Source organism: Nostoc sp. DedSLP03 (assembly GCF_034530815.1).
GTDB lineage: Bacteria > Cyanobacteriota > Cyanobacteriia > Cyanobacteriales > Nostocaceae > Nostoc.
Genome location: NZ_JAVRCK010000007.1, coordinates 1 through 57,671 on the forward strand (window position 1 = coordinate 1; position 57,671 = coordinate 57,671).

A 57,671-nucleotide genomic window follows, 5' to 3' on the forward strand; every position below is an offset into this window, starting at 1 on the left:
CGTCTGATGGTCAAGCGAATGGCATCTTAAGCTTTTGTTTACGAATCACCTCTGAGAAAATATTATTAATTGTTAGTTTAATACTGGCGCTCGTCAAGAATACTAATTAGAGGTTGTTTGAAAATTAATTAGCTGTAATTGTAGGTACTTATTGATCTCCCCTAATTCACGCCAATCGCTCATGGGGGAAACCCCCTTCGCGCTAGCCTCTCACGAATGGGAGAAGACCGCGCTGGCTCCCCTTAAAAAGGGGGGAACCGGAATAAAAGTCCCCCAATTTGTCGGGGAATTTAGGGGGATTTAAAATCTTTTACTACCAACAAGAGGACTTTTAAGACATCCTTTTAGACTTATTGCACAAATACAAAATTTGCCTTTATCTGCCAACCCCTTCTCCCAAAATTGGGAGAAGGGGTTGGCAGAGCCAATTTCAAAGTCTCTCTCCCAAGCTTGGGAGGGGAATTTAGGGTGAGAGCTTTAAGATGCGCTAGTATTACTTTTTTAACTCACAAAACCCTGAAAAACAGATAATTAAAATAAGAGTGGCATTTTTTCTTTTAGGTTTAAGTGAAAACTCTTTGTAATTGCCCAAAAGCCTATTGGAATTGGTAAACACAAAATTTTCTAAAAATCTAGTCACCAATGGAATGAAATTTACAATGTAATAGCTAACAATTTCTATAGAATCGCCTGGGCAATTTGAGTATCCATCTTGGCATTTTTTACTGGTTTTGATAGGCTAGATTAATGAAGGTAATTCACTAAGTACTTATACGAAAAGCTTATAGGAATTCTATTTAATTTTTGAAAAGTAAAAGATGAGCTTACCTAATCCGAGTGAGAATCTCAGTAAACTTACTAGGATAAAGCTCAAGTCCTATATTGTGTACTGATGAATTATGACTAATAACTAAATTAATTAATAATGAAGGAAGTGAGGAGTCACTGGTGAATTATCAGAAAAACCAAAAAGATATAAGTTTAAAAATTAAAGAAGCTAGAAAATTATTTATTTTAAGTTGTGAAATTGTAGTTTTAAATTTTTTGAGTATTTTGCCAGTAACGGCAGCGACTGAAGAACCCGTATTAAGCGTAGTGTATGGGCAAGAAAATGCAAATCAATGGAGAGGGATAAGCGATCGCTTACAGGCAACAGGAGTGAAATATTGTGTAATTTCCCTAAATGATGTCAAGAGTGGAGCAGATTGGGGCGATCGCCGCGTATTATTTTTGCCAAACGTCGAGACATTAACACCAACTCAAGCGATCGCTCTAGAAGACTGGATGAGTAAGGGAGGGCGTTTGATTGCTAGTGGGCCTGTAGGTAGTTTGTCATCGCCAGGAGTGCGGCAATTATTGCGATCGCTCTTGGGAGGTTATTGGGGATTCAGCCTTAGTGACACAGAACAGATTCAAGCTGCAAAAACCAGGATTCCAGAATGGGCAAATCAAACTGGACTATTTGGTAAAGTGCGCGGCGGCGTTGTGATTCCTAATGATATGGGCACTGAATCTGTTGCTGTTTGGAATTCCAAAGATAGTCCGGCCGCAGTCGTGACAACTGAGCGTTCCACCTTTTTGGGCTGGCGCTGGGGAACAGATACAGCCTCCGCAGCCGAGTTGGATAATGCCTGGTTAAAAACTACTATCAATCACTATTTAACAGCACTAGCGCCATCAAATCGCACCAAAAAAATACCAGGAGGTTCCCAAAGCTGCTCTACAACTGTTGCAGCTGCGCCCTCAGCGCCGGGGGGCACAGGGGCAGGGGGGCAGGGGAGCAGAGGGGCAGAGGGGCAGAGGGGTAGTTCATCTCCCTTATCTCCTTCATTGACTCCTCCTAAAACTGCCACTGCTCCCATATCTAGACCTTTGCCTATAGTCAAACCTCCAAGTTCTCAGGAGGCTATTGACCAATTAGAACAAGCGGTGCGTTTGGATGTTGCCCCCAACTCCAACGAGCCGATTGATAACAACCAAGCGATCGCTCTCCAGCAAGAACTAGAAAATCTGATTGGTCGGGTGGAAAGCGCTCATTTAGCGGTGTTAGCTGATGCGGCTAATGTTGGCGAAACAATATCTGAGGGTGAGGGAAAACAGTTTTCTAGGGATTTGAACACCCCCCAGTCTCTCAAAGAACAGCCAATACAATTAGCCTCAACCAAACTGGGGGCACTAGCCATAAGTAAAGACCAAGTGTTAGCACAAGCAAGGCTAATTGCCAAAAATTTACCCCAATTGATTGCTCAAAAAAACTACGCTTTGGCTCGTCAACAGTGGCTGACCGCTAAAACAACTTTGTGGCAGCAGTTTCCTGTCGATCGGAAACTAGCTCAACCAGAAATTCGCGCAGTTTGGTTAGATCGGGGAACGATTGTTCGCGCTGGTAGTAAGGCGGGACTAGCCCAGATTTTTGATCGCCTCGCCCAAGCCGGGATTAATACCGTCTTTTTTGAAACTGTTAACGCTGGCTATACAATTTATCCAAGCCAAGTCGCAAAAGAGCAAAACCCATTAATTCGTGGGTGGAACCCATTGGAAGAAGCGGTGAAATTAGCCCATGAGCGAGACATGGAATTACACGCTTGGGTGTGGACTTTTGCTGCTGGCAACCAACGTCATAATGAAATTCTCAACCTTAATCCTAATTATCCAGGGCCAGTACTGGCGGCTCATCCCGATTGGGCAAACTACGATAATCTAGGCAACATGATTCCCGTTGGGCAGACTAAGCCATTCTTCGACCCAGCTAACCCCGAAGTGCGGCAATACTTGCTCAAGCTGTATGAGGAAATTGTCACTAAATATAAGGTGGATGGTTTACAGCTAGACTACATTCGCTACCCTTTCCAAGATCCATCAGCAGGTCGAACTTATGGCTATGGGAAAGCTGCAAGAGCGCAATTTCAGAAACTTACTGGTGTCGATCCAGTGAATATTTCTCCTAGCCAAGCAGATTTGTGGCAAAAATGGACAAAATTTCGCACCGAGCAAGTTGATAGCTTTGTCGCCCAAGTATCACAGCAGTTACGACAAAAGCAACCGAATTTAATTTTGTCGGTTGCAGTATTTCCTTTGCCAGAACTAGAACGGATTCAGAAAATTCAACAAAATTGGGAAACTTGGGCAAGGCGGGGGGATGTAGATTTAATTGTTCCCATGACTTATGCTCTTGATACTTCTCGATTTCAACGACTGGCCCAACCCTGGATTGCCTCTAAACAATTAGGAGCTACCTTGTTGGTGCCGGGAATTCGCTTACTTTCTTTGCCAACCATCGGGACATTCGATCAACTCCAGTTGGTAAGGGACTTGCCAGTTAGTGGTTATGCACTATTTGCCGCAGAAAATTTTAGCAACGATCTCCAAAAACTCTTTAATAGCACCCAAGGTAGAATTCAATCTACAACAAGTGAACCGATTCCTCTCCGTCAGCCTTTTCAAACTGCCGCCATTCGTTACACCGCGCTACAACGGGAATGGAAATTTGTTTTCCAAAATGACCAACGACCAAGGCCATCTCAGAAAATTTCAGATTTTAACAATCAGGCAGAAGTTTTACACAGTGCTTTAAATCAGCTTGCCGCTTCTCCTTCTGCTAGTAAGTTACTCGTGGCGAGAGCCTCTCTAACTCGGTTCCAGTCTCAATTTCGGGTATTGATGAGCCAAGAAATTAAGTCGAATTCTTATCAAGTCAAAGTTTGGGAAAATCGGCTCGTAACTATAGAAAGGCTATTACGTTATGGCGAACGGCGGTTGCAGTTACGTCCTTTGTGAAGAGGCAGAGGGGCGGGGAGATAAGGGGACAAGGGGACAAGGGGACAGGGGGACAAAAGAAAACTCTTAACTCAGCACGGGCTAAACCTTAGCTTTCCGCTAACAGCACTCAAAACTGTTTTGCCCAATGCTCAATACCTAACTAGCTGGATATAAGCTAGTTTGTAATTCTTAACACACTTTTTGTAGTGTTTGTATCCCAAAAATTACTAGTTGTTTAGCGTCAAAATATTAGAAAATACTTAGATAAGCAGCTTTAGATAACTATTATTTGATGATAGCTATCGTGAAAATCTATGCAAGCTTTACCTCAGCTCATCAGCCTACAAAGCTTAGAGTTAAGGATTGACTGTTTGCTCCTGAGGGTTGTGTAAAAAACATCACTATAAAAGTAGATGCTATTTCTACAACGAACTACGCTTACGCACTGATGTAGTACGGGGTAAAAGTATCTTGTTCTTTCATCTTCGCAGGTAGTAGGGTACTTCACCAAGCATGATATGGTACTGTTTGTAGCTTTTGAAACTAGCTTGAAAACAGCCAATACTTTTGAAGTTATGCATACATTTGTCATGACATTGAATATGTCAGAATTTTCGGATATAGTCTCAGTGCTATCAGGGTTATGCCAGCATCAGTTAGAACTACTTTTAGTTGTAGATAAGCAACGTAACATTGTCGGTAATATTACTCCTGAAAGCATCTATATCTGTGAAGGACTGGCACAAAAAACAGAGAAAACTAGAGGTAATGCTAGTATTGCTTCTTTGGAGGTAGGACATCAGATTTTTGTTGAGAGACAATTACTCAAGCCCCAATGGTTACTAGTACGCGCTATAGTACGTAAAGCTACGACAGGCAAATACACTCACTTCATTGAAGTTTATGAGGGAGATTTGGACTTTTACCGTAAGTCTAATAGGGTCATGCAGACAAAGAAGCCCAAATATCACATAATCATGACTGAAATGTTGAATGATGTGTTGATTATTAGCCAGTTAGAAGTAGGAAAATTAGAGTATAGACCAACATACTTCAATTTGCTTGAATACAGCCGACAATCGCCAGAACAAATACAGATGAATCTGGGCTATTGGCGCTTGATTTTTTTCACCAGCCAATATAAATTTGTAACCTGCTGCATGGATGAAAAATTGGCACACATCTTGAATAACTTGTTTTCAAATTATATTAAATATTTCTCTGATGATAGCACTTTCCAAGTTGAATTTACTTAACCAAAATAGACAAATCGTATTTGAAATTAAAGATTGGCAAATTTGTATTTTCCAAGAAGACATAGTAGATATTATTAAATCCTTTTATCGCGCTAGCAATGGTGTTAATATACTAGATGCTAGATTAAAAATGGCAATTTTAAAAAATTGTGGAGATATCTACAAAGTTAAAATACTTGAATTATCAAAAACATTTTTTGTAATTAAGTATTGCTGGATGATGTCGGTAAATAATAAAAGATAAAAATGAGGTAATTTATGCCCAAAATATTGATAATAGAAGATGAAGAAGCAGTCCGGGAAAACATTTTAGATTTGCTAGAAGCTGAGGATTTTGAAACTATTGCTGCGGCTAATGGCAGAATCGGGATAAATTTGGCTATCTCCGAAGTTCCTGATTTAATTCTTTGTGATATGATGATGCCAGAAATTGACGGTTATGGCGTGCTTACAGCATTACGTCAAGAACCATCTACGGCAACCATTCCCTTCATCTTTCTCACTGCCAAATCTGCTAAATCTGACTTCCGTCAAGGTATGGATATGGGTGCAGATGACTATATAACTAAGCCATTCACTCGAGCTGAGTTATTAAGTGCCATTATGAACAGGTTGGAAAAACACGCTACTTTAAAAAAGTATTTATCTTCTCAGACTGTAATTCATAACTTGTCTCCAAAAATGCAGTTGTTAGAAATTAGCTTACACCGAGCTATAAAACAACATAATTTTCAAGAATTTGAAATTTATTATCAACCAATAGTCGATATTACATCTGGAAAAATAGTAGGTGCTGAAAGTTTATTGCGCTGGCAAAGTCCAGAGTTAGGAATGATTTATCCAACAGAATTTATTCCGTTAGCAGAATCTACAGGTTTAATTGTTCCAATTGGGAAATGGGTATTAAAAAGGGTATGCCAACAAATTAAAAGCTGGCGTGATGCTGGAATTGATTCATTGATTGTTGCTGTAAATCTGTCCGCAATTGAATTTAATCAGCCAGATTTCATTCAGAATATAGTTAATTTTATATCCGTGAATAATATAGAGCCACATGACCTAGAACTAGAACTCACTGAAAGTATGATTATGCAAGATGTCAATAGTGCGATCGCTACTATGAGCAAATTGCAATCCTTGGGTATAAAAATTGCGATCGATGATTTTGGTACGGGTTACTCTTCTTTGATTTATCTGAAAAACTTACCAATTAATACATTAAAAATAGATCGTTATTTTATCCATAATGTTGCTAATGATTCACAAAAGTCAGCCATCGCTAAGGCATTAGTTCAGATGGCTCACAATCTCAATCTAGATGTAGTGGCTGAAGGTGTAGAGACAGAAGCAGAACTAGGTTTTTTACGCCAACACAAATGTAACTCTATGCAAGGTTTTCTATTTAGTCGTCCCTTACCAGCAGCAGAATTTGAAAATTTTTTGTTCACTAATAAATGTTTGTATGTGTAAATATTGAGCATTGGGCATCGGGAATAGAATCTAGTTACTAGTGCTTTATTTTTGAATTGTTAATAGGTTGACAACTAAGAAAAATCAAACTTTTGACTGGCGACAACTATTAAGCCTCAAGTCTAGAGTAGGAACATTGTGTATAGTGTCTACCACCATGAAAGTCCCTGCGCGTTTTTTGCTGCCAGTTTTTTTAATGATTTTGGCAGCAGCCTGTAATCAGACTCGCGCTAACTCAGATAATCCCACACCTCAAAAATCCGTACCTTCTGCCCAACTGACACAGAATCCTACACAGCCGAAAAATATTGTCCGTACTGAAGTACTTTCACCTGCACCCATCCGAATCAATCTAAAGAATTTACCAGCACCCTTTGCAACCGAAAGCGCCTCGAAGCGGCCTGAGGTTGTGCCTATTCCAGAAAATCCGGTACTGCGCGTACCACCAGGCTTTACAGTCAACGTTTTTGCTGAAGGTTTAGATGCCCCACGCTGGCTAGCTTTAACTCCCAATGGTGATGTTTTAGTGACTGAAACCGGGCAAAATCGCATTCGTTTGTTGCGTGACAGCAATGCTGATGGTGTAGCTGATGTTCGAGAAACCTTTGCTAATAGTGACAACGGACTCAATAGAGCCTTTGGAATGGCTTTTGCAGGTAATTCTTTTTTTCTGGGAAACACAGATGCTGTAGTGCGTTTTCCCTATACGAAAGATCAAAACAAGATTATAGGTAAAGGGGAAAAAATTGCCGATTTGCCCGCTCAAGGTTATAACAACCATTGGACGCGCAATGTCGTTGTCTCGCCCGATCGCAATAAATTATATATTTCAGTTGGATCGGGAACCAATGTAGATGAAGAACCCCTACCACGGGCTTCGATACAGGTGATGAATTTAGATGGTTCCCAGCAGCAAACTTTCGCTTCCGGCTTGCGTAACCCTGTTGGTTTAGACTTTCATCCTGTAACTAAGGAACTTTATACCACTGTTAACGAACGGGATGGGATTGGTGATGATTTGGTGCCAGACTATCTAACACGCGTTAAACAGGGGGCATTTTACGGCTGGCCCTATGCTTATCTAACACCAAACAACCTCGATCCGCGGCAAAAGACGGATAACAAAAGTAAACGTCCTGATTTAGTAGCCCGAACTCAAACGCCAGATGTACTGTTTCAGGCGCACTCCGCAGCATTGGGTTTGCAGTTTTATGATGGTAAAACGTTTCCCAAAAAATACCAGAACGGTGCTTTTGCTGCTTTTCGTGGTTCTTGGAATCGCGATCGCGGCACTGGTTATAAAATTGTATTTGTTCCCTTCGATGCTAAAGGGCGATCGCTTGGCTACTACGAAGATTTTCTCACAGGATTTTTGCTAAATCCTTCTGTACCCAGCACTTGGGGACGGCCTGTAGGTTTACTCGTGTTGCCAGATGGCAGTTTACTACTAACAGAAGAAGCCAACAATCGGATTTATCGGATTCAGTATACGGGGGAGTGAACAATTCACACCTTCAAACATTTAAAAATTTACGGATAGAATCTGTTGCCTAAAGTAAAGTTAGAGCAGTTGTCATCAATAGACTTCTTGGCATTTGTCGGGAAAAGGGAAAAGGTTCTGTATTGTCCCCTTCCCCTTTAACATGAACCCCTTTTCCCCCTCTTGCAAAAAGCACAAATGCCAAGAGGTCTAATAGAGACGTTGTGACTGCATCTCCCTACCCAGGTTTATCTCGTTTACGGTAAATTACTGATAAATACTAATACTTATCTGGTTGAGAAATTAATTATGACTCCCAATGAAAATAATACTCAGTCAAATATCAACGAATTGTCTCCGCATTCAGGTACACGATATTGGGGTGAGGTAGAGGTAATCGAGGAGGGAGAAACCTATAGAATTAGTCGTGTGGAAATCAAGCCCAGGCACGGAATTAAACCACAAATTCATTATCACCGCAATGAACATTGGGTGGTAGTTTCCGGTGTGGCAAAGGTGACTTGTGGCGATGCGGAAATATTATTGAATCGAAACGAATCAACTTATGTCCCCGCAGCAACACTACATAAGGTAGATAATCCTGGGCATATTCCGCTAGTTATTCTGGAAATTCAAAATGGTGAATATTTGGGTGAGGATGATACTGAGCGCCCTTATGACTTAAATTTGGTCAAACCTGTAGCTGAAGGACAGTAAGGGCAGGGGATGAGGGGGAGCAGGGGAGCAGAGGGGCAGAGGAGCAAGGGAGGCAGGGGAAGCAGGGGAGAATAATAATTCCTGACAAATAACCAATGACCAATGACCAATGACCAATGCCCAAATCAAAACCACCCTTCTTGTTCCAAGGTTTCAATTAACTGTAAGCCACGGGGATCGCCCACTCCTAACAGTGAGGCTTTAGCGTCTTCTCGGACTCCCAAATCTTCGTCTTCGGCAAAGGCTTGAATTAGGGCATCGATCGCTGTGGCATAAACTACATTAGAAGGCAATTCGCGGCACAGTTGACCGATTGCCCAAGCACTGTTACTCCGCACTGCTGCCACGGGATCTTGGACTAAGGCTTCGATTAATGGTGGTATTGCGCCTATCACTGCTTCATAACCGACTTCTGCCATTTGTGCTAAGGCGCTAGCAGCCCACAAACGCACTGCGGAAATGTCGTTTCTAAGAGCGTTTGCTAAAGGTGCTAAAGAACGGCGATCGCGACAGTTTCCTAAAGCCCATACTACACCTTTACGTACATAGCCATTCCAATCACTGTTTAGTTGAGCAATTAACGGACTCACTGCTTCTAAACTGGGATTGCGTCCGATGCCATAAGCTGCACTTACTCGGACTAAGGGACAGGTATCAGTTAACAGGCGAATCAAATGGGGGGTAGCACGCGCATCTTCTATATCACAAAAAGCGCGTGCTGCTAACATTCTTTGCTGGGGCTGGGGATTTTCCAGCAAGGCTAGCATCACTTCTGGATCGGGCTTTGCCACAACTGATTCGGCAGTTAGCGGCTCTATTTTATCTAAGGGGCTTTCTAGCTCCTCCTCAATATCGAGTAGGCTTAGATCGTCTTCGTCATACATAATTTGATTTCAATCCCGAAAAGGGATTAACACATAATCCCCCGCGCTAATAAGTTAAAGCTTTATCTTTATATTTATATATATTAGTTGGGTTCTTATACATTTTCCTTTATTCATCGTTGAGTTTTATCCAAACGAGAACCTCTATAACTCAGACGCTACAGTATATTATCGCTATCCTTGAGTTTATTTTTCTGCATTCAGAAATTTTACCATCCAGATGGATTGGGTTTGATAACCTAACTGATTGTAAAGATTCAATGCGGGTTTGTTTGATTGAAATACTTGCAGGCCAATTTGGCGATCGCCTCTTTGAATAGCCCAATTTTCCACATATCGCATCAAGGCTGTACCAATACCCCGCCGCCGATGTTCTAGCACAACGTAGAGGATAAAGATGTGAGCATGACGGTTCCCATGTACTTGATCTATAGCATTGCCCACCCAGAGGCAAGCTATGGGGGGATGGGCATGGGGCATTGGGATTGAATCTTCAATTTTGAATTTTGAATTTTGAATTTTGAATTGATTTCTCCCCTGCTCCCCCTCCTCTTCTACCCACCACAAGGGCGTATCGCTAGAAAAGTATTGCTTAACTGTTTGCTCTAAGTGGGAAAAATCCTCGTTGGGAAAGAGATCCTGGTAAGTTCGCTGCATGAATTTGAGCAGCAGCGATCGCTCCAAAAGGGAGCCACGGCGAATAATATATCCAGGTAATAGTTGCTCAGACACTACTGATATTTACTGATATTTATTGACTTAGCTAGCTCGCGTTATGTGCTGCTGGAGGTAAATCAGTTGGAGTAGGTTGAGAAGTTACCTCTACCTCTTCAATTGGTGCGGGTGCTGCCATATCGGACGGTAAAAAGATCCGGGCGCTGACTGCCACTAGAGCAAAAACAAATACAAGTACAACAAGCAGTGGAGCGATGTATTGACGAAAAATAGCCATATTTTAATTGCAAGAAGCTAGGAACTTTTATGAGAACCTAACTAAAGATTTGTGAAGTATTCTTGATTGATTTTAGCAATTTTCTGTGCATAAGAATTAGGCATTGGGAATGGGGAAAGGGAAAGGGGTAAGGGGAAAGATTAAATTTATTCCTTTTCCCTTTTCCCTTTAACCTTTTCCCCTGCTCCCCCTGCTCCCCCTGCCCCTCTGCCTCCCCTACTCCCCTACTCCCTCTGACGATCGCTTTCCAAGTCATCAAGTACTCTTTCGCAATACCAGTTCTCCGGCATCCCAGGATAAGTTTCCTTTGCCTGTGCAATTAACCGTTCGGCTGCGGCAGTGTCACCAGATAATTTAGCGATTAGCCTGTTTTTGAGATAGCTATCAGATAAACCCTCCTCAACCTGGGTTGGTATCCCTTGATTGATGGTTGATGGAGTTGATGGGCGGGATTGTTCTCTTCGCAATTGCCAAAATAAAACGTAATAAAGCGTACCAAAAATTAAAATTAGGCTGAGTGTTCCAAAAAAAGTTAAGAGGTTAAATGCTAAAAATCCTAGAACTAACTGCGAGAGAACATAGCCAAGTAATAAACCAGTCAGTAAGAGGATGAATGTGCCGACAGCAATAACTACTTGATTCCCCATATATCCTCTTCTTCGTCCTCAAGTCCTGGTCTGGATACTGCCACTGGCTGAGGGTTCCAGGGGGCAAATACTGGCAATAGGAATAGTCCTGGTACAGCGGCGGCGATGGTAATTAAGAAAAATATAGGCCAACCCGTGCTTTGGGCGATCGCGCCTCCAGGGGCCGCCAGAATATCGCGGCTGACAGCCATTAAGCTGGATAACAAAGCATATTGGGTTGCGGAAAACCGCTGGTTACAAAGACTCATCAAAAAGGCAACAAAGGCTGCTGTCCCCAATCCACCACAAAATTGTTCTACGTTGATGGCAAGTACCATAGCTTGGTAGTTTTGACCGATGTATGCTAGAAAAAAGTAAGCTAAATTACTTACTGCTTGTAGAATACCAAAAACCCACAGCGATCTATTGATGCCAATAGCACTCAAAATTGAACCACCTGCTAAAGCGCCAACAATCGTTGCAATTAACCCCATCCCCACTTGAATTGCCCCAATGTCGGTTTTGGTAAAACCAGTTTGCAGCAAAAAAGGCGTGGTCATATTGCTCAACAAAGCATCGCCTAGCTTGTATAGAGTGATGAATGCAAGCATTAAAATAGCTTTGATAATCCCTTGACGCTGAAAAAATTCCTGAAACGGCAAGATAACAGCATCAGCTAGAGAACTTGGAGGACTAATTTCCTGGGGTTCTGGTGCGAACAAGGTGGCAAGAATACCAATTACCATCGTTCCTGCCATAAACAAGTAAACCGATGACCAAGGCAGTTTGTCAGCAAGTATCAAAGCTAAAGCACCTGCGATTAACAGGGCAATTCGATAACCTAAGATAAAAACTGCTGCACCAGCCCCCATTTCTAGTTTTTCCAAAACGTCGGTACGGTAGGCATCAGCAGCGATATCTTGAGTTGCACTGATAAAGGCGATGACTATAGCGTTGATTGCTAGTAGCTGTAATGCTTGTTTGGGTTGTTGAAAAGCCATAACTGCGATCGCTACAATCAAAGCAATCTGCGTCAAAATTAACCAACCCCGTCGTCGTCCCAACACTGGTAATGCGAACCTGTCCAGCAGTGGCGACCACAAAAATTTCAAGGAATAAGGCAAACTCGCGAGGCTAAACCAACCAATAGCGGCTAAATCTACCTTTTCTACGGTCATCCAAGCCTTTAAGGTATTACCGATTAACAATAACGGTAAACCCGATGAAAAACCTAAAAATAATAAAGCCGCCATCTTGCGACTACCGAAAACTCCCAGTAGTGATTTAATTTTCCTCATAGTTTCAAATTTTTGCCTCTTTTGAGGAAATATCAATAAAATCCAACGAGGAAATGCAAAAGTATATCATCTAACTAATACCTATAAAGGTTTGAATTATCAGAGTGGCAGCAGTTCCCTATGTAATCCCGGTCGGGGATTGAAACTCATCATCGCTGCTATGTGATTTCCCGCAAATATGACAAACTACCAAGATTTACTTGGGTTAAATACAAATTCAGGATAACCTTATAGTGTCAGTGTTTTCTTAACTTTCCTGAATTGGATAAACCTGATGCCCCCTGATTTCTACTCTGTGTGCAGCAAGGCATTTTTCCCAACCTTCAAGCGTACCGATGTCACTTTTACTATTGAGTAATCCTAATTGCTGTTCTTGTTGGGTGAGTTTAGCAAATTCTTCGTAGCCTGGGTAGTCGCTGGTGACAAATGTTTCCTTACGGTGCAAAATCGGTGGATTTGCCCTAGTTTCGTAGTCTCGGTGAGTAACGAATAGGGTTTTTAAATCAATACCGATGCTGGCTTTTAACGCCGGGTGGGGATCGGTATCGAATTCTGGGTAAGACAGATAGGATATTTGCGGCTTATCAGTGTGATATTTGATTAATGTAGCTTCATCGACACGCCCAATAGTACGGCTAGCGCAACCTTCACAAATTCGTAGTACGGGATCGAGTGCTGCAAGTGCCGAAACATGGACATAAAGCGCACCGCGGGTGTGCTTACCAATTTTGCTTTTTTCGCAAGCAGTTGGAATTACTCCAGGTTTACCTAAGCTGAAAAGCTTTTGATCGGCTACAAGGCACGCTTCCTCATAGCTACTAAAAAAGGCTTTGATATCGTGCCGCATTTCTGGGGCTAGCTTTTGCCATGCAGGACGTTTATCAAAGTGGGTGAGGGCGAGATAAACTTGGATATCGAGAGAACGACGGTAAGCGATCGCATCCCATTCAGCCTCATCAGTAGCTTGCAAAACTACACCAAAGGCGCGGCGAAAGTTACCAAATTCGCTCAGTAATTCCTGTTCATTTTCTAATTCGCCTTTCACAGGTAGTCTACCGCGCTTGGTAAAAAAAGCCATTAAGGGTTGCAGCTGTTCTTGATAGTCTTCAAACCGCTTGGTGGGGATGCGGACTCGCGGTGTAGAGGTGGTAGAAAAGAAGCGGATAGCCTTGTAGCTTTCTTTTTCTGCATCATCTCGAAAAACAAAGTAAACGCCTAGTGCTATGGGTACTGCATCTACATTTAAAACTTCATCAATATAAGTTTTTAGTTCTTCTTGTTCGTAATATTTCTGAAAAGTATTGCGGCGCGTCACAATGCCATCATTGTAAGCAAGTTGGGTTTTGCTGGGAGCATTAATCAGGATTTGAGCCGCGACAATTAAAACTTTCCCGGTGAGTTCCCAGGCTTGGATCAAGCTTTGACGGCGTTCTTCTGAGTCTTCGATGACGTTGAGGACATAGCCCAAGTTGACCACATCAGCAGTGATACATGGTACATCGGGATAGTAGTAAGGGTCCCAGCCTGCGCTGGTGTAGCCTAAGTTTTTTACTCGCTGAACATCACCACCGTAGCCGCAACCGTAGTCAAAAAAAGTGGTGTCTGGATTCAGAATTGCCCATTCTATTGCCAATCGCACGGGGCGAGATATGTCAGTGCGAGCGATCGCAGCTCTATGACGCTCAATTTCTAGCGTTTCAGGCATAATATTAGTTGTCAGTTAACAGTGAAGAGTTAACAGTCAACTAATATCCTTTCAATTTTTAACCGCCAGTTCAATTAAATCTTCAATTTTCTTGATATTTGGATCGCCTGCTAAGTAACCAATACCGCGATGCAAATGTAAGCGGAATTGGGTCGCAAGGGTTTCTTTGTCGGTGGGATAACCGTCATTGTGACAGCGTTGCTTGAGGGAAAGAAGGAGAATATCGGACATTTCGCCGCCAAAGACGCGCCAAGTCATTTCGACGTTGCTATCCTGGGGAATTGGAACGGGGGAGGGTGCGGTTGCTTCTGCGAGGGAACGACAAAACGCCCAACGGCATAGGATATTCCATTGGTCGATTTTGGTACTGCGTTTAAGTTTGGTAAGTTGGTCTTTGGCTGTTTGAGAAAGCCGAATACGTTCTATTAGTGATTCCATAATTTTGAAATTGCGATCGCTCAATTTTTTAATAATATTTACTACCAAAAATAACCGGGTTGTATGTTAGTTTGGCGGGTGGACGAGTCGTATTTGAGGAGATATTCGCGCGCGATCGCTTCGTTTTCTCGCAGTGTTTCTACTTCTTTTTTGCCAATCTCAGTATCCGTAGATAGCAAAATTACTTGGTGGCTGGCGGATGGAAAGTAACGTTCAACTAAGTTGTTGCGGTGAGAGGAGTCTAGTCTACCTAACGGCGTATCGATTGCTATAGGTAGGCGGTGTCCAGAGACTTTGGCTAAACCCCAAAGGAAGGCGATCGCAAGTAGTTGTTTTTCACCTGCTGATAAACGATGTTTAGGAACAGGTTTACCATTTAAATCATAAAGCAAAAGGCTAAAAGTCTTAGTATCAATGGTGATGCGATGCACCAAGTCTGATTTATGCAAAAGATAAAGGAAACAATTTTTAACTTCTTCCTCTAATTTATTGAGTTTTCGCAGGGTTAATTTTTCCCGAAAAATCTTGAGTGTGTTTTGAACTTTCGCTGCTGAGGTAATAATATGTTCGCTATTTTTATGTTTACTATTTTCTACAGTATAATCACTTAATTCTCTTTTTGACTTAGCAATAATAGTTTCTAATTCAGCTAAACGGCGACGGATTGTTTCGTAATTTGCTTTAGCTTCAACAACTTGATTTTGTGCCGTTTCTAGTGCTTGACGCAGCTTTGTATAATCTTCTGGTGCTGCTGCTGTTTGCACTTGTCTTTCTAGAGTATGAATTTCTTCTTCTTTATTTTTGAGAATATCTAATTTTTCTTTTGCAGAAAGCTTAGAATTTTGTAAGTGATATATCAGATTATCTAGCTGACTTAAACTTTCATCATCAGCTAATAACCAAGGTGCTTCTATCTGGATAGTCTTTGCATATAAATCATCTACATCTTGAACTAGAAATGATTGAATTTTCTCAACTTGCATTGGGGAAATTTCCCCTTGATTTAGCCAAGCGAGTAAGCGCTGATCTCGCTCAATTAACAAATCTTTAGAAATTTGTACCTGTTGATGGCGAAATTCCTTTTCTCCCTGTGCTTGAACCTGATTAAGCAAATTGGGAATTAATGCCAAAGGTAAAACATCAGCCGCCAATTCACACATTGACTGACGTACTTGTTCAATTTCCGCAGTTTTTGTATCTTGTTGTAGTTCTAGTTGATTGCGTTCTGCGGCAATCTTCCCACCTTCAGAAATGAATTTATCAAAGGCTTCTTGCTGCTTTTGTTCTAACTCACCTACCTGACTTTTGAGAGTTTCTAATTTTTCTCCTGTGGTTTGATACTCTTCTTGCTGTTGGGTTAACCTAGTTTCAATTTCCTCTAGGTTTGCTAAATCTTTACTATTACCAACTTCTTTAAGTTTACGGTTAACTAAGATATCTAAATCAACTGCTAAACGATCTGCTAATTCTAAACCTAAAAGTCCGCGAATTGCGTCTAATACAACTGGTGGTGGTGTTTCTTGTTCTGCGAGTTCTTTAACTTGTTCACCATCAAAGAGAAATAAGTTAGAAATGCCTAATGGTAGAAGATTTTCAATATACTCATCCCAAATATTAACTAAAGCATCAGGCCAGGTATCACTGTCACCTAAAATGCCTAATGTATCTTTACCGTCTTTAGGATTTTTTGTCCAACTACGGACAACACGGTATTTTATTGGTTTATCGTTTTCAATGTGTTCAAAAAGTAATTCAATCCGGGTGTCTGCAACTGGATCTATTTTATTGTTAACACATTGATTAAGAAAATCACTATAACTTAAATTTCCACGGGTAGAACATTGGGCACGAGGGCCATAAAGGGCGAGACGAATGGCATCCATAAGGGTAGTTTTTCCACCGCCATTCATACCACCTAATAAGATAATTGGACGCAAGTTTTCTTCATCGGTTTTTGGATTAAGATTGATTATCTGTTTACCACTGTAGGGGCCAAAGTTTTGTAATACGAGTTCAATAAATATCATTAGTTTTTAAGATTAACATGAGTTCGACAGCGATCGCAGAAGCAGAAAGTTTGTGATGAAAGGAATCAGATTAAATTAATTAGATGATTTTGTCTGACGCATTGAGAAAAAATATTGTTTATGAAATATAGATAATACCATCACTAACTGTTAATAAATGCGATTGCATCTGTCTATGTGTTGGTAAGCGTGGCTAGATTTGCACACCTCCAGCTTGAAAAATCTGTTCGGCGGTTAAATTCAATTCTGGGAAAGTAGGCGAGACAATATGGGTATCGCCTTTAAATTGAGTAACTTGGTACTCACCATCAATTAATTCATAAATGGATATAGTAGGCAGTTTAGGATTGCCAATAAACTTTCTAGCACCTATAGCCGCGTAATCTATAATCCAATATTCGGGAATGCCTATAGCTTCATAATCGGCTAACTTTTTGTAGTAATCATCTCGCCAATTAGTACTAACAACTTCAATAACTAATGGAATAGATGCAGCTTGAGATACAGTTGATTCTTTTTTCCATAAAGGCTCATTCACTAAATTTGGTCGATTGATTATTAAGATGTCTGGTGAATAAGCTGATTCACCTTCAAATGGCTTGACTAATACAGTTTTTGGAATGTAATAAGGGAAATTTAGACGCTTGATATCAGCAGATATTTCTAGTGCCAAAAAACCAACAACATCCTCATGATCTCCCACTGGTTGAGCCATTTCAACAATCACGCCATCATGTAATTCGTATCTTCCACCTTCAGGCCGCCAAGCTGCAAAATCTTCAAAAGTTACTAATTTGTGTATGGCTTGAATCATATAACCTCGCTTGTTTTAAGATAATCAAACTTTGTCAAGCGTTCTTTAAGTAGTTTGTTGACTTCCATCTTTTTTTCTTCTATTCTTCTGAATTTCCCTTTTTAAATTTCATACTTGCCCAAGTTACCTGTTCATCGCTTTCATTTTTCACTTCATCTACATCTACTTCATTAATTGCTGCAACATCGCCTAAAGTCATCTGCTTGACTTTTGCAACATCACCTTGACTAACTGCTTCGCTTAATTCGCGTTTCAAACGAGCATTTTTAATCGCATCTTCTGGAGAACGGGAACTCGTATTAAAACATTTTTCTAAGGTTTCGTATATTCCCACGCGACGAGTCTTTTTGCGATACTGGCGTTCTGTGTCTAACAATTTCGCCATGAGTTCCAAGTGCATCGCGTCACCTTCACAGATTTCTTCTAATACTATCCATTCATCACGACCTAGTAAGCTATAGTCAGCACCAGGACGCGGATCTTTAAATTCTTCACCAGTCACTTCTTGATAAATCCGAGGTAAGCTATCATCAAATTCATGTTTTTCTTCTAGCCAAATGCGGCGAATTTCGCTCATTTCTTCTAGAGTAATTAGGGTGATGTCACGCATATTTTCTGGCGCTGTACGACGGGTTTTTGTTTGCGCTTCTAATAATCGTCTTAACCAATGTTCTCGCCAATATTTAGTATAAGGGCCATGAATTGGCTCAATAGAGACTTCACCATCGACATGACGTTCAAAAAGTTGGACTTCTCCCCAGATGCGACGGAAGTCTCTTTTATCACGATCATCTCTATTATCTAATTCATTACGGATATCTAATAGAGGTTGCATCCATTCTTTCTCTTCATCATTTTGAATCATTGCCTCCATTGATTTATCTTTACTAACAATTGTGCAAACCCAACATCCAAATCGAGAATCACCACAGCTAGCTGTAGAAGTATCAACAACTAGAGGACATTCATTATCTGCTGTAGCACCTCGATACATGGAGAATAGGTCTTTGTTGCTATATCCCCAAGGATTTTGCCACTGATTTAGGTAAATCCAAACTTCATCAGTACGCCAATCTTCGATAGGGCTATAAATTAAAGAATTAGGCAAGCTTGCACTATGGTAAAGCAGAGATGTAGGTGAACTTGTATCAGAAACGAGGCGGTCTTTTAGGCTACCTGCTTGATGTTTCTCCATTGAGATAGCACGCTTGATACTTTCAGCCTTACGTGTACCTAAAACAAGAATAACTTCCCCATTTACTCTAACTACATCACGGATAAAGTGGTTAGAAGGATGAATTTTTAAACGGTCTGTACACCAACGGAATTTTCCTCGCGGTGTTGGATAACCTTTACCAATCAAGCTTACCCAGAATGTCTCTTTAATTTCTGGTTGTAATAAATGGGGTTCAATAGGCATTTTCTGTTCTTTAGCAGTAATCCTCATTTTTTCTAAGGAGTTGCGTACCCAAACAGAGACTACAGGGTTTTCTACCAGTGTGTCAGTTGTGATAACATGAATAGTCTTTTTTCGCTTTTCAACTGGTAGTGCTGCGATCGCATTCCAGATAAGCTGTAAAGTGGCAGTACTATCTTTACCACCGGAATATCCTACTACCCAAGGTATCTGGTCTAAACAATACAATTCTTGAATTTCAGTGGTGAGAGCTTGGATGTAGTCCACTAACTCTGCTACAGTACGTGTTTGCTGACCTGTATTTTCTGCTTGTTGTGCTGTAGTCATTTCTCTTTCTCTCTGGAAACACTGGCGTAATATCGGGGTAAATAGGGCGAATAGAATTCGCGTCTACACATAAAAACCAACTGACCTGGGGTGAAAAAATAGTTTTTAAAAACTTTACTACTAATATCCAATTTTTTGGATAATTAAACGACATAATCTTATTCTGTTTTTAAAATTTAACATGAAAGATAGTGCATCTGACCCAACTGCTGACATCGCTAGAGAATACCTGGAACGAGAAAATAAAGAAAAACAGGTACTAGCTTTACTCCTAGAGAAGTTTTTAGGGAGAAAAGATCAGATTCTCGTTCAAAAAACCGAGATGGGTGGTACTGAGGCTTATGTTAGCTCTGTTACATTGGAATGGTTTGCAGGTCGGGTTCATTTCGCCTCTGGCTTACCTCTGTTTCAAAAAAAGTATAATCCTGAAACTGATAATGTCGAAATTGACGCAGATAGTATTGATGAAATTCAGCAACGTCCCCTTGATTGGTCACGTCAAGCACCGCTAGTCCAATATTTAGCGGCTAGAGACAATCATAAGTTTCCGCCGGTGCTGGTGGTGATAAATCAACCGTGGGTGGATAATCCCAAAACTGCTGAGTGGGATAGCGAGGGACGCGCCACCAAGTCTACGACTGATTTTATACCCTTAGATAAAGACGGTAAGGTAGGTCTGCTAAATATTTCTGAGGATGATGTGACTATTTATGCCTTAGATGGACAACATCGACTGATGGGGGTTCAGGGATTGATGGAGTTAATCAAAACTCGTAAACTCCAGCGCTATAAAAAAGATAAAGGTGCTGATGACAGTTTTATTACAGTCAATGATTTGATAGAAAAGTACCAAGTAGACCTTGCTTATTTGCAAAATTTACCCAAGGAAAAAATTGGTATTGAGTTCATCTGTGCGGTAGCGGCTGGGGAAACTCGCACCCAGGCAAGGCGCAGGGTAAGATCGATTTTTGTTCATGTCAACCTGATGGCTGCACCGTTGACTAAAGGGCAACTAACACAGTTGAATGAAGATGATGGTTTTGCGATCGTTGCTAGAAAAATTGCAGTTACACATCCACTATTAGAACAACGACAAGAACGCAATCCCCGCGTCAATTGGAATAGTGCAACAGTGGCTTCCAATTCTACAGTTTTGACGACTTTGCAAGCTCTGCAAGATATGTCTGAGCGATATTTGGCTCAAAAGTTCCCCCACTGGAAACCCTTGGAGAAAGGTCTAATTCCCATGCGTCCAGAGGATGAAGAACTTGAGCAGGGAATTGAGGAATTTAGCAAGCTATTTGATAATTTGGCTAGTCTTTCCAGTTATAAGATTTTAGAACACGAAGATACACCTGCTTTACGGCGGTTCAGCTTTGAGAAAGATGGAGGTGAAGGAAATATGCTTTTCCGTCCGGTTGCTCAAGTTGCATTAGCGCAAGCTTTGGGAATTTTGGTATTTAAAAAAGGTTTTTCTCTGGCAGATATTTTTAAGAAGCTGCGGAAGTTTGACCAGCAAGGCGGCTTTAGTGGTATGGAATATCCCCAATCTCTCTGGTATGGGGTTTTGTATGACCCAAATAAAAAGCGAGTACAAGTTGCTGGACGAGATTTAGCGGCGAAGTTATTGGTTTACATCCTGGGTGGAATTCAGGAACAGATGGAACGTGCTGAACTGCGTAAGGCTTTAGCAGACGCTAGGACTGTGGAAGATAAAACTATAAGTTTTGATGGCAAGCTTGTTGAACCGAAAGCGGTTGGACTTCCACCTCTACTGTAATTATGCTTGAAATATATTTTGGCGATGCCATTGCAGCGCTTCCAGTTCTGGAAAGTGTTGCTCTGTATTTGGTAGAAGTATTGTTTCACCATCAAAATCTTTCATAGGTTTAGCATGGGGAGATACTTCTACCAAATCATTACTAACTATAATTTTGTATTGCTCGTCTACAGCAAACCAACCTCTATCAAATGCCCAATGATGGTTTTTGCAAAAAGCAATTCCATTATGAATTTTATTATCATAAAACTGTGAAAATGGCTTGATGTGTGCGCCATCCACAATATTTTGATTTATTTTTTTAGTTACTTTTAGTCCACAAAAGGCACATCTGTAATCATAAACGTGTACAATTGCTTTCCTAAAAAAAGCATTTCTAATAACTGCTCGTTTCAAACTCCACCTTGGATTAAGCTCTAAATTTTCTGTTTCAATTATTTTTTCTATATCTACCGCGTCATCTTGAAAAGTTTGATTTATTTGTAAAATAGACTCTATATCATTTTCATTATCAGAAAAGAAAGCTACCACAAGTGCATCAATTAGTTCTTTTCTGCAAAATTCATCTTGCAAAAGGTTAAATAATTCACCGTCTAGATATGCGTATTCAACAGCCTCTTTTAGTTTGTTAATAGTTTTTGGCTGTAACCCATTAAATTCAGGCTTAAATTTCAAGTACCAAAAGCCTTCATTTTGCAGATGAAAAAAAGGATAGTGTAAACCACCTTTGTAAGATGGAGAACCGATTACATTCCAATACCTCTCAAATGTTTGAACTAATTCGTCTGAAACCGGAATATCGTTAGTAGTAATAACACCTCGTGCAATTAAATCAATTACAGATAAAAGTAATATTGGTTTATATTGAGCATTACCACGCTTCCGGCTACTACTCACATTTAATTCAGCAAAGCGTTTACAATAATATGCTATATTTTTCATATTTAATAAGTTAAATAAGCAAGCGAAAAAATCAATTTAAGAATTTACTGAGATCAAATTCTTCTTCTAGCTGTTCTTTTGTTTCTTTTTCAGAAATAAGAACTAATAGAAGTCGCTCTGAGTAGTCAACAGAACCGCGCAACTCACTTTGTAAAATTTCCAGTCCTGCGTTAGCATACTCTTCAAATATTTGAGTACGTTTATCTTCATCTTGTTCTTCTCTAGATAAAAGTATGTTGATATCTTTAGTTTCATTGATTCCTAATAATTTAATGATTAGGTCATATCCCAATGAAGCAAAATTTTCTTGTGGAATTGGAGATGGTTCTCTTTTTGTAGTTTCTCCCAAAGGAACGCGCTTTTTATTTTTAACGCCTAATGCTGCTGCAAACACCATAACTTCTACATAAGTCTGAAAAGGCCCAGTTGTGTCTTTTGATGCGACTAGAGATTTCACCAACTCAGCCTTATCTTTAGCAACCCTGATTCTGTTTGCAGCCATTGTTTTAATATCTAACGTGTAGCTATTTTAACCGAAAGTTAAAAGCGATCGCACTTAATATCCACGTTATTTTATACTAGTATGTGGGCGATCGCTTAAACAAACAAATTATCCACTAACATAGTCCATCCTGGCACTGCGGGTTCAGCTTCGGCTACCTCACCACGGTGATACACTTGCGGTTCTTCAGGATTACTAGCGCGATATACTCTGATAACTTCCTCTTTGAGTACATCCACATCCCAAACTACCAAAGTACCAGCTGCAAAATAATCACGGCGTTTACTTTCCATATCTTTCTCAGCCTTATCACCATAATCATTTTCACTTCTCACCTCAGCAGCAAACACAGGCGCACCATTAAGGAACTTGCCACCTGTAGGGTTGCCAGTATAAAATGCAGCATCAGGACTTAAAGAACGACGATTAGGGAGATTGACAATAAAACCGACATTATCTGGCAAAGCGTAACCACTTTTTGTTAGACGTTCATAATCTCGTAAACTTGCATAAATTTCACCACCTGCACGTCCTGGTAAAAATCCAGTTGGAGACATTAGTACCAATTTTCCATTGACAATTTCTGCCTTACAATTGTCAGGTAAGTGGTACAAATCTTCAATAGTTGCTTCAGTTTTAATACTCATAAAACCCCTAATCATGAATCGAGAATAATCCTAATTTAAATAGGAAACTGAACATCCTCATATACCAAAGATATCGGAAAGCGGAAATCAACGCTTGTTAAATGAATCTCATCCCCTGCTTCATAAGGGTGTAACTCCCAGAGTCCTCTATCATTTAATCGAAAACAATCTAAACCAATTTTTTCAGCATCAATGAGGACATATTCTTGCAAAGTTTGAATACGACGATACCGCGTAAATTTTTTACCTCTGTCGTAAGCTTCCGTACTTGGGGACAGAACTTCAACAATCAAACAAGGATATTGGAGAAATTGAATAGCTTGTTTATCCCGTTCATCGCAACTCACCACAACATCAGGATAATGAAAAGGCCCGTTTTCAGATATACCTACTTTCCCATCCGCCATATTCACACGACACCCACTTCCTCGCAGGTGACTTTTTAACGCTGAAGCGAAGTTTAGAGCAATATCATTATGGGGAAGAGTACCCCCAGTCATGGCGAAAACTTCACCATCAATATATTCATATTTAATTTCTTGGCGTTCTTCCCATTCCAGATATTCCTGGGGGGACATATAGTTTCTGTCTGGACTCGCAACCATAACTTTATTCCTCTCTTTTTATCAAATGTAACCAAGAAAAAACCTTTGCGTCTCTGCGTGAGTAATTACCCATTCCGTTCAACTGCGATAATTTCCGTATATTCAAACTCATTGGGACTTTGTTTCACTAAAGGATATCTTTCCCCACCCAGCTTAATATAATCTTGTTCGCAATCTGGCTTAGAAGAATAATACGTCAGCACATATTCTCTACCAATTCTTTCTGTCATTTCCGCTTCAACTTCACCCCGCCACTGAGTTTTAGTTACTAAAACTATCAACTGATTCGCTAATTGGGGAATTGTCTTCGCAATGTGTCGCCGCGAATTCTCATCCAAACTACCGAAGGGTGAATCCATCACAATTGGGAAAGTACTACTATCGGGAATCATCATCATTTTCCGCTTCTCACTCCATTCCCGCACTTTGTCAATAATGCTGGCAATAAAAGATAAACTGAGAATCTGATTCTCGCCGGTAGAAGCTGCAACTGGTGCTTCTACACCTGTAGTATTCTCTACTAATGTCAGTTCATATTTTTCACTAATTTTAGGAATGTATGGAGTTACAGAAATCTCCGTGAATATTTCTTGTACTCGCTTTTCTAGTTGCAGACGAAATTGCTGTTCTTGACGATTTCTAACTTCTGTTAATCGTTCAATTGCATCTTGAGCGGCGTTAATTCGTCGCTGTGCTAAAGTTTGCTTGTCTTCATTGAGTTTTTGCTTGGCGATTTGTTTGTTTAAATTTTCAATCTCAGTTGTGAGTTGAGCAATTTGCTGCTGATTTGCACCTTGCTCTCGATTCAATTCATCAATTTTACTTTCAATTTCATCTAGCCGTTTTTGCAAACTGCTAATTTCTTCATTAGCATCTTTTCGCAACCGTTCTTGAATATTATCTAAGTCGCCTTCAATTTGAGATATGCTTTGCCTTAACTGATTAATCCTATTTTGTTCTCTATCAACTTCTTCCCAAAAACCTATTGCTTGCTTATCAATTTCATCTACTTGAGCGCTCATCCGAATTGCAGTTTCTTCTACTGCTGAGGAACCTGCTTTATTTAACCAAGTACTCACATGAGTATGAGAATGATTCCCCTCATGTAATTCTGCACCACATATACAGCGTTGAGAATTGAGTAAATCACTGACAAATTCCCGCGAAATTCCTGATGTTAACTCGCCGCGCTGCTTCAAATCATTGATAATCCCTCGAAACTGTGCTGTAGTTTCTGACAGTAAAACTGTATAACCCCGCGCAGAGATAACTTTTTTCAGTGCTTCTTTGGTTTTTTTATATTCTTCTTGATTTGCTACTTTCTGCGATTCTAAATTCTGCCATCTTTCTTGCAATTCCTTAGCAGCGCTCAGTTCTCGCAAACGGTTACTTGTCTCTTTTTTAAAAGTTTGTTGATATTCTAACTCTTCTTTAATTTCAGTTTGCCGCTTGGTAATGCGTTCGCGTTCGCGTTCTATCTTTTCTTGCTGTCGCAACAGTTGCTTAGTTTGGGAATCACCAATAGCTTTTAACTCATTTTCTAGAACTTTTTTAGCATCTCCCAAATGTCTGATAGAACGGTTGATGACTTCTACACCCAAAAATATTTTTGTGGCTTCGGCAATTTCAGCTTTTTTATCAGAACGGACTATTTCTTCAATTCGTTCGCCGTCAAAGAAAAAATATTGATGTAAAGTAGCGGGTAAAATTTGATTAATTATATCGTCTGGTTGCTGAGTTGGTATATTCCATTTGCCATCATCTGCACCAACCCACATAGTTAATTGAGTTTTGCCAGCGTCAAAATCACCTTCGTTTTTGTAACCCCGACAGGCGCGTTTAACTCGATAGCGTTTACCTTCATGTTCCCAGCCAATCTCTACCCAACATTCTACAGCTTGACCTTTTTTAGTTTCTGCGATCACACGCTTATTAACTAACTGTTCTATTGATGCAAACGCTGCACTAAATTTTTCATATAATACCCAAGTAAAGGCATTTAGTAAACTGGTTTTTCCAGAGCCATTATTACCATGAACAATCGTTGTGTTTTGAACATCTCCACCAGCCAGGATCATCTCTGGTGTCGTACCATAAAAGGAGCGAAAGTTGCAGAGCTTGATTGAAGTCAGCTTCATCGCACCTCTTCCTTAATAATGTCCAAAATATTATCATTTATATGGCTGTTAATCTTCTTATCTAGCCTGCCTTTTTCCAGCTTCCATACCCGCTCAATAATTTGCCGTACTTCCGGCGGAGCGCTGGTTATTGGCTCCTGCACATCATCGATATTCGCCTCTGGTGACATCTTCAATTTGGAAATATAGATTTTCTATATTTTAACTTTGTCTAGTACTGCATTTACCTCCGTAAAGCCACTGTTAGCGTTATCTTTCATTTTGCCAAAACTATTTTTTCAAATTTATAACTTTCTTTGAAAAAAGGCTTTATTATTGAATTGTCTTCTGTTATTATTAGTATTAGCAATCTAGATCATAATGGGATGCAAGTAAAATTTTTAAAGCAAGTTATATCCCATTATGATCTTACTCATAATTTTATTATTTCATACTTAATGCTTGTTTTTTCAAAACTAAAAAAATTTTACGAAATAATACAACTATATAGTTCATCATCAAATATCTAATAAACCATATCGCTTTTGTAAATCAAGTAACTTCATTCTTGCTTCTCCTGCGTTATCAGCTAAATCGGCAAACTCCACAAAGCGACGCAATTCTTTTTTCAATAAATTACGTTCAACTTCTATAGTTTCTCTATCTAAATCTGGTGGCAAAACAATCATGTCGAATATTGTTGCGCGTTCTTTAGCAGGATGAGGACGTAAAACTCGCCCCCGTCGTTGAATGAATTGGCGGGGATTACCAGAACTTGATAAAATCACCGCAGTTTGAATTGCAGGAATATCGACGCCTTCATCTAAACAACGAATTGCAACTAAACCTTGTAACTCTCCATTTTCAAATTGATGGCGCAATATTTCCCTTTCTTGTAAAGTTGTTTGAGCCGTATAGGTGCTTACCTTGTAGCCTAAATCTACACCCAGAATTTTAGCAACAGCTTTAAGTTGGCGTAGCGATGAACGTTGTCCTGTATCTTGGGAACCATCACTACAATAAAAAAGAGTGTGGCTAGTTTCGCGGCGAGTTGCCATTAAATCGCGCAAAGCATTTAATTTATTTTCCGCCGCACCAATTAATCTTGCCCTTTGCATCAACAACGGTTTTAAATCTTCATTGTCTTCAAATCCCGCTTCGCCATTTTCTTTATCTCGATAAAGAAGCGATCGCCCAATTCTTTTAGTTAGCTTTAAATAAGCAATACTTTCCGCTTCAGTTAACTCCACCAGCACCGGATAATACAAATAATGTACCAAAGCACCTTGAGCGATCGCATCCCTCAAAGTAAACTCCGGTTGCAGAACTGGGCCAAAATAATCAAATAAAGATTGCGTGCCAAAATCATCAAAATACCTCTCCGGTGTCGCAGATAAAGCTAGTCTCAACCCAACACTACGCGGTAAACTTTCTTCTAACTTGGGTGCGCCTAAATTATGCGCTTCATCACCAATAATTAAAGTTTTGGCGGGAAAATATTTGAGTTGAGACTGAAATCCATCTCCAATTAAAGTGGAGTTCGTAGTAATCACCGTGACAAACCGTTGAGAACCAGAACGCAGATTATAAATTTGGGTAGAAAGTTGACTTTGCCAAGTGCGTAAATTCTCAAAAGCTAAAATGGGTTGCAAATTAAATTTTTCACATTCTCGTGCCCATTGGGTGACGAGATGGCGGTAGGGACATACCACCACCAGAACTTGTAAATTAATCTGCTGATATAATTCACAAGCGATCGCTAATGCAGTAATAGTTTTACCACTACCAGTAGCCATTTTCAGCGTCCCTCTGCCATTGTTGGTAAACCAGCTAGCGATCGCTTGGCGCTGGTATTGCCGCAATTGCAGAGACACAGGCATCCTTGGGCATCCTGGTAATGGTTGTGGAGTGTAATAACTGCCCTTACTTTCCCTTGTAAATGGTAATTTCAACCGGAAAGTGGGCAGTTGCTGCACTGAATTTTTCGTGAGGTACATATTCATTTAGTCATTGGTCATTGGTCATTGGTACTTATCTTTCCCAATCCCCAATCCCCAGTCCCCATTCCTCAGTTGTAACCTCGCCAAACACCGACGAGAGAACCTTGTACCTGCACTTGTTGAGCCATGACTTCAATGGGATTGTACTTAGAATTTGCTGGTTTCAGGGTAACGCGATCGCCTTGGCGATAAAAACGCTTTAAAGTAGTACCGAACCCATCAACTCTGGCGGCGACAATAGTACCATTTTTTAAATGATTTGGTTCTGCTACTGGACGCAGAAATACCACATCGCCATCAGCAATTAAATCTTCAATCATGCTATCGCCAGCTACTCGCAAAGCATAGGTTTGGGGAGGTAATGAGATATTAGAAAAGTCTAAATGATCTACAGCATCAGTAAATGGTTCTATTAAACCACCAGCAGCGATCGTGCCCAAAATTGGTACACCTTGCTTCACAGGATGCAAAATCCGAATCGTTCGCGCTTGTCCTTCAGTCCATTCAATATATCCTTTAGTGCGTAAATGATCTAAACGACTTTGAATTGGTGCTGGTGACTTCAAGTTCATCGCTTGCATCATTTGCCGAATAGAAGGCGAATGCTGATGCGTTTTGATGTATTCTGCTAACCATTCGTAAAGTTCTTGTTGAGCTTCCGTTAGACGTTCCATAAATTTGCGGGAAGTAATTATAAATGTCTCTAGAACATTAGTACTACAAAAAACTCCCCATAAGCAATAGAAAACTAAAAATATCAAAGGCAAAAGTAAAAATATTCTCTTTTCTCTTACCCATTTATTTCGGATTTTTTACCAGCAAGTAGTTAGGAGCCAATTGCACACTCACTATTTTGACTCCTAACTCCTAACTCCTAACTCTTAACTCCTTTCATTTTGCCCCTAAAATACTAGCAAGCAAAGCCTTTTGAGCGTGCAGGCGATTTTCTGCTTGTTCCCAAACTCGTGATTGAGAACCTTCAATAACAGCTTCGGTAATTTCTTCACCGCGATGGGCTGGTAAGCAGTGTAAAACAATTGCCTCTGGATCGGCAAGGCTTAATAGCTGCTCTGAAATTTGGTAAGGTTGAAAAATTGGCATCCGATTGTCTGCTTCTGTTTCTTGACCCATACTTGCCCAAACATCAGTGTAAAGTACAGCAGAACCCTTAGCTGCTAATTCTGGATCGTGAGTGACGAGGACTTCTGTTTTGTTATTAGCGATCGCTCTTGCTTGTTCTACAATCTGAGAATCTGGCTCATATCCGCTAGGAGTGGCAATTCTGACATTCATCCCCACCAAAGCACAGCCTAACATCAGAGAATTAGCCATATTATTCCCATCGCCCACGTAGGTTAAAGTTAACCCAGCAAAGGTGTTAAAGGTTTCCTGAATTGTCAATAAATCCGCTAATACCTGACAAGGATGTTCTGTATCAGTAAGCGCATTAATCACCGGAATCTTGGCATAGTGAGCAAAAGTTTCTAAATCTTGCTGCGCAAAAGTACGAATTGCCAAAATATCCAGATATCGATCTAATACGCGCGCCGTATCCTGCAAAGGTTCCCCACGACTAACTTGAGTGACATTAGGATTGAGATCGATTACCTGTCCACCAAGTTGGTACATCGCCACAGTAAAACTTACCCGTGTGCGAGTTGAAGCTTTGGAGAACAACAACCCCAAAACTTTATTACACTGCAACTTCAACTGCTGTGATTTAAGTTGAGTTGCTAATTGCAGGAGTTCTTGAAGTTCCGTAGAACTGATGTCCGCTAGACTTAATAAATCTCGTCCGAGCAATGCTGCCATGCTTGTAATCTGTAAAAAATAATTATATATTTCTGTTCCTTTATTCAGCTGTGCCAAGAAAATATAGTTTTAGAACTGATCGGGTATTTTTCGGTTCAGCCCAGGATTTGAGTTAGCTTTTGCTATAAATTTGCTATAAATATTAATTTATCAACTTTATCAGCGATTCAGAATGCCTGATTGTTTCTGGTTCATCACAATAACAACGCCAGAACAACCATTTAAACCGACAAAAGCATCGATATTGTTACAATTTCTGGTCTTTTAGCCTAATTTAGGATAAAGCAGATATTTTTTAGAATTTACAGCTAGACAAATAAATGGATTATGGTACAATAATAAATCGTGGCGTGGTTGCTAATTAAGAGTAATCGTCAGACTTGCCAGCATAGCACAGTGGTAGTGCATCCGACTTGTAATCGGAAGGTCGCGAGTTCAAATCCCGCTGCTGGCTTTTGTGCATTCGCAAATTAATATTATGAGGCGGTTTTTTGGCTCAATTGAATTATGCGAAATTTTCGCATAAAATTAGTGTGGCCGAATTGTTTGGAATATAAGTATTAACATAATAAACTAAGTTGTGGGTTATAAAATTTTGGATGCTGCGTAATCGGTGATTTAGATAAATGCACATAAAAAGTTTACGGTTGCATTCTAACGCAACCGTAATTGGGAGTGAACTATAAAAGTAGAAAAATTAACTGATGAGATAAATGCTTATTGGAGAGTAAATGCAAAAATGAATGCTTGCATTTCAGTAAAAACCCTTCCCAGGTACAAGCATGAATTGATTGCGATCGCTCGATACTGATATTAATTAAGTGGACGCAGAAGTGTAATTTTGCCCATGCCCGTCTCTTGACTGAGTTGCGCCACATAGAGATTTCCATTCGTGGGATTCTCAATCAAATCCAATGGACTTGGATTAAAACCAGTGAAGCCAGTAATACCCGTTTGGGAACTTACAATATCCAACTTTGCGCCACCTGGGGTTAGCACAATGATGTCTTTCCCTGAACTGAAGCGTGTCACCAGCAGTTTGCCTTGCAGCTGACCACCTAAAACATGACTACGATATTCAATAATACCATTAGGTGAAAAATGCTCTCCAAAATCGAAGGCAATACCTTTCCAATTCCGGTCAGGTAGAGTACCAATGGGATATTCACTGATCTGAACTGGATCTGTACCAGCTGTAGGATTTCCTCCACTCAACACCCACTCACAACGCTTCGGATTGGGATGACCATAATAACCATTTTTAACAACCCGAAACAAAAAGTCTCGCTGTGTGCCTAGACTGCTAAGAGCAGGCACAGATGGACTAGTATATGCCCCATTAGTAGCCTTATCAATCCGGTTTTGGCAGGCAAGAGGTAAGGGGATAGGTGTATTTGGCGTATTGCCACCAGCTGCCGAACCATTCGTTGGCACATACAACTGACCATTGCTATGCCAAACCAGATCGTAGGCATTACGTATACCACTAGCAAAGATAGTTACAGGCGCTCCCGGATTAAAAGGGTTATAAGTACCTCCATCCTCCGTCTTAACGCTTAAAGGAGGTGAGGTAATTTTGGACAAGTCAACTCGTAATACAGCAGCAGTTAACAACTGCTCAGGACGATTACTCCAGGCAGTGTTTGGTGCGCCGGTACTACTATTACTACCCTGCAACACATACAGCACGTTTGGCTCATTGGGCTTAAACTCAATGCTATTGGTTAGATGATCCCGGCTCGATCGCGGTAAATCAACCACATAGTCTTTTACTGTCTCTAGATTGGTGCCGCTTAAACGAGTAATTTTACCACTCCACTCTGGCGCATCAACAGTTGCATTCCAGTAGTAGTTATTTGTTACCCAGAGAATTAGATTGTTAGCATTTGTTGATGAGGGATCGAAGTGCATACCAACGATCGTTCGATTACCACCATTTGCAGTCTGCAATGAGGAAATCGTTTGTGGCGTACCCAGAGTGCCATCAGCATCGATCGGGAAACGCAAAATCTCACCTAATAAGGTAGCAGCATAGAGTTTATTGTCAGGCCCAATCAATACTGTGGTGTAAGGCTTGATAGGTACATTCGCTAGTGAGATTTGCTCGAAAGTAATCTTGCTTACTGGTTTCACAAAAGTGCCTGTTGTGAAACTGATGCTATAGGGTAAGAATGCAACACCATTGGTATCTTTAACCCCGTCACTGATTTGTAACAAATATTTGGTATTGTTCTTGAGACGATTTATCGGAGACACTACAATCACATCTCCACCACCGGAAGTGTTGTAATTGGCATTGACTTGTGTATTAGTAGTGCTATCGATCAGCTTGATGGTTGAGGCGGAAATAGTATTAACCGCAATCCCACTGTTAGGAAGATTTAGGTCTGCTGTAATCGAGATATCTGGCGGCACGTTTGTCTGACCATCATTAGGATTGGTCGTTCTGATCGAGGGACGATTACCTGGTGCGATCGCAATATAGTTGAGCTTGGTATTCTTACCACCTTTAGCATCAATTGTGAGCTTGCCATCGGCAACATTAACAATCCGGGTAATTGCGGCAAACTTTTTGGTTGCCGTTGGTACAAAGCCAGAAATAGCAGCCGTCCCTTCTATATTGATCTGGTGCTTACTATTTACACTGTTAATAGCATCACCGACGCTAACAGTCACATTGTACGAACCATTAGATAGAGCATATTCCCAAGCAGCAGGTATGGTGACTCCTGTTCCCGCATTGCTAGGAGGATATTGCAGATGAATCAGTCTATTTAGTCGCCGATCGATGCCACTTTGGTTGCGATCGCGTGTATTGAGTTGGATATCAAGGGGAGTGGGTGTACTATTGCCTAAGCTATCTTCACGCACCCAACCAAAACCTCTAGTATCATTGTAGGCTTGACCGATATCTTTAATATACCCAGATGGTACAGGAGCATTATTTGGTTGAAAAGCAATCCCTTGAACAATTGCTAATACCAGTATTTTAGGTTTGATCTTGTAAATCATAGTATGCCTTGCCGTTGTGTTCGTAGTTGATAGGTGAGTAGTCCATTAACATTGGCCAAGTATCTGCAATGATTATTCTTGGCAATCCTTCACTAGCTATAAACGAACGTAATGACCGCAAGTCTTAGAGAACTCATTTCTCCAAAATGTATAAAAAGTATTTATTAAATACTTTTTATACATCAATACTGAACTTGTTTTTAAGAGAATTATAGGGGAACTTTCTAATGCCTCAACTTGCCACGGTATGATTACGTAAAAAGCAATAAATCAGTAATAAATCTTCAAAATTATTACCATAAACAAACCTTGATATCATGTCCGCCTAATTAGTTATAATTCCCGATCTGTGCAAAAATCAGGAAACCCTCTTTCCCCCTATCGGTTGTGTCTGAATGATAAGTCTTTAACCGGATACGATATGAATTGGTGCTGGCAAAGTTCATTTCTATCTGTGCTGTTAATATATGATGAATATCAAGTTAATTGAATGTTTATAATATATGTACTTTGGGGAGCCAGCAAGGGCGATAGCACAGCGTAAAGCCTTCTCTTCTCCCAAAGGGAGACGCTAGGCGTAGCTTGCTTCTCTGTAAAAGTACGCCAATAACACAGCAACTCTTAAAGATGCTACCGCCAACATCTGGGGGTTTCACGACAACCAAGCAAGTGACCTTTGAAAAACAAAACCCAACATTTTATTCATATTTATGTTGTGTTTAACAATAGTGAAACCCAACATGAATATGCACATATTTTATTATTAAGTAATCAGCCGAACATGATATAAGTTTGACAGCAAATCAGGAAAAATTTTTCAATATCTATACCTTACCTTTGTAATAAGATGATATTCTAATTCACTCATCTATCTGAAGGTGGATTATGCAGAGATTAACTTAATTACCGAGTAAATCAGCTTTATTTATCAGTGCGCAACTCTGTGGGGTAGTAATTTACGATCGCATAATGATTACATAATATTTAACGGGTCTACATCAATAGTTAAACTTACAGATGAAGGACAAAGCGATCGCACTTCTTCCCAATCTGGTAATCGCGGTAAGGCATCAAGAGCAAATTTAATCAATATTTGCCAGCGATAACGATTAGCTACTCGTAAAATACTCGCTGGTGCTGGGCCCAATATCTCGAATTCTTCTTCTGTACTCAAGGCTGTAGCAATAACTTGCGCTGTATTTTGCACTTGAATCGGGTCGAGACTACTTAAACGCAACAAAATTAACCGCCCGTATGGAGGATAATTGAGTGCTTGGCGTTGTTCCAATTCAGCTTGAGAGAAAGATTGATAATCGTGCGATCGCACTGCTGCAATTACCTGATGCTCTGTAGTATAAGTCTGCACAATCACTCTACCGGGATCTTCACCTCTACCAGCACGTCCAGCGACTTGAGTCAAGGTTTGAAACGCTCGTTCGCTGGCGCGATAATCTGATAAATTTAGTAATCCATCGGCGGCGACAACACCCACAAGTGTCACCTGTGGTAAATCCAAACCTTTAGTGAGCATTTGCGTACCAACTAACAAATCTGCTTCGCCGTTGGCAAACCGAGTAAGTAAGGTACGATGGGAGCCTTTATTGCGGGTGGTATCGCTATCAAAACGAATCAAGCGCAACTCTGGGAACTGCCTTGCTAGTTCCTGCGTTACCCGTTGAGTACCGCTACCGAAAAATTTCAGATAAGGGGAACTACAATCAGGGCAAAATTTAGGGTGCGATCGCGCATAGTTACAATAATGACACCGCAATAATTCCGGCGCTTTTTCTTCGGTGTGGTGATACGCCAGCGACACATCACAATGCGGACATTCCAACACATATCCACAACTGCGGCAAGATACAAAAGTACTGTGTCCCCGGCGATGGATAAATAAAATTCCCTGTTGTTTTCTTTCTTGCAACTCTTCTAAAGCTGTTTGCAGCGATCTACTAAATATAGAACGATTTCCCTGCTGCAACTCTAGCCGCATATCGACAATTTCCACCGGTGGTAAAGGGCGAGAATTAATGCGTTCGGGCAAACTTAAATAATAACTCCTGCCCCCTGCCCCCTGCCCCCTGCCCCCTGCCCCCTGCCTCCTGACGCTTACCCAAGTTTCCAACGAAGGCGTAGCGGAACCCAACACCAAGGGGCAATTTTCTAATTCGGCTCGCCACTGGGCAACGGTGCGGGCGTGGTAGGTGGGTATGGGGGAATCTTGTTTAAAGCTGCTATCGTGTTCTTCATCTAAAATAATTAAACCCAAGTTGGGCAAAGGGGCGAAAACGGCGCTACGAGTACCAATGATAACTTGGGGTTCTCCTGCGAGCATTTGTCGCCAAGTGTCATAACGTTCACCATCTGAAAGGGCGCTGTGATAAACGCTGACTTTATTACCAAAACGAGCGCGAAAACGATCGGTTAGCTGGGGTGTGAGTCCAATTTCTGGGACTAAAACCAGGGCAGATTTACCTTGATTGAGGAGAGGTGTGATCGCTTGCAAATATACTTCGGTTTTTCCTGAACCTGTCACCCCATGCAATAAAACTTGAGCAAATCCATTTAATGTCTGAATTGTTTCTAAGGCGCTAGCTTGGGCAGTAGTTAAAAATTTAGCACCATCGCCTACTAATGCTGGGCCTTGTTCAGTTCGCAATACTTCCCGTTCTTCGATGACGATGTAACCTTTTTGTGCCAGCGTCTTGAGGATAGAGGGGCTAGCATTGCAAATTTGCAGTAATTCATTTTGCCACAACTCCCCACCACGCCGCCGCAACACTTCTAAAATCTCTCGTTGGCGAGTAGTTAACTCTCGATCAATTGTATTTGTAAGCGTAACTGCTTTTTGCAATTTTGGTCGAGTTAGTCGCGGCGGTTCTAAGTAGCTTTCTACTAAACCAAATCGCAATAATTCCCGAATACCCCGATAAGCAGATTTGACTTTTTGTTGCAAGTAAATAAAACTGTAATCCCCCGCCGGCTGCCCTTGCAAAAGTTCCCAAACTTGCCGCGCAGTTGGAGTCAAAAAAGCCAAAGGATCGACAGATGCCAGTAAATAACTATCCCCCCCTACCCTCTGCCCCCTGCTCCCTGCTCCCTGCTCCCTGCCCCCTACCCCCTGCCCTCTGTCCCCTGCCCCCTCGCCTCTCACAAGGCGGATACGACGCTGCGATCGCCCCAGCAACCCTGGCGGCAGAGCAATCCGGATTACTTGAATCAGGGGCGTATAGTAATATGCAGCAACTCGGTTAAGTAATTCCCAGTAAGCACTTGGGAAAAATCCAACGCTGACTATATCTTCTACTTCCCGGATTTTTTCTGGTGGTAAATCGATATTGGGTTGTGCCAGTAATCGAATCGCGATCGCTCCTAATTGTTGCGCCCCAAATGGCACGCTCAAAATATCCCCTGGTTTGATTTCTAACTGGGCTGGCAATCGATAAGTAAATAGTCCTGTACTTCCTGGACAGTTTACCAATACTTCAACCCACCGATTAACAGTTTCACCTGACTTATATGATTCACTCGGTTCACTCACCACTAAAGGAGATAAATTTATGTCATTAATATACATAGTTGCTGATTTTATAATTAAATCTTTTCCTCACATAGCCGGTCAAAATCAACCTAGCTAACTAAACTTTAGTTTTTCGCTTTCTTAAATTTAAATGGTATTTCTGAATACTGTTATCCTTCATAATACTTGATAATTTTCCTCTTATGTAATCTACTAGACAAATTCGTATCAACTATATATGCAATAAATATTTGGTACCCACTATACAAATAAAAGCATGTCGGCTATTGCTGCAACAGTTACTCTATCTACTAAATATGGAGTAGCCTTTTTACGCCTAGCGGTAGATATTCAACCCTTTCTGTATATGAGATGCTTTTATACAAAGTAATATCGGCTCGAAATTAAGCTCTTACTCTTATAATTTCGATCGTGTAGGTAACTGGAAATCAAATCAAGAATGCGCAAAGCCATTAGTAGGTCTTCCTTTTATACAACAGTAGACTCCAGCGCCGAAAATATTATAAATATTTAGAAAAATATATGAAAGTTTAAGTAATTTGGATGATTAGCTGGAATTTTTATATTTGTTAAGGTTGAGAAAGTTTGAGGGGGTTTGACATATTTGATAATTCAGAAAAAAATGAAGAATATATCTGTTGGGAATCTAAAAAAAAGCTTTATTGGGTGCTAAGGTCAGTTTCGTTATAGGTTGTACATAACTGTAACCTATAGATACTAGGTAGATGCCGATTTTTATTTCTGTAGACAAATTAGCATCAGCCTATATTTCGCTATTTACGGGTGCATCGTCCATTAGGGAAAACTACCAAGCCTCAAACAAGTAGGTGTAAATGAATTATGTACCAAACAAAGCAACAATCCCTAAAGGAAAATATGAATATTGTTGAATTGGGAAAAATGGAAATACTGGAGAATGCTGCTGATATCGAAGAACCATCACTCGATAGTTTAAATGCAGTGGCAGAAGAATCTCCAATTGTAGTAGAAAATCTGGAATCGGACGAACGCGATGGAGATGACATGGCGGCGGCTCGTCCTTCAGGATACAACAAAACCGAACATGATGATGCTGTTGGCGCATTTTTTAAAGAAATGGCGCGTTATCCGCTCTTAAAAGCTGATGAAGAAGTAGAGTTAGCGCGGCGAGTCAGGTTTATAGAGGAATTTAGAGAAATACAAGCGGCTTTAGAGTTAAAACTGGAACATGAAGCTAGCAAATTAGAAGTGGCTTCCGAGTTGGGAATGACAGAAAAGCAACTAGAAAATCGCTTGTATCAAGGAAGAGTCGCGAAACGCAAAATGATTCGCTCTAACTTGAGATTGGTAGTGTCGATCGCCAAGCGATATTTAAACCGGGGAGTGCCTTTTCTAGATTTAATTCAAGAAGGAGCAATGGGTTTAAATCGCGCTACAGAAAAATTCGATCCCGATAAAGGATATAAGTTTTCTACTTACGCCTATTGGTGGATTAGACAAGCGATTACCAGAGCGATCGCTAATGATGCGCGAACAATTCGGCTACCGATTCATATTGTTGAAAAGCTTAACAAGCTAAAAAAAGCTCAACGAGAACTCAAACAAAAACTCTGTCGTAATCCTACCGAAGGTGAAATGGCAGAATATTTAGAGATTAGCGTGCAACAACTACGTCAGCTACAACAGCTACGACGACAAGCACTTTCTCTCAACCACCGCGTCGGTAAAGAAGAAGACACGGAATTGATGGATTTGCTAGAAGATGAAGATAACTTGTCTCCTGAAGCAAAAATGAATGAAAACATGATGCGTCAGGAGATTTGGGAAGTTTTGGGTGATGTGTTAACTCCACGAGAGAAAGATGTAATTTCTCTGCGTTATGGTTTGACAACCAGCGAACCATGTACTTTAGAAGAAGTTGGCAATATGTTCAATCTTTCTCGCGAGCGAGTGCGTCAAATTCAAAGCAAAGCCATGCGGAAATTGCGCCGTCCTCACATAGCTAAACGCTTAAAAGGTTGGTTGATTTAATTTCATTGCTTAAGATAGAGGTGCAATCTGGAACTTAATTAGCTTTGCAATTCGCAAAAATCAAGCGTCTTGTAGCGTTTTTCGGCTCTTATTTAGTCAATACTCAAAAAAAATTGCTCAGTTGCCTATAGACTATAGACTATAAACTATGGACTATAGAAGAATGACTTCGGATAGCAATTTGATTGTGCGTTTTGCCCAAGCAGCCGATTGCAGCGTATTGTTTAAATTAATTGAGGGACTTGCAAAATATGAAAAATTATCTCACGCTGTTACTGGCAATGCTCTAGCACTTCAGGAGCATTTATTTGGTTCGCGAAGGTATATAGAGGCAATATTAGCGGAATCTGCGGGTCAAGCTGTTGGTTTTGCGCTGTTTTTTCATAATTATTCAACATTTCTGACTAAGCCGGGAATTTATCTGGAAGATTTATTTGTTTTACCAGAATATCGCAGGCAAGGTATTGGTAAGGCTCTCCTGACTAAAGTGGCTCAGATAGCTGTAGAACGTGATTGTGGGCGATTAGAGTGGAGTGTCTTAGATTGGAACGAGTCAGCCCAAGCATTTTACCGTAGTATGGGAGCTTCTATATTAGATGATTGGCGAATTTGTCGTGTTACAGAAGATGCGCTTATTCAGTTAGGGTCTGTTAAATTTTTATCAGGGAAAACGCACCTTATTTCCTAGTAAAAACTAATAATATTAGGACTAGTATTTGATTTCTGAAAAGATACGTAGGGTGTGTAGCTGCGAGAGTACGGCACCATCATCAAGGGTTTGGTGCGTTACTCTCCGTGTCCAAGAGGGGTTGGGGGAGAGGTCAAAAAAGGGCTTGTCGAACTCATGTTAATCATAGAACTTTTCACTTTACTGAATTTAACGGTATAGAGACGGAAAATTCTGCTCCTTTTCCTAGCTCCGAGATTACACTTATTCGTCCCCCATGTTTTTCTACAATAGAGTAGCTAATCGATAATCCTAAGCCTGTTCCTGTGCCAATAGGTTTTGTCGTAAAAAATGGGTCAAATAAATGCTGCTTCACCTTTTCAGACATACCAGAGCCATTATCTGCAATTTGAATGGTTATTGTATTAGCCTCAGTCATTTTGGTACGAATTTCGATGGTGGGGATTTTTGTTTGTGTATGTTCAGTTGTGAATAATGAATCTAATGCATCAATAGCATTGCTAAGAATATTCATAAACACTTGATTGATCTGACTAGCGTAGCAATTTACTTCAGGCAGTTGGGCATATTCCTTAATCACATTAATTGCGGGGCGGGATGTTTTCTCTTCTAGACGGTGCTGTAAAATTAACAAGGTGCTGTCAATACCTTCATGAAGATTGACAGTTTTCATTTCAGCCTCATCTAGGCGCGAAAAATTGCGGAGAGAAAGAACAATCTGGCGGATGCGATCTGCTCCTATTTTCATTGATTGCAGTAATTTTTGGAGGTCAGATTTGAGGAAGTTTAAATCTATGGCCTCTAGTTCTTCTTGAATTTCAGCAAATGGTTGAGGATAGTAATGTTGATACAGCTCGACCAAGTGCAGCAAATTTTGACAATATTCATTGGTATAGGTGACGTTGCCATAGATAAAGTTAATCGGATTGTTAATTTCGTGGGCGATACCTGCCACCATTTGCCCCAATGAAGACATTTTTTCAGTTTGAATAAGTTGGCTTTGGGTGTGTTGCAGTTGTTCTAAAGTTTCCGAGAGATGCTGATTTTTATCATTCAACTGAAAAGTTCTCTGCTCTACCTTTTGCTCTAAGGTATGGCTGTAATCCTCTACTTGGGCTTTTGCTACAGCGAGATTGTTATACAACATGGCATTTTGCAGCGAGATGGCAGCTTGTGCTGTAAGCAGCCGCAAAACTTCAAGACGGTTTTGGGTAAAGGCTCCAGTCGTCAAACTGTTTTCTAGATATAGGATGCCAACGATCTGGCCGCGATTGTGAATAGGCGTACATAGCAAGCTTTTAGGTTGCCATTGAATAATATAGGGATCGTTGGCAAAAGTGGTTTCTTTGCGGGCATCATCTAGCACTAAGGTTTCGGAAGTACGCGAGACATAGTTCACCACGGTTTTAGGAATATCCTGACTGGCTGAAAGAGGCAATGAGTGCAGATTTCCCCCAAGGCTTTCATGCAAAGGCATAGATTGCTCCTCTTCGACGATCGCTTTGCTGTTTCTCTGAGCTGCAACCACCCAATTATCCTCTTGAAGCAGCAAGAGTACTGATTTTTCAGCCCCAGCGTTTTCGCTTACAACCTGCATCAAGGTTGTCAACAGCTTTTCTAACTCAATTTCTCCAGCCAGTGCATGAGAGGCTTTGATCGCCGTTACTAAATCTAACGCTTCAGTCCCACTGGAACTAGTGTGTGTGAATCCGATTGTAGTCATGAGGCTAGAGTCTGTAGAAGCATTTTCCTCCTCCTGAAGGCTCGTCGAAGCCAAGAATTGCGGATATTGGCTCTCCAACTGTTTGACTTTGGCTACAGCTCCCCATTTTAGGTAACTGTAATAAGCATTCATCAGGTAAATTTGAGCGATACCTTCTGTGGACTTTCCTGGGGAACGGTGCGCGTAGCTTGCTTCTACAAAGTGGTACGCCAACGTTTCTTTGTGCCATTCCAAGTAAAATCGGGCAGCCAATTCATTGGCGAGGGCAACTTCTTGAATGTATCCATTGATTTTTGCCCCAGCGATCGCGCGATCATAAAGATCCACAGCCTGCGCCATCAGTCCCAAGACTCGACATTCTTCGGCTTTTACTAGTTCAAATTTGTGCAAATAATTCATGGGTGCGTGGTGCGCCCATATCTTCATTTTTTCCTGGTTTTCTGTCACCCGCTCCAGTAATATTTCTCGGCGATCGGCCGTAGCTGTAGAATATTCTGCCAGAGCCGTCAATGAATCATAAAAATAAAACATCTGCACAGTAGCATAGCCCGTGCCTGCAACTAGATAAACTCTAGCTTGAGCCGCTGTTTCCACTGCTTGCGAGATGTTTTCAAACAAATAACAGAGAATCAACTTGTGTAGCCAGAAGTAGTGAGGCCCCACCAAGTCATTCGCATTATGCATTTGAGTCAAAAATTTTGCTTCATCAAGTACCTCACCTGTTAAAATACAGGGATTTTCAGCCTTGCCAAGCAAATTCAAAACTGTTTGCCAAAAGACACGGCAGTAGTTGAGAACCATGTCTTGCCTAAAATTTTCCAAAACATGACAGTAAGCCCGGATATCTTCTTCTAACGATTTCAGTTCTCGCCCCAAAAAATAAGAATACTGACAGATGTCTTTCGTATTGAAGGCAACGTAGTATACATTTCTAGTTTCCAGAGCAATTTTGTAGCCCTCCAGTATCAGCTGTAAGGATTTTTGTAGTGGAGACTTCAAATAGGTGATAAAAGCACCTGTAACATAAAATACAGTAGGTTTGATGTCGCTAATATTAAATTTGTCAGTTAGTGCCAAAGCCAGGTTGCCAAAGAGATAAGCTTTTTCAATATCTTGGAGAATTCCGTTTAACAGAATGCCATAGGCGGCATAACAGAAGGCAGAAAATGGAGCATTGCCATACTGAATTGATGCTTTGACTTGTGACAGGATGACTAGGGGAAACAGATTTGGTTCGGCGGTGTAAACGGCTGGAGCAACGTTTGCCACAATTCGGTTAACAGCCAGCTTGTCTTTTGCCGTCATCAGGGGTAAATCAACCAAGGAAGCAATATCACGCCCGTTAATTAAGGCAGCAGTTTCCTGAAGGGCTTGCTGAATATCTTCAGGGGTGGATGTTTCGGGAAAAACCACGCCGAACAGACTCATTCCCTGGCGAGCGATCGCGATCGCGCCTATTACATTATTTTGAGTTGTATACGCCTGGATTTTGGTTTCATAAATGCTGATTCGATCTAGTGGAGTTTTGGCTTGCTGCATTACTGTTTGAGCCAATTGCTCCATCTGTTCGTGGGCACCACAAAGGTAAGCAGCTTCGGCAGCTGATTCGTGCAGTGCTAGAGCCAATTCATACTGAGTGTGCCAACAGTCGGATCTTAATAAACCAATCCCGGTAGTTAAATACTCAATTGCTACCTGGTAAGATGTCGCAGATTTAGCTTTTTTTCCTGCCAGTAGGTTAAGTTGTGTCAGTCGATCGCGATCGGGCACAGATACAATCAGTTCTTTGCCAAGATTCAATTGGTTGACAATTTCAAAAATCAGCAATTCTTGCTCAGTTTCCGGGGTATTATTCAACAGTAATTGACCAATCTTCAGGTGAGTTGCTGGTTTCTGATTCGCCGGAATTAGTGAATAAGCGGCTTGTTGAATGCGATCGTGGAAAAATTTGTAGGTAATATTTATCGACCCGCGATCGTTTGTCAAATCATTTATGACAACAGACTCATTCTGAAAGAATGTATACCCTTCACCACCGGGCAAAATTAATCCATCCTTGAGAGCTGGCCACAAATCTGCTGCGGTTTGGGCTGGAGATTTTTCATAGACAATCGATAGGGTTTCTAAATCAAACTGATTGCCAACACAGGCGGCCAGTTTGAGAACATCCTGCGTCTGCGATCGCAATTTTTGGAGTTGCAGCACCACAAACTCCACAATATCTTCTGTAAAAGAAAGCGCCCGGATTTGAGCAAGATTGCACTGCCAATCGCCTGTTCTGCTGGCAAAGGCGATCAGTCCATCTTCATGCAGCGATTTGAGAAACTGGTTAGTGAAAAATGGATTACCTTTAGTCTTTTGATACACCAAATTGGCGATCGCAATTGCTTGTTCTGCTGAATATTTCAACGTATCTGCAATCAGTTGATTTAGGTCAGCTTCGGTAAGGGCAGAAAGAACAATACTGCTAACTGTAATCGCCTCTTGACGCATCTCCTCAATGGTCAACATCAAGGGATGTGCAGAAGAAACCTCATTATCTCGATATGCTCCAATCACTAACAAATAAGAGTTATTGGCTTCACTCATCAACAGATGCATCAGTTTTAAAGAAGCCAAGTCTGCCCATTGTAAATCATCAAGGAAAATGACCAGGGGATGCTCTTGAGTTGTGAATACTTGAATGAATTTCTGAAATAGCAAATTGAAGCGGCTTTGGACAGCAGTACCCGATAATTCTGGAACAGAGGGCTGTTTGCCAATGATTCGTTCGAGTTCTGGAATCACCTCAATAATCACTTGACCACTTTCACCCAATGTAGATAAAATTTGGGTCTTCCACTGGTTAATTTGAGCATCACTCTCTGTCAGCAGTTGTGCCATTAAGTCCCGGAATGCTTGCACCAAAGCAAAAAAGGGAATATTACGATTAAATTGATCGAATTTGCCTTTAATAAAGTATCCGCGCTGACGGGCGATCGGTTTGTGAACTTCGTTGACAATTGCCGTTTTCCCAATACCAGAGGAACCTGCTACCAGAATGATTTCAGAAGTTCCCTGGCGCACCCGTTCAAAGGTTGCTAGTAGCATTGCCACTTCTGCTTCCCGGCCATAAAGTTTTTCGGGAATTGTAAAGCGATCGCAAACGTCCCTATGCCCTAGCTGAAACGGGATAATATTTCCAGTCTCCTGCAATTGATCCAAACAAATTTGCAGATCGTGCTTTAGCCCTAATGCATTCTGATAGCGATCTTCAGCATTCTTCGCCATCAGTTTCATGACGATATCACAGAGAATTTGGGGAATCTCTTCTCTATTCCCTAAAAGTGGTGGTTGTTTCGCTATGTGACAATGCACCAATTCCATCAAATCATCGGATTGAAATGGTAATTGTCCAGTTAAGAGTTCATAGAAAGTGACTCCGAGAGAATAGAAGTCAGTGCGGTAATCAATTCCCCGATTCATTCGTCCGGTTTGTTCGGGCGAGATATAGGCAAGGGTTCCTTCTAAAACAGTCGGGCTGGTTGAAAGTTGGTTAACTCTTGGTAGCATTGAAGCAATGCTAAAGTCAATGAGTTTAACCTCCTTTGTAGTCGGATTTATCAGGATATTGGCGGGTTTGATATCCTTGTGGATAACTTGGTGATGGTATAGATCGGCCAGGATATCAGCAAGTGCGATCGCAATCTGTAAAAACTCGCTCAAAAACTCAGGATAAAAGCGTGAGATATTTTCCTCACTTGCTACCTTTCTGAATCCCTGTCTCCAAGTGTCAGCATACTCCTTCAAAGAAATTCCGCCAAAGTCTTCTAAGATCAGAGCAGGTCGATTATGACAATTTTCCAGGCTATAGATCCGAACAACCCCAGGAACATTTAAGATTTTCGTAATTGTGTACTGATTTTTGAATTGAGCCAACTCAATCAGACTGGGATAACAATTTTTAAGAAGTTTGATCGCAACAGCAGTTTGATCGCTCTCTCGCAAAGCTCTGTAAACCAGAGTGCGACTGCTGGTGTAAATTCTCTCACCAATTCGATAGCCGGGAACATCGACTCGATTCTCTAGCATAAAAGTTGCTATTGGATAACCTAAGTTTATTTTTCCCTAATTAACTTGAATTATCACAATTCATTAGTAAAAATTGAGAAACCCGATCGAGCTAAATCAACCGACTATAGTTGAATCTATACCATTAATCTCAGAGGATGTTTGAAAAGTATTTTTGGTAACTTCTAAGCCTTGGAAACTTAACCTTTTTACCCCATTCCCTACAAGTAAATGTGGGTTAAATGAGGGTTTCAAAACCTCTGTTTGCTTGCCTGACGATAGGCTGACGCCAATGGGGAAAGGAATGGAAACGGGATTTATGGCATACTTTACGACTTTTTAAACATTCTCTAAGGGAGCTGCACGGAAAATAAATTTGGGTTCTTGCAGTAGTTTTATGGTAATCAGTAGAGGTTACTAAATTTTCATAATTATAATTTAGCGAGCTAGGACTCCTATTTGATAGACTCAGTACGGAACTATCCCTTTTTTCCTATTTTCTGTTTGCTGCCCACGTAAGTAAATTCAGTAATCAAACTGAATTACTATATCAATACGTAAAATATCAGTTTTTTTCAGCATTTCATTATTATAAAATATACTTAAATAACTCCAGCTTTCTAATCTTTAGGATTGCATGGTGAAATTTTAAAAACACTCCTGCAAAGTATTGTAAGTGGCAATTGCTTACGGATATCTTAATCATGGAACGGGGAATCAACACAGAATTCTTCATGATGCAATTACAGACGGAATTGAAAATTTTTATTAAGCAAAATTTAAAAAATTATTGGGCTAAGTTTGACAGCTTGTCATTTGACTATGGCAGCGGCTCAACTGACAATTATGGAGGATATTGCACCGAATAAGCCGTTATTGCAGAGAGAACACGAAATGAAAAAAATGATTACAGTCATACTGTTAGGCATAGCAATCTTCACATTTGCCTTCAGTAGTCCAGCATTGGCAGCAGACGCTGCTAGTGGAGCTAAAGTATTTAGTGCCAATTGTGCCTCTTGTCACGCCGGAGGAAAGAATCTGGTTCAAGCTGACAAAAACCTGAAGAAGGAGGCTTTGCAAAAGAATGGTTTGTACTCAGCAGAGGCGATTATTTCCCAGGTTACAAAAGGTAAAAATGCCATGCCCGCTTTCGGCAAACGTTTAAAGTCTAACCAAATTGAAGATGTAGCGGCTTATGTGCTTTCACAAGCAGATAATGGTTGGAAGTAGACTAAAATCTAACTTCAAAAATTAACAATTGGCGGGGCTTTCTGTCCCGCTAATCTTAGAGTTGCCGCAATTATCAAACAGGATGCATATACCAATTTAGGATTTTGGATTAATAGTCTTTATAAAAAGACTGTTCCAAAAATATGAAACAATACTACCTATCCTCATTTGGTATTATGAGTAATTTCTGGCGATTATTTTTCAGTATAATTATTGCTTTTCCTCTCACTTTTTGGACTTTACCTGCACATTCCTCACCCATTTTAATTACCCAAATTACAGCAGGTGATTTTTTAGAGTTGGGTGTAGATAAGATGCGGCGCGGTGATTATCAGGAAGCAATAGAGAATTTCAACCAGGCGATTGAACTTAAGAAAGATTTGGCTGTCGCTTATAGCGATCGCTGTCTTGCTTATCTCCAACTACAAGATTACCATCAAGCGATCGCAGATTGTACTCAAGCCATAAATTTTGCACCGAATAACTTCGAGGCTTATCTGAACCGAGGAGTAGCACACTACAGACAAGGGGATTATTCAGCTGCCATTGTCGATCTTAATCGAGCGATCGCACTTAAACCCTCCGATTTTCGAGCTTATTACAACCGAGGGTTAGCCCGTGCTGGGGATGGGAAAAACTCAAAGGCAATTCTTGACTTTAATTTAGCCCTAACTCAAATTCCTCGAATCAGTAGCTTATTGCTTGCAGATATCTATAATGACCGAGGTTTAGCACATTTTGTCTTGCAAGATATCCAAGCTGCAATGCTCGACTTTAATCTAGCAATTCGCCTCAATGCTAAGGATTATAGAGCGTACTTTAACCGAGGTTGTGCTTGCGGACGAAACGGAGATAACTTTGGTGCAGTGCGTGATTTTTCCCAAGTCATCAGACTTAACCCCAGTAATGCCCAGGCTTACGTTAATCGGGGAGTAGCTCAGTATCGCTTAGGATATCACTTAGGAGCGATCGCTGATTTACAAAAAGCATCTGAGTATTTTGAAAACCAAGGAAAGAAAGTTGCTTACGAAAAAACTCTAGATTTACTGAAGAGTTTGCGAGAACAAATTTCCTTTGCAACGGAAATCGCTCTTTTATAAAACTTTCAGCACTATACAGGGTATCCACCAGCTTGAAAAATCTGTTCGGCGGTTAAATTTAATTCGGGGAAAAGAGGTGAGATAATGTGATCGCTACCTCGAAACTGGCTGACTTGATATTCTCCCTCAATTAAGGTGTAAAGCGAGACAGTTGGTTGTTTAGGGTTGCCAATAAATCGCCTACCGCCTAAAGCAGCATAGTCTACAATCCAGTATTCTGGGATGCCTACAGCCTCATAATCAGCAGCTTTTTTTAAATAATCATCACGCCAATTGCTACTTACTACCTCAACTACCAAGGGTATTGATTCCGCTTGGCTTACAGTAGATTCTTTTTTCCATAAAGGTTCATTTACTAAATTGGGGCGATTTAATATCAGCACATCTGGTGAGTAAGCAGATTCATTTTCAAGCGGTTTGACTAATACTGTTTTGGGTATGAAGTAAGGGAGATTTAAACGAATACACTCTCTAGTAACTTCAAAAGCTAAAAATCCAACTACCTCTTCATGGTCGCCTGTAGGTTGCGGCATCTCTACAATTACTCCATCATGCAATTCATGACGTTTTCCCGTGTTGTCAGGATATTTAGCAACAAATTCATCGAATGTAACTAGTTTGCGTAAGGCTTGAATCATTGTATTGTGTTTGCGAAGCTTCCAGTTTTTCCAATGCTAACGTAATTCGTAATTACTACAATACAGAGGCTTTGAGGCTTATTCCCCTTCGCCTTTTAAAGCCTAGTTTGCTTATAAAATGCAATATATCTAGCCCTTGAGATCGCACGTCTGGGAATTTGAGCGTTTGAAGCAGACTAAAAGATATATCAACCCAGAATCAGATCATATTACTAATATAACCGAGATCACACTTCAATGAGTTCATCTCAGCTAAACTAAATTTTTATAGTTAAATATCACAAATACTCACATAGTAACTTAAATTATCGCAATGAAAAATCTAGGGCGCAAACCTCCTATTCATCTTCACTCAAAGCAGAAAGAACCACCTTCTCCTCATGAGCTTAAACAGCTATTGATGACTGTTCGTGCCCAACACGATGAATGGCAACAACGTGCGAAAGAAAATGAGGAAGCTGTATCTCAACGTGATGAAGCAGAACAACGTGCAAAGGAAGCTGCATCACAACTGGTTCATGTTCAGCAAGAAATTCAAACTTATCAAATCGAGGTTAATGAGCTAACACTCGAAGCTAATGAGCTAAAAGAGCAAGTTACTCAAAACTATCGCTTCTATATTGATGAGCAGGAAAATCATCAAAAGACGCTCTACCTTTATAACGAAGAAAAAGCGAAAATATCCCAGCTAGTTCATGTTCACCAGCGAGAGATCCAAACTTGCCAACTCGAAGCTGATGAGTTCAAAGAGCGAGTAACTCAAAATTACCAGTTATATATTGATGAACAACAAAGTCATCAACAAACGCTCTGTCTCTACAACGAAGAAAAAGCGAGAGCAACAGAATTACTTACCAAATATGAGTCAGTAAACTCTGAACGAGAAATATATTTGACTTTATACAATGAAGCTAAAGCAGAACTCAAGCATGAGCGTCGTTCCAAAGCTAGCATTAAGGGATGGGAAACTCGCCGGAAAGCTGAGAATGAAAAACTAAAACGAGAAATTGCTCAGATGGTTGTGCTATTACGTGACTCTTTAGCAAGTAAGGATGAAGCAGTAAATAGTCTTTACGTTGTTGCAGAGCGTATGGATCGGATTCAATCTCTAGTTGATTCGGTGGAAGAAGAAACAACTAACAATCCTATGGGTTTGATACAAAAATTTAAACGCATCTGGCTGGCAATTAAAGACATACTTTCTGAATAAACAAGCATACTCATGAGCAAAAAATCACTACCAACCACGCAAAAACAAGGTAAAGCAAGGCTGGGAGATCAAATTCGTAGTATTGCCGATCGCCTTAAACAAGAGACAGATGTACAGATAACAGCAACTTCTCGAATTTTAGGCGCTGCTGCTCAAATTGCCGAAAATCATGACCAACTTATTAATGAAGTAGTTGATATGGTTGAGTCAGACCTAAATGTAGAGAAACAGGTATATCAAAAGCATATTTACACTATTGATATTCTGAAGCAACAATTTAAAACATTACGGGATGCAAAGGCTCACTTTAATCTGAAAGTTACTAGTTGGGAATCACTAGCTAATAAATTAAATGCTGCATCTTCCCAAACAATCACAATTCAGAATAAACCTCAATCAAATCAGGGTTTGGTAGACACTAATACGATCAAAGGTGAATATAATTTTAATAATATTGAGAAATTGACAGTTTTTTTAGAACCTGATGTTGCAGAAATGTTTCCTAATTCGGACGCAGTAAATGAAGCTCTGCGTTTTCTAATTAGAGTTACGAGTAAAAATTATTGAAAAAATGTAGCAATTTTATAGAAAGAAAAATATATTTTTCTTTCTATAAAATTGAGTATTTTTTTCTCCTCATACTACTAACCGATCAGGCGTAATACCATCAGAGAGCGATCTGAAACTGGTAGACTTTGAGAGCCGGAAACTAATTTTCCTCGTTCTAAAAACCGAGGTTCATTAGTGTCAATTACTATCTCCCATACCTTTTCTTTAAAGTCATCGGGTAAAGCAAACTCAATTAACTCGTAGTGAGCGTTAAAAAATATCAGAAAACTTTCATCAATAATCCGCTCACCACGATCGCCTGGAGTAGCAATTCCCTGCCCATTCAAAAAAATCTCCATTACTTTGGCATAACTAACTAGCCACTGTTGCTCAGTCATTTCACTGCCATCAGAATTAAACCAAGCAATATCATTAATACCTAAACCGTGAATGGGGCGACCTTGAAACCACTTACGTCGTCGGAATACTGGATGCTGATGGCGAAAATTAATCAGTTCGCGTGTAAAGTCTAGTAAATCCGAGTTTGCTTTATGTAAATCCCAATGTCGCCAAGAAATCTCATTGTCTTGGCAGTAAACATTATTATTTCCATTTTGACTACAACCAATTTCATCCCCCTCTAATAGCATTGGGACACCTTGAGATAGCATTAGGGTTGCTAAAAAGTTTCGTCGTTGCCGTTCGCGCAAACGCATTACTTCTGGATCGTCGGTTTCGCCTTCTACACCACAATTCCAGGATCTATTATGACTTTCACCATCTCTATTATCTTCCCCGTTTGCGTGGTTATGCTTTTCGTTATAGCTGACCAAATCATTTAACGTGAAACCATCATGAGCAGTTATGAAATTAATACTTGCATTTGGGTTACGCCCGTTTGTTTGATACAAGTCAGGACTACCAGTAAAACAGTAGGCAAATTGTCCTAAACTATCATCTACACCACGCCAAAAATCTCTAACAGTATCCCGATATCTACCATTCCACTCAGACCAACGCAGTGGAAAGTTCCCGACTTGATAGCCGCCTTCTCCTAAGTCCCAAGGTTCAGCAATCAGCTTTACATCTGCCAAGATTGGGTCTTGATGAATAATATCAAAGAAAGCTGATAGGTTATCTACTTCATATAATTCCCGCGCCAGCGCCGAGGCTAAATCAAAGCGGAAGCCATCTACATGCATTTCTGTTACCCAATAGCGCAGGCTATCCATGATTAACTTCAGAACTTGAGCATGACGCACATTCAGAGAGTTACCGCAGCCTGTAAAGTCCATGTAGTAGCGAGGATCGTCCTTTACCAAACGGTAATATACAGAATTATCAATACCTCGCAAAGATAGCGTTGGCCCGAAATGATTTCCTTCGCCAGTGTGGTTGTAGACTACATCTAAGATCACTTCAATTCCGGCAAAATGTAGTGCCTTGACCATTTGCTTGAATTCAGTGACTTGTTCTCCTCTAGTACCACTAGCACTGTAAGTAGAATAAGGGGCAAAATAATTGATAGAATCGTAGCCCCAGTAATTGCTTAATCCTTTTCCTTCTAAATGTCCCGGATGAGATAGAAAGTGATGTACTGGCATCAACTCAACTGCTGTAATGCCTAATTGCAGTAAGTGTTGAATTGCAGCCGGATGCGCCAATCCAGCATAAGTGCCGCGTAATTCTTCTGGAATATCTGGATGTAGTTTAGTAAAACCTTTGACGTGAGTTTCATAAATAACAGTTTTATACCAAGGTGTAGCAAGCAATTGATCGCCTTCCCAATCAAAAGATTGATCGACCACAACACACTTGGGCATTATTTTGGCATCATCTAGTTCGGAAAAAACTAAGTCTTTTTCCTCAGCGTCTAGAGAGTAGCCAAAGACAGCTGGATCGTTACTAAATTCACCGTCAATTGCCTTGGCGTAGGGGTCAATTAATAGTTTGTTGGGATTAAATCGATGACCTACTTCTGGTGCCCACATCCCATGTACTCTAAACCCATACTTTTGGCCTGGGGCAACTCCAGGTAAGTAACCATGCCAAACAAAATTGTTTTTTTCTGTCAAAGGCAAGCGGATTTCTTCGTCATCATTATCAAATAAACAAAGCTCTACCCCTGTTGCATTTTCCGAAAATAAAGCAAAGTTTGTTCCTTTACCATCCCAAGTTGCACCTAAAGGATATACATTTCCCGGCCATACAGCTACATACATAAGTAAATCTTGAATAATATTAGTTTTTCTGCAAATAAATATTATTGACTTCAACTTTTTTGAATAATTAGTTAAAATCTAAGAGTTACTAATATTTTTTTAGAAGTCAATAACATTCAACCTTAACTTAAAAATAATATTATTTACTCTATCATTAGTAATAAAATCTCTATTCCTTAAGTTGGAAAAATTAATCTAGAGGGCAACAGACTGAAAGAAACCTGTGTGTCTGCGACACGCCGCGCAATCTGCTTGACTGAAGCAGATGCCTGCGTTAGGATGCGCTAACGCTAAAAAGCAAGGATTTTAAACCCTCACTGTTGCCACAGCTTCCCGCAAGGTACGGCTGTTTACATGGCTCCAAATCATCTAGGCCAAATCCCCTTCTAGCTTATTTAAATGCGATCGCTCGAGAGTTTAACACATAGTAAATTGACAAATAGTCTCATCCGGTCTGTAGAAATATGACAGCGTGTCTTTTGACACGATTTTACTATTACAGCCACAATGCTACGTAGTGACTGTTTTGACTTGGTGTGAAAGAGAACGTGAAAAAGGATTTTTTGTTGCTAACAGTTGCTTTACCGAGTTTACTGATAGCGTCTCCTAGTTATGCGGTTGAGAGTGAAATTGAGCAGAGAAATACTAACAAATCAACCGAAGTTATTTCAGATATTCCGAGTTTGAGTGAAATTGAGCTACCGGCCACTAATGCTGAATTATTATCTCAACAATCTGTACCGATTGAAGTTAATCCAGAAGAAACTCAACCAGAAACAGAGCAAACTCCGAGCGATGATGCAGACATTTCTATAGAAGCGATCGCAGAACCAGACAACCTACCCCAATCTACTCCAACTTACGTAATCGATCGAGAAGAAATTAAAAAGCAGGGTGCTGCAAGTTTAGCCGATATTTTGAAAAGAATGCCTGGTTTTGCAATCAATGATGTCGGTCATGGTGCAGATATTCACACAGGTACATACTACCGGGGAGCCTCAATTAATCAATCTGTATTTTTGATTAATGGTAGACAAATTAACACTAATATCAACACTTATCATGGCGGAACTGATTTAAATAGTATTCCTGTAGAGGCGATTGAACGAGTGGAATTATATAGCGGCACAGCCTCCGCTTTATTTGGTTCCTCAGCCTTTGGAGGAGTTGTGAATATTATCACCAAGGAAGGTTATGGCAAACCTAAATTGAGCGCTAGTGCAGAATTTGGCTCATTGAGTTTAAATAACCAACAACTAACTTATGGTGGTTCATCCGATAAAGTCAAGTACAACTTTAGCTTTGAAAGATTCTTTACAGATAACCGTTACCGCGTTCCTGTAGGTGCAGCAAATCGTGACGAACAAGGATTTTTATTCAATGCAGACACAGCTACAAGTACGTATTTTGGTAGCATTGGAGTAGATTTAGATCGAAAAAATTCTTTGAATTTAGATGTTACTGCACTCAGCAGTCGTCGCGGTTTAATTTATTTCGGTTTCCCTCTCCAAAGAGATAGATTAGACCACGATGGTTTAAATATTGGCTTATCTTGGAAAACTCGGCTAGGTAATGGCGAAAGCTCTAACCTAACAACCTCAATTGGTTATAACCAAGATTATTTTAGCACTTACGGCCCTACAGGATCGTTTTACCGTACAGGAGCTTTAGATACCCAACAACTTACAGCCAGGGTAGATCATGAGTGGAAAATTACTGCCAATAATAAATTACGTTGGGGATTAGATTTAAAAAACACCGACTTAACCGGTGATGTTTTGAGTACGAATCCTATTGCTATCGCCAATAACGAAACTGAAAATAAGAGTTTGTTCAATACAGCTTTATTCGCTGTTAATACTTGGAATATTAGCGATAATTTTCTGATAGATTTAGGGCTAAGACAAAGCTTTGATAGCCAATTTGGAAATTATCTCAATCCTAGTGTTGGGTTACGTTATGCCGTCACACCAATAGTAGCAGTGCGTGGAAGTTGGGCAGGGGGACAACGCAATCCTGGGTTAGATCAGTTGTATGTTTATGATACAGTTCATGGTTGGGCACCTAATCCTGATTTAAGACCAGAAATTGGCTCAACTTGGACTGCGGGAGTCGATGTTAATTTTTCTCAAAATCTGATTGGGCAGTTTACTTACTTTGGTAGTAGTATAGGCGATCGCTTGGGAGTCATCGCCGGAAAATGGGCAAACATTGGATTAGTAGATACCAATGGTTTAGAGGCTGCATTGCAATTAAAAATTGCCACTGGCTGGTCAACTTTCCTCAACTATACTTATACAGATGCCCAAATAAAAACAGGGACAGAGAAAGGTTTACAACTAGGTTTGATTCCGTACTCTGTATTGCAAACTGGTGTGGGTTATGAAAATTCAGGTTGGCAAGCTAACTTGTATGTTACCTACAATAGTGGCGCTCGCAGATCCATCTTCACTAACCCTACTGACAAGCCTACAGATTTTGCACCGTCTTTCGTGAATTTAGATTTGAGCGGGCGTATACCTTTAACTAGCAATTTAGGACTGACAGTTTACTTAGAAAATCTACTCGGTGAGCAATATGAGCGAGTTAATCGCATATATAGCCCTGGATTTACTTTTCGTCTGGGTTTAAATGCCAATTTTTAGGCATTCAATGTAGAAAGGTTGCAGTTACAACCTTTCTACATTGAAATTCCATTACTATTTACTGGCGGAGAAATTATATTCTCCAAGACTACCACCAATACCATTGCTCAAGAAAGCTGAAAAAGATCCTCCAATTCGCAGGGTAGAACCGATTTGTGAGAGATTACGTAGCAAAGAAAATATCATTAAAAACGTAATAAGTACTATTAAATTTACAAAAAATTACCCAGGTTATAATTCTTTTTATGAAGAATTTTTTGTTACTGTCCTTCGATACAAATAGCTGACATGAGAGCCAGAATTGAAAATAAAATACTTTTTATCCATCACGAAGATTTGCCAGAGTTTAAAAAGGGTGGTTCGGTAGTAAGAAACTCTTATTTTTGGGCATTACGTTCAATAGCTGGTCAAGCTTCACGTTATCGTGATTGGGAATACGAACCGGAGGTTTGGCTAGCGCTTTCACGAATGCTTTTATCGTTTGCTGAATCAGGATATTTGGGTATTAGAGAAACTTTACTAGAGTTTCCCTTATCTCAAGGAGAAATTCCTAATTTGCTGCGAGATGTTTCCACTTGGGAGTAGAGATGTATTGTCATTGTTGTTAACAAACCCTCTGCCAGCTTTTGGTTAAAAATGATTAAGATTAGAGATATCAAGCGATCGCCAGAAATATTTGTATCTTTTAATTTGTAATCATCCCTATTGAAATATCTCTTCTACATAAATGCGTAGCTTCTGATTGCAGGGTGCGAGCGATCGCTTTTTTGCAGTCAAAAATTTTGTCATCATATTGAACTAGCAATCTCCCTAGCAGCTTCTCGCAGCCGTTCCACATCACGCATCGGTGGCGCACCAAAGAGCCGCTTGTACTCTCGGTTGAAGTGCGAAGCATCGTCATAACCCACGCGGTAGGCAGCACTGGTAGCATCAAGCTTTTCCCCCAGCATCAGACGGCGAGCCTCTTGGAGCCGCAGTTGCTTTTGGTACTGCAAGGGACTCATGGCAGTGACAGACTTGAAGTGATGGTGGAAGCCCGATACACTCATTCCCAGTTCTCGGGCGATGCTTTCAATCTTGATCGGTTCGTTAAAGTCTTTACGAAGTCGCTCAACGGCTCTGGCGATGTGGTAGGTGTAGCCACCGAGAACTGCAATATGACGGAGCCGATTACCTTGCTCTCCCATCAAGAGTCGGTAAATGATTTCCCGCTTAATCAGTGGTGCGAGAACATGAGCTTCAGCAGGGGAATCTAGAAGCCTGACAAGCCGCACCACAGCGTCCAACAGATTTGCATTCAATGGACTTACATCAATCGCTTTCACATCAGCACGACTGCGCGATGAGGTATACCCTGCCTCGACCATCACTGAGCTAACGAGGGTGGGGTCGAGATCGAGGCGAAGGCTAAGGTACGGTTGCGCCTTGGACGCTTCCAGAATTTGGCTGATAATTGGCAGTTCGACCGTAGCCAGCAGATAATGCATCGGGTCGTACTGATAGCGATCGCTACCCAAAAGAACTTCTTTGCTACCCTGAGCGATCGCACAAAAGGCAGGGATAGAGACACTATGAACGCATTCCAAAGGCGAAGAGGAGCGGTTGAAGTGCAAACCTTTGAGTGGCTCAATCGTCCCATCATGAGGAATAGCCTGGGCAATCCGTTCAGTCAGTTCGTCTCTGTTGGCTTGCACTCTGTTTGCCTCGCGCTTTGCCTGCGGGTTGTTTATTAAATCGCGATCGGACTTTTCACTCGTTTTAACAGCGTTCATTTCTAAGTTTGCAGGATTGTACAACAATCTTAGACGATCGTTTTATTGTTTTTCCTCCAAAATGCCTAAGATAAAGCTAAAGCAATCAAAAACGATTCCGGCTTCTTGCAAGCGTCTAGATTTTTATTTAATAAAAAACTCAGTTTTGATTGGGTAAGAAACTCACCTACTGATAACCAAAACGGCATCAAGGCTAACCTTGCTTCTGAAAAAATCCATCCCTATTGATAGAGAAGCGATAAATGCTCAATCTCTACGATTGGGACAGCCACCGAAATGGGATCAAGTCGCCAAACCGATCAAACCCTAAACGTACAACAAAGCATTGTCGCCACCTTCACCGCCAACGGCGATGACTGATATCGCCACTCAGGAGGTATTCGACGGCAAGCTCGTGGACTGGATGGAAAAGGTCAGCGACGAACAATACTAAAACAGATTCAAGACCGAGTAGACATATTCTAGATTGGAGCATCAATTTATGTACAACGCCAAAGCTTACTCCGCAGTCAATGCGACTGCACCGCTAGCTTCCGACACAATCGAGCGGCGCGATCCAACCGATCGCGACGTACAGCTCGAAATTCTCTTCTGTGGCATCTGCCATTCCGATCTCCATTCAGTGCGTAATGAGTGGAGTGATTTCATGTCCACGAACTACCCGATTGTCCCCGGTCATGAGATTGTCGGACGTGTTACCCAAGTCGGCTCGGCAGTTACCAAGTATAAGCCCGGCGACCTCGCGGCAGTCGGTTGTTTGGTGGATTCGGATGGTACCTGTCCTAATTGCAAAGCTGGCCTTGAGAATTTCTGTCCGAATCAGATCCTCACCTTCAACTCAAAAGACAAGCACCTTGGAGGTGTTACCTACGGCGGCTACTCCGATAGCATTGTCGTTGATGAACGCTTCGTGCTGCGCGTTCCCTCCAACCTCGATCTCGCTGGAGCTGCACCGCTTCTTTGCGCTGGAATCACAACTTATTCACCCATGCGTCACTGGGGCGTCAGCAAAGGCAAGAAAGTTGGCATAGTCGGTCTTGGGGGACTGGGACACATGGGCGTGAAGTTCGCCCGTGCGTTTGGTGCCCACGTTGTCGTCTTCACCACCTCAGCCGACAAGACAGAAGACGCGCTCCGACTGGGTGCCGATGAAGTGGTCGTTTCCCGCAATGCCGAAGAGATGCAGAAACACGCTGGCAGCTTCGATTTCATCCTCGACACCGTTTCCGCCAAGCACGACATCAACGCTTATCTCAACCTGCTCCACCTCGATGGCAATCTCACCCTAGTCGGCGCTTCCCCGATTCCCCTTGATGTTTCGGCATTTAGCCTGATTATGGGCCGCCGCAATCTCTCTGGCTCGAACATCGGCGGCATCCCGGAAACCCAAGAGATGCTCGACTTTTGCGGCGAACATAACATCACCGCAGATGTCGAAGTTATCCCCATCCAAAAGGTCAACCAAGCCTACGATCGCCTGCTCAAGTCCGATGTGAAGTACCGCTTCGTGATTGATATGGCATCCCTGAAATCTGAATAACCAAGGCATTAGCGCAAATTTCAGTAGAAGGCGATCGCTATCCAGAAGAATTGGAAAAGCGCACGGGATTATAGACGGAATCGCTGGACACAGAACTGTGACTCAAAGAAGGAGGTGCGGATGACAAATACACCGCAGAAGGACTTTATAAGGATAAGTGAAGCGG

42 protein-coding genes and 1 tRNA gene (1 of these 43 running past the window's edge) are annotated in these 57,671 nt (G+C 40.9%); 18 read left to right on the forward strand and 25 right to left on the reverse strand.

Annotated features, from left to right (window positions below; translation table 11 throughout):
- The first annotated feature begins 945 nt into the window (after nt 1–945).
- The 6 genes from RM368_RS04995 to RM368_RS05020 all read left to right on the forward strand — a co-directional run bounded on the left by RM368_RS04995 (nt 946) and on the right by RM368_RS05020 (nt 8,682).
- Nucleotides 946–3,777, forward strand: a complete 2,832-nt coding sequence (locus RM368_RS04995) for a family 10 glycosylhydrolase (RefSeq protein ID WP_322693140.1) — start codon at nt 946–948, stop codon at nt 3,775–3,777.
- Nucleotides 3,778–4,277: 500 nt separating this feature from the next.
- Nucleotides 4,278–5,015: a hypothetical protein gene (locus RM368_RS05000; protein ID WP_322693030.1), complete on the forward strand. Its 738-nt coding sequence runs from the start codon at nt 4,278–4,280 to the stop codon at nt 5,013–5,015.
- A complete protein-coding gene (locus tag RM368_RS05005) occupies nt 5,002–5,259 on the forward strand; it encodes a hypothetical protein (RefSeq protein ID WP_322693031.1) in 258 nt (85 codons plus the stop codon). Before RM368_RS05000 ends, RM368_RS05005 begins: the two co-directional genes overlap by 14 nt.
- Nucleotides 5,260–5,273: 14 nt before the next feature.
- Nucleotides 5,274–6,485 carry an EAL domain-containing response regulator gene (locus RM368_RS05010; RefSeq protein WP_322693032.1) on the forward strand — a complete coding sequence of 404 codons (1,212 nt, stop codon included), beginning with the start codon at nt 5,274–5,276 and terminating at the stop codon, nt 6,483–6,485.
- 157 nt (nt 6,486–6,642) lie between these two features.
- Entirely contained in the window at nt 6,643–7,986 is a 1,344-nt protein-coding gene (locus RM368_RS05015) for a sorbosone dehydrogenase family protein (RefSeq protein ID WP_322693141.1), read from the forward strand.
- Nucleotides 7,987–8,274: 288 nt separating this feature from the next.
- A complete protein-coding gene (locus RM368_RS05020) occupies nt 8,275–8,682 on the forward strand; it encodes a phosphomannose isomerase type II C-terminal cupin domain (protein WP_069068995.1) in 408 nt (135 codons plus the stop codon).
- A gap of 125 nt (nt 8,683–8,807) precedes the next feature.
- Here the strand turns inward: RM368_RS05020 and RM368_RS05025 are convergent, their stop codons facing one another.
- The 10 genes from RM368_RS05025 to dndC form a co-directional block, all read right to left on the reverse strand.
- Complete coding sequence (locus RM368_RS05025) at nt 8,808–9,566, reverse strand: HEAT repeat domain-containing protein (RefSeq protein ID WP_322693033.1); 759 nt, start codon at nt 9,564–9,566, stop codon at nt 8,808–8,810.
- A gap of 186 nt (nt 9,567–9,752) precedes the next feature.
- Nucleotides 9,753–10,298: a GNAT family N-acetyltransferase gene (locus RM368_RS05030; RefSeq protein ID WP_322693034.1), complete on the reverse strand. Its 546-nt coding sequence runs from the start codon at nt 10,296–10,298 to the stop codon at nt 9,753–9,755.
- A gap of 31 nt (nt 10,299–10,329) precedes the next feature.
- Entirely contained in the window at nt 10,330–10,518 is a 189-nt protein-coding gene (locus RM368_RS05035) for a hypothetical protein (protein WP_322693035.1), read from the reverse strand.
- Nucleotides 10,519–10,742: 224 nt separating this feature from the next.
- Nucleotides 10,743–11,165, reverse strand: a complete 423-nt coding sequence (locus tag RM368_RS05040; RefSeq protein ID WP_322685134.1) for an ABC transporter permease — start codon at nt 11,163–11,165, stop codon at nt 10,743–10,745.
- Nucleotides 11,150–12,442 (reverse strand): AmpG family muropeptide MFS transporter, encoded by a 1,293-nt coding sequence (locus tag RM368_RS05045; RefSeq protein WP_322693036.1) that lies wholly within the window; start codon nt 12,440–12,442, stop codon nt 11,150–11,152. Before RM368_RS05045 ends, RM368_RS05040 begins: the two co-directional genes overlap by 16 nt.
- A gap of 247 nt (nt 12,443–12,689) precedes the next feature.
- The gene (locus tag RM368_RS05050) at nt 12,690–14,147 is read right to left on the reverse strand and encodes a DNA phosphorothioation-associated putative methyltransferase (protein ID WP_322693037.1); all 1,458 of its coding nucleotides are present in this window, start codon (nt 14,145–14,147) and stop codon (nt 12,690–12,692) included.
- A gap of 51 nt (nt 14,148–14,198) precedes the next feature.
- A complete protein-coding gene (gene dndE / locus RM368_RS05055) occupies nt 14,199–14,585 on the reverse strand; it encodes a DNA sulfur modification protein DndE (RefSeq protein ID WP_322693038.1) in 387 nt (128 codons plus the stop codon).
- A gap of 41 nt (nt 14,586–14,626) precedes the next feature.
- Nucleotides 14,627–16,612: a DNA sulfur modification protein DndD gene (gene dndD / locus RM368_RS05060; RefSeq protein ID WP_322693039.1), complete on the reverse strand. Its 1,986-nt coding sequence runs from the start codon at nt 16,610–16,612 to the stop codon at nt 14,627–14,629.
- Nucleotides 16,613–16,805: 193 nt separating this feature from the next.
- On the reverse strand, nt 16,806–17,426 hold the full coding sequence (locus RM368_RS05065) for a Uma2 family endonuclease (protein ID WP_322693040.1): 621 nt from the start codon (nt 17,424–17,426) through the stop codon (nt 16,806–16,808).
- Between the two features lie 79 nt (nt 17,427–17,505).
- Complete coding sequence (dndC, locus tag RM368_RS05070; protein ID WP_322693041.1) at nt 17,506–19,170, reverse strand: DNA phosphorothioation system sulfurtransferase DndC; 1,665 nt, start codon at nt 19,168–19,170, stop codon at nt 17,506–17,508.
- Between the two features lie 181 nt (nt 19,171–19,351).
- Here dndC and RM368_RS05075 point away from each other — a divergent pair, with 181 nt between their 5' ends.
- Complete coding sequence (locus RM368_RS05075) at nt 19,352–20,950, forward strand: DGQHR domain-containing protein (RefSeq protein ID WP_322693042.1); 1,599 nt, start codon at nt 19,352–19,354, stop codon at nt 20,948–20,950.
- On the opposite strand, the gene RM368_RS05080 is transcribed toward RM368_RS05075, so the two are convergent.
- The 9 genes from RM368_RS05080 to argF form a co-directional block, all read right to left on the reverse strand.
- A complete protein-coding gene (locus RM368_RS05080; RefSeq protein ID WP_322693043.1) occupies nt 20,951–21,892 on the reverse strand; it encodes an HNH endonuclease in 942 nt (313 codons plus the stop codon). It lies immediately after the preceding gene.
- Nucleotides 21,893–21,923: 31 nt separating this feature from the next.
- Nucleotides 21,924–22,394, reverse strand: a complete 471-nt coding sequence (locus RM368_RS05085; protein WP_322693044.1) for a DNA phosphorothioation-associated protein 4 — start codon at nt 22,392–22,394, stop codon at nt 21,924–21,926.
- Nucleotides 22,395–22,489: 95 nt separating this feature from the next.
- Nucleotides 22,490–23,041, reverse strand: coding sequence for a Uma2 family endonuclease (locus RM368_RS05090; RefSeq protein ID WP_322693045.1), 552 nt, complete (start codon nt 23,039–23,041; stop codon nt 22,490–22,492).
- 35 nt (nt 23,042–23,076) lie between these two features.
- Entirely contained in the window at nt 23,077–23,646 is a 570-nt protein-coding gene (locus RM368_RS05095) for a Uma2 family endonuclease (protein ID WP_322693046.1), read from the reverse strand.
- A 65-nt stretch (nt 23,647–23,711) separates the two neighbouring features.
- Nucleotides 23,712–25,784: an AAA family ATPase gene (locus RM368_RS05100; RefSeq protein ID WP_322693047.1), complete on the reverse strand. Its 2,073-nt coding sequence runs from the start codon at nt 25,782–25,784 to the stop codon at nt 23,712–23,714.
- Nucleotides 25,781–25,954, reverse strand: coding sequence for a hypothetical protein (locus RM368_RS05105; protein WP_322693048.1), 174 nt, complete (start codon nt 25,952–25,954; stop codon nt 25,781–25,783). Before RM368_RS05105 ends, RM368_RS05100 begins: the two co-directional genes overlap by 4 nt.
- Before the next feature lie 327 nt (nt 25,955–26,281).
- On the reverse strand, nt 26,282–27,760 hold the full coding sequence (locus RM368_RS05110) for a DNA phosphorothioation system restriction enzyme (RefSeq protein ID WP_322693049.1): 1,479 nt from the start codon (nt 27,758–27,760) through the stop codon (nt 26,282–26,284).
- Nucleotides 27,761–27,831: 71 nt separating this feature from the next.
- On the reverse strand, nt 27,832–28,437 hold the full coding sequence (gene lexA / locus RM368_RS05115; protein ID WP_322693050.1) for a transcriptional repressor LexA: 606 nt from the start codon (nt 28,435–28,437) through the stop codon (nt 27,832–27,834).
- A 217-nt stretch (nt 28,438–28,654) separates the two neighbouring features.
- Nucleotides 28,655–29,575 carry an ornithine carbamoyltransferase gene (gene argF, locus RM368_RS05120; protein WP_322693051.1) on the reverse strand — a complete coding sequence of 307 codons (921 nt, stop codon included), beginning with the start codon at nt 29,573–29,575 and terminating at the stop codon, nt 28,655–28,657.
- 382 nt (nt 29,576–29,957) lie between these two features.
- Here argF and RM368_RS05125 point away from each other — a divergent pair.
- Nucleotides 29,958–30,029: transfer RNA gene (locus RM368_RS05125), tRNA-Thr, on the forward strand.
- A gap of 359 nt (nt 30,030–30,388) precedes the next feature.
- Here the strand turns inward: RM368_RS05125 and RM368_RS05130 are convergent.
- Together RM368_RS05130 and priA are read right to left on the reverse strand one after the other, a co-directional pair.
- Nucleotides 30,389–32,587 carry an Ig-like domain-containing protein gene (locus tag RM368_RS05130; RefSeq protein WP_322693052.1) on the reverse strand — a complete coding sequence of 733 codons (2,199 nt, stop codon included), beginning with the start codon at nt 32,585–32,587 and terminating at the stop codon, nt 30,389–30,391.
- Between the two features lie 973 nt (nt 32,588–33,560).
- Nucleotides 33,561–36,164: a primosomal protein N' gene (priA, locus tag RM368_RS05135; RefSeq protein WP_322693053.1), complete on the reverse strand. Its 2,604-nt coding sequence runs from the start codon at nt 36,162–36,164 to the stop codon at nt 33,561–33,563.
- An 804-nt stretch (nt 36,165–36,968) separates the two neighbouring features.
- Here priA and RM368_RS05140 point away from each other — a divergent pair.
- Both RM368_RS05140 and RM368_RS05145 read left to right on the forward strand, forming a co-directional pair.
- The gene (locus RM368_RS05140; protein WP_322693054.1) at nt 36,969–38,138 is read left to right on the forward strand and encodes an RpoD/SigA family RNA polymerase sigma factor; all 1,170 of its coding nucleotides are present in this window, start codon (nt 36,969–36,971) and stop codon (nt 38,136–38,138) included.
- A gap of 163 nt (nt 38,139–38,301) precedes the next feature.
- Entirely contained in the window at nt 38,302–38,826 is a 525-nt protein-coding gene (locus RM368_RS05145; RefSeq protein WP_322693055.1) for a GNAT family N-acetyltransferase, read from the forward strand.
- A gap of 175 nt (nt 38,827–39,001) precedes the next feature.
- Here RM368_RS05145 and RM368_RS05150 read toward each other — a convergent pair whose 3' ends face one another.
- On the reverse strand, nt 39,002–44,620 hold the full coding sequence (locus RM368_RS05150) for an AAA family ATPase (protein WP_322693056.1): 5,619 nt from the start codon (nt 44,618–44,620) through the stop codon (nt 39,002–39,004).
- An 873-nt stretch (nt 44,621–45,493) separates the two neighbouring features.
- Here RM368_RS05150 and petJ point away from each other — a divergent pair.
- Together petJ and RM368_RS05160 are read left to right on the forward strand one after the other, a co-directional pair.
- A complete protein-coding gene (petJ, locus tag RM368_RS05155; protein ID WP_322670045.1) occupies nt 45,494–45,829 on the forward strand; it encodes a cytochrome c6 PetJ in 336 nt (111 codons plus the stop codon).
- Nucleotides 45,830–46,005: 176 nt separating this feature from the next.
- The gene (locus RM368_RS05160) at nt 46,006–46,929 is read left to right on the forward strand and encodes a tetratricopeptide repeat protein (RefSeq protein ID WP_322693057.1); all 924 of its coding nucleotides are present in this window, start codon (nt 46,006–46,008) and stop codon (nt 46,927–46,929) included.
- 11 nt (nt 46,930–46,940) lie between these two features.
- Here the strand turns inward: RM368_RS05160 and RM368_RS05165 are convergent, their stop codons facing one another.
- On the reverse strand, nt 46,941–47,567 hold the full coding sequence (locus RM368_RS05165) for a Uma2 family endonuclease (protein ID WP_322693058.1): 627 nt from the start codon (nt 47,565–47,567) through the stop codon (nt 46,941–46,943).
- Nucleotides 47,568–47,880: 313 nt separating this feature from the next.
- Between RM368_RS05165 and RM368_RS05170 the strand changes: the two genes are divergently transcribed.
- Nucleotides 47,881–48,777: a hypothetical protein gene (locus tag RM368_RS05170; protein WP_322693059.1), complete on the forward strand. Its 897-nt coding sequence runs from the start codon at nt 47,881–47,883 to the stop codon at nt 48,775–48,777.
- A gap of 12 nt (nt 48,778–48,789) precedes the next feature.
- On the forward strand, nt 48,790–49,344 hold the full coding sequence (locus RM368_RS05175) for a hypothetical protein (protein ID WP_322693060.1): 555 nt from the start codon (nt 48,790–48,792) through the stop codon (nt 49,342–49,344).
- A 77-nt stretch (nt 49,345–49,421) separates the two neighbouring features.
- On the opposite strand, the gene glgX is transcribed toward RM368_RS05175, so the two are convergent.
- Nucleotides 49,422–51,548 carry a glycogen debranching protein GlgX gene (gene glgX / locus RM368_RS05180; protein ID WP_322693061.1) on the reverse strand — a complete coding sequence of 709 codons (2,127 nt, stop codon included), beginning with the start codon at nt 51,546–51,548 and terminating at the stop codon, nt 49,422–49,424.
- A gap of 548 nt (nt 51,549–52,096) precedes the next feature.
- Between glgX and RM368_RS05185 the strand changes: the two genes are divergently transcribed.
- Nucleotides 52,097–54,193: a TonB-dependent receptor gene (locus tag RM368_RS05185; RefSeq protein WP_322693062.1), complete on the forward strand. Its 2,097-nt coding sequence runs from the start codon at nt 52,097–52,099 to the stop codon at nt 54,191–54,193.
- A gap of 288 nt (nt 54,194–54,481) precedes the next feature.
- The gene (locus RM368_RS05190) at nt 54,482–54,778 is read left to right on the forward strand and encodes a hypothetical protein (RefSeq protein WP_194043762.1); all 297 of its coding nucleotides are present in this window, start codon (nt 54,482–54,484) and stop codon (nt 54,776–54,778) included.
- Between the two features lie 203 nt (nt 54,779–54,981).
- Here RM368_RS05190 and RM368_RS05195 read toward each other — a convergent pair whose 3' ends face one another.
- On the reverse strand, nt 54,982–55,965 hold the full coding sequence (locus RM368_RS05195; protein ID WP_322693063.1) for an AraC family transcriptional regulator: 984 nt from the start codon (nt 55,963–55,965) through the stop codon (nt 54,982–54,984).
- Between the two features lie 481 nt (nt 55,966–56,446).
- Here RM368_RS05195 and RM368_RS05200 point away from each other — a divergent pair, with 481 nt between their 5' ends.
- A complete protein-coding gene (locus tag RM368_RS05200; protein ID WP_322693064.1) occupies nt 56,447–57,505 on the forward strand; it encodes an NAD(P)-dependent alcohol dehydrogenase in 1,059 nt (352 codons plus the stop codon).
- Between the two features lie 120 nt (nt 57,506–57,625).
- Nucleotides 57,626–57,671, forward strand: partial view of a carboxymuconolactone decarboxylase family protein gene (locus tag RM368_RS05205; RefSeq protein WP_322693065.1) — the beginning only. 734 nt of this gene lie beyond the right edge of the window; the window shows 46 of its 780 coding nt (coding positions 1–46); its start codon is at nt 57,626–57,628; the stop codon falls past the right edge of the window.

Bases quoted from the DNA above. Each gene is read 5' to 3' on its own strand.
- RM368_RS05040 (WP_322685134.1), bottom strand. From the start codon at position 11,165: ATGGGGAATCAAGTAGTTATTGCTGTCGGCACATTCATCCTCTTACTG.
- RM368_RS05020 (WP_069068995.1), top strand. From the start codon at position 8,275: ATGACTCCCAATGAAAATAATACTCAGTCAAATATCAACGAATTGTCT.
- RM368_RS05075 (WP_322693042.1), top strand. From the start codon at position 19,352: ATGAAAGATAGTGCATCTGACCCAACTGCTGACATCGCTAGAGAATAC.
- RM368_RS05100 (WP_322693047.1), bottom strand. From the start codon at position 25,784: ATGAAGCTGACTTCAATCAAGCTCTGCAACTTTCGCTCCTTTTATGGT.
- dndD (WP_322693039.1), bottom strand. From the start codon at position 16,612: ATGATATTTATTGAACTCGTATTACAAAACTTTGGCCCCTACAGTGGT.
- RM368_RS05015 (WP_322693141.1), top strand. From the start codon at position 6,643: ATGAAAGTCCCTGCGCGTTTTTTGCTGCCAGTTTTTTTAATGATTTTG.
- RM368_RS05195 (WP_322693063.1), bottom strand. From the start codon at position 55,965: ATGAACGCTGTTAAAACGAGTGAAAAGTCCGATCGCGATTTAATAAAC.
- RM368_RS05150 (WP_322693056.1), bottom strand. From the start codon at position 44,620: ATGCTAGAGAATCGAGTCGATGTTCCCGGCTATCGAATTGGTGAGAGA.
- dndC (WP_322693041.1), bottom strand. From the start codon at position 19,170: ATGACTACAGCACAACAAGCAGAAAATACAGGTCAGCAAACACGTACT.
- RM368_RS05165 (WP_322693058.1), bottom strand. From the start codon at position 47,567: ATGATTCAAGCCTTACGCAAACTAGTTACATTCGATGAATTTGTTGCT.
- dndE (WP_322693038.1), bottom strand. From the start codon at position 14,585: ATGGAATCACTAATAGAACGTATTCGGCTTTCTCAAACAGCCAAAGAC.
- argF (WP_322693051.1), bottom strand. From the start codon at position 29,575: ATGGCAGCATTGCTCGGACGAGATTTATTAAGTCTAGCGGACATCAGT.
- RM368_RS05010 (WP_322693032.1), top strand. From the start codon at position 5,274: ATGCCCAAAATATTGATAATAGAAGATGAAGAAGCAGTCCGGGAAAAC.
- RM368_RS05095 (WP_322693046.1), bottom strand. From the start codon at position 23,646: ATGGTTGCGAGTCCAGACAGAAACTATATGTCCCCCCAGGAATATCTG.
- RM368_RS05035 (WP_322693035.1), bottom strand. From the start codon at position 10,518: ATGGCTATTTTTCGTCAATACATCGCTCCACTGCTTGTTGTACTTGTA.
- RM368_RS05025 (WP_322693033.1), bottom strand. From the start codon at position 9,566: ATGTATGACGAAGACGATCTAAGCCTACTCGATATTGAGGAGGAGCTA.
- RM368_RS05160 (WP_322693057.1), top strand. From the start codon at position 46,006: ATGAGTAATTTCTGGCGATTATTTTTCAGTATAATTATTGCTTTTCCT.
- RM368_RS05145 (WP_322693055.1), top strand. From the start codon at position 38,302: ATGACTTCGGATAGCAATTTGATTGTGCGTTTTGCCCAAGCAGCCGAT.
- RM368_RS05110 (WP_322693049.1), bottom strand. From the start codon at position 27,760: ATGTACCTCACGAAAAATTCAGTGCAGCAACTGCCCACTTTCCGGTTG.
- RM368_RS05085 (WP_322693044.1), bottom strand. From the start codon at position 22,394: ATGGCTGCAAACAGAATCAGGGTTGCTAAAGATAAGGCTGAGTTGGTG.
- RM368_RS05130 (WP_322693052.1), bottom strand. From the start codon at position 32,587: ATGATTTACAAGATCAAACCTAAAATACTGGTATTAGCAATTGTTCAA.
- lexA (WP_322693050.1), bottom strand. From the start codon at position 28,437: ATGGAACGTCTAACGGAAGCTCAACAAGAACTTTACGAATGGTTAGCA.
- priA (WP_322693053.1), bottom strand. From the start codon at position 36,164: ATGTATATTAATGACATAAATTTATCTCCTTTAGTGGTGAGTGAACCG.
- RM368_RS05105 (WP_322693048.1), bottom strand. From the start codon at position 25,954: ATGTCACCAGAGGCGAATATCGATGATGTGCAGGAGCCAATAACCAGC.
- RM368_RS05000 (WP_322693030.1), top strand. From the start codon at position 4,278: ATGGTACTGTTTGTAGCTTTTGAAACTAGCTTGAAAACAGCCAATACT.
- RM368_RS05170 (WP_322693059.1), top strand. From the start codon at position 47,881: ATGAAAAATCTAGGGCGCAAACCTCCTATTCATCTTCACTCAAAGCAG.
- RM368_RS05050 (WP_322693037.1), bottom strand. From the start codon at position 14,147: ATGCCTGAAACGCTAGAAATTGAGCGTCATAGAGCTGCGATCGCTCGC.
- RM368_RS05175 (WP_322693060.1), top strand. From the start codon at position 48,790: ATGAGCAAAAAATCACTACCAACCACGCAAAAACAAGGTAAAGCAAGG.
- petJ (WP_322670045.1), top strand. From the start codon at position 45,494: ATGAAAAAAATGATTACAGTCATACTGTTAGGCATAGCAATCTTCACA.
- glgX (WP_322693061.1), bottom strand. From the start codon at position 51,548: ATGTATGTAGCTGTATGGCCGGGAAATGTATATCCTTTAGGTGCAACT.
- RM368_RS05190 (WP_194043762.1), top strand. From the start codon at position 54,482: ATGAGAGCCAGAATTGAAAATAAAATACTTTTTATCCATCACGAAGAT.
- RM368_RS05090 (WP_322693045.1), bottom strand. From the start codon at position 23,041: ATGAGTATTAAAACTGAAGCAACTATTGAAGATTTGTACCACTTACCT.
- RM368_RS05200 (WP_322693064.1), top strand. From the start codon at position 56,447: ATGTACAACGCCAAAGCTTACTCCGCAGTCAATGCGACTGCACCGCTA.
- RM368_RS05045 (WP_322693036.1), bottom strand. From the start codon at position 12,442: ATGAGGAAAATTAAATCACTACTGGGAGTTTTCGGTAGTCGCAAGATG.
- RM368_RS05140 (WP_322693054.1), top strand. From the start codon at position 36,969: ATGTACCAAACAAAGCAACAATCCCTAAAGGAAAATATGAATATTGTT.
- RM368_RS05080 (WP_322693043.1), bottom strand. From the start codon at position 21,892: ATGAAAAATATAGCATATTATTGTAAACGCTTTGCTGAATTAAATGTG.
- RM368_RS05065 (WP_322693040.1), bottom strand. From the start codon at position 17,426: ATGATTCAAGCCATACACAAATTAGTAACTTTTGAAGATTTTGCAGCT.